Consider the following 57671-nt stretch of genomic DNA (forward strand, 5'->3'; position numbering starts at 1 on the left):
CTCTTCCAAAAATTCGCGCTTGAGCGCATCCAGAATCGACTCGCCGCCCTCAACCTTGCCGCCTGGAAATTCCCAATAGCCTGCATACGGCTTGCCTTCCGGACGCTGACCCAGCAAGACATCGCCGTTCGGCTTCATCAGGATGCCGACGGCGACGTCGATGGGAGCTGCGACCGGCTCCGCCGTTGTTTCGGATGCAACAGTCATCAGGCTTTCAGCTTTCCGGCGTAGTCTTTGGAAAACTGCCAGGCCACGCGGCCCGAGCGCGAGCTACGCTGCAGCGCCCAACGCAGAGCGTCGCCACGGGCTTCCTCGATCTGCGCAGCATCGCAGCCGAAGTGACGCAGCCAGTGCGCCACGATGTCCAGGTAGTCATCCTGCTTGAACGGGTAAAACGTCACCCACAAGCCGAAACGCTCGGACAGGGAGATCTTCTCTTCCACGGTCTCCCCGGGATGCAGATCGCCGTCGTCAGTGTGCGTGTATGTAGAGTTGTCCGACATGCGCTCCGGCATCAGATGGCGGCGGTTGGACGTCGCATAGATCAGCACGTTATCGGACTGCGCCGCAATACTGCCGTCCAGCGCAACTTTCAGCGCCTTGTAACCACTCTCGCCTTCCTCAAACGACAAGTCATCGCAGAAGATGATGAAACGCTCAGGACGCGCCGATACCAGATCGACGATATCCGGCAAATCATGCAGATCGTCCTTGTCCACCTCGATCAGACGCAAGCCGCGGTCGGCATACTGGTTCAAGCAAGCTTTGATCAGCGACGACTTGCCGGTCCCGCGCGCGCCGGTCAACAGCACGTTGTTGGCAGGACGGCCATCGACGAACTGTTTGGTGTTCTGATCGATCTGCTCCTTCTGTGGCCCGATGTTATGCAGATCGGCCAGTGAAATGGCCGAGATATGCCCCACCGACTGCAGATAACCGGCACCGTTGCCGTTCCTGCGGCGCCAGCGAAACGCCACGCCCTTGTCCCACTCCACGGAGGCTGCCGATTGCGGCAGGATGGATTCGATGCGCTCCAGCAAAGCCTCGGCGCGCTGCAAAAACTGATCTAATTGAGTCATGACAAATTGGCAAAGTGGATAACTGCGTCACATTGTGACGGAAACCCAGCCGCCATCGCGTGAATAAAATTCGTGAGAAAACAAAGCCGTTCAAGTAAAAACATCACTGGCTCTGAATTCGCTCAGGGCCGTAGCGAGCGGGTCAAGGTCGGGATAAGAAGCGCAGCCGTACTTGAGTACGGCGAGCATCGCAGTCCCGAGATTGGCCCGCGCAGTAGGCCATGAGCGAATTCAGGAGCGGTAGTCGGCATTGATGGTTACGTATTCGTGGGAGAGATCGCAGGTCCAGACCGATGCCTTGGCCGTGCCGCGCGCCAGCTTCACGCGCACCACGATCTCGCTCTTCTTCATGACACGCTGACCGTCTTCTTCCTTGTAATCCGGATTGCGACCGCCGTTCTTGGCGACCCAGACGTCGTCCAGATACAGATTCAGCTTCGACACGTCCAGATCATCCACGCCGGCGTAACCGATCGCGGCCAGGATGCGGCCCAGATTCGGGTCGGAGGCGAAGAACGCGGTCTTGACCAGCGGCGAGTGGCCGATGGAGTAGGCAATCTTGCGGCACTCTTCCACGTTCTTACCGTCTTCCACGGTGATTTCGATGAACTTGGTGGCGCCTTCGCCGTCACGGATGATCTGGTGCGCGAGGTTTTGCGACAGCGCGTTGACGGCCGTGGCCAACTCCTTGTATTCGGCGCTGTCGGCGCTGGTGATTTCCAGCTCACCGGCGCCGGTGGCGATCAGCATGAAAGAGTCGTTGGTCGAGGTGTCGCCGTCGATGGTGATGCAGTTGAAGGACTGGTCGGCGGCGTCCTTGACCATCTGGTTGAGCAGCGCTTGCGGCACTTTCGCGTCGAACGCCAGGTAACCCAGCATGGTCGCCATGTTCGGCTTGATCATGCCGGCGCCCTTGCTGATGCCGGTCATGACGACTTGCTTGCCGCCGATTGTCAATGTGCGCGACGCCGCTTTGGGCTGGGTGTCGGTGGTCATGATGGATTCGGCCGCGTTGAACCAGTTGTCGGCTTTCAGATTGCCGATAGCGGCTGGCAGACCGGCCTTGATGCGGTCGACCGGCAGCGGCTCCAGAATCACGCCGGTGGAAAACGGCAGGATCTGCTCAGGCTTGACGCCGAGCAAGCTGGCCAGCTCGCTGCAAGTCGCATTGGCGCGCGCCAGGCCTTCGTCACCGGTGCCGGCGTTGGCGTTGCCGGTATTGATCACCAAAGCACGGATCGGTGCAGCATCGCTGACCTGCGCCAGATGCGTCTTGCAAATTTGTACAGGCGCGGCGCAAAAACGGTTGAGTGTAAACACGCCGGCCACAGTGGCCGTCGGCGCCAGTTTCATGACCAGCAAGTCCTTGCGGTTGGCTTTGCGCACGCCGGCTTCGGCGTAGCCCAGCTCGATGCCGGCAACAGGTTTCAGATCAGCGGAAACGGGAAGAGGAGAATTGACGGCCATGGTTGTCTAGTCTGCGTTGAAGGTAAGAGGAAATCGTGACGACGCGGAGCAATTGGAACAAGTGCAATGCGCAAAGCCGACGATGACTGAGAGCGATATTGTAAACGGAGTGCGTGACAGGAATGTTTTTTACGGCATCAGATTTTTGGCAACGACAAACCATGGCCGCCGTGCCAGCGGCATCAGCCGGGCATTGGCGTCGATAGGGATCAACGACTCCGATACCGAATTGAAAACATTGCCGCCGATCACGCCGGCCCAGCCCTGTTCCGGGTGGATTTCATAGACCAGATCGCAATGTCCCGGCAAACCCGGACGGATGTCGTCCAGCGTCGCCGCCTGATTGCTGTCGCGCGGCGCGCAGATCAGATCGCCCGGCGCAATCGGCTCGCTGGCTGCGGGATGCAAAACGAACAAGGGTGCAGGCAGGCTCTGGCGCGCCTTAAGGAAACTCAGGTAGTTGAAATGCACGTCGCTGAACAGAAAATCATCCGGCGGCACGCCCGCCGTCCGCATCAGATAGGAAATGAACGCCGCCGACCAGGCCTGCTGCGTATCGGCGCCGGTGTAGTTTTTACCGACCGCCTGCCAGTACAAGCCGATGCGCTGCACGGCTTCGCCCTCGTCTTCCAGCAAACCCAGGCGCGGCGCATTCAGCACGTCGCTGCGCATGTCGATCTGTTGGCGGTCGAAGAAATCCCATTCGGTTTTGGCGGCGGCGAGTAAGGCGGCGCGGTGCGGCAACTCTTGCTGCGCGACCGATGCCGTCGCAGAGCTCGTTGTGGAATTTATTGTGGAATTTGTTGCGGAAGGCGCCATCGGCGCGCTGCCGCAAGCAGTCAGCGCCAGCAAGGCGGTCGCAGCGAATATTCGGCTTAGCGCGCGTCGGGTGAATGGGAGTGAAAACATCATGGCGCTCTTCCTGTTTTTTGTTGCTGACGGTGACGGGGAGAAAATAAAGCAGAAAGTAAAAAGCCGCTCCCATCTGATTGAGAGCGGCTTTCGTCAAGCGGTGTGCTTAAGCGGATAAACGATGCTTAAACCAGCTTGCCGTGGCACTGCTTGTATTTCTTGCCGCTGCCGCATGGGCATGGATCGTTGCGGCCGACCTTCGGCAGACCGTTGACCAGCGGCTGCTCGCTGCTGCCATCGTTGCTGTCGGGATTGGCGGTCGGCGCCAGCAATTCTTCCGGCGCAGCATCGGCGTCGAAATCGGCGTGCTGGTAGTGCACGTTTTCGACATGCGACTGTGCGAGGTTTTCTTCCGCTGCTTCGATTTCTTCGCGGCTTTGGATACGCACGGTCATGACGATCTTGATCACTTCGTTCTTGATCAGATCGAGCATCTGGGCAAACAGCTCGAAGGCTTCGCGCTTGTATTCCTGCTTCGGATTCTTCTGTGCATAGCCGCGCAGGTGGATACCCTGGCGCAGATGATCCAGAGCAGCCAGATGTTCACGCCAGTGACTGTCGATGCTTTGCAGCATGACGCTGCGCTCGAAACCGCTGAACGCTTCCGTGCCGACCACGTCCACCTTGGCGGCGTAACTCGTTGCAGCGGCAGACAATACGCGCTCCAGCAGCTCTTCCTCGGTCAGGTTCGGCTCTGCTTCGAGGATGGCTGTCAGCGGTACGTCCAGTTGCCATTCGCTGCTCAGTGCGGCTTGCAGCGCCGGGATATCCCATTGCTCTTCGACCGATTCTTCCGGCACGTGAGTGCGGAAGGCTTCGGTGAAAACACCTTCGCGCAGCGAAGTAATCATTTCCGCCATTTCCGCGGATTCCAGCAACTCATTACGTTGCTGGTAAATGACCTTGCGCTGATCGTTGGCGACGTCGTCGTATTCCAGCAGTTGCTTACGGATGTCGAAGTTGCGCGCTTCCACCTTGCGTTGCGCAGATTCGATCGAGCGGGTAACGATACCGGCTTCGATCGGTTCGCCTTCCGGCATCTTCAGACGGTCCATGATCGCGCGTACGCGATCGCCGGCGAAGATACGCAGCAGCGCGTCGTCCAGCGACAAATAGAAACGCGACGAACCCGGATCGCCCTGGCGAGCCGAACGGCCGCGCAACTGATTATCGACGCGGCGCGATTCGTGACGCTCGGTACCGATGATGTGCAGACCGCCGGCGCCGACCACGTGGTCGTGCAGCGATTGCCATTCGTCGCGCAGCTTTTGCGCTTGCGCTTCTTTGTCGGCATCCGATAAAGAAGCATCGGCTTCGATGATCTGAATTTGCTTTTCGACATTGCCGCCCAGCACGATGTCTGTACCACGACCGGCCATGTTGGTGGCGATAGTGATCATCTTCGGCCGGCCGGCCTGCGCAATGATTTCCGCTTCGCGCGCGTGTTGCTTCGCGTTGAGGACGTTGTGCGGCAGCTTGGCCTGATTCAGGATGCTCGACAGCAGTTCGGAGTTTTCGATCGAAGTGGTGCCGACCAGCACCGGCTGACCGCGGTCGTAGCAATCCTGGATATCCTTGACCATCGCCATGTACTTCTCTTGCGATGTCTTGTAGACCTGATCCTGGCGATCTTTACGCGCATTGGGACGATTCGGCGGAATCACCACGGTTTCCAGGCTGTAGATTTCCTGGAATTCGTAAGCCTCGGTGTCAGCCGTACCGGTCATGCCGGACAGTTTGCCGTACATACGGAAATAGTTCTGGAACGTGATCGAGGCCAGCGTCTGGTTCTCGTTCTGGATCTTGACCTTTTCCTTGGCTTCAACGGCCTGGTGCAAACCGTCAGACCAGCGGCGGCCCGTCATCAGACGGCCGGTGAATTCATCGACGATCACGACTTCGCCGTTTTGCACCACGTATTGCTGATCCTTGTGATACAGCGTGTGAGCGCGCAAAGCGGCATACAGGTGATGCACCAGCGAGATGTTGGAAGCGTCGTACAGCGACGCACCTTCGGGCAGCAAGCCCATGCTGGTCAGGATTTGTTCGGCGTGCTCATGGCCGGCCTCGGTCAGCAGAACCTGATGGCCCTTTTCATCCTTGGTGTAATCGCCGGGGACTTCGACCTTGCCTTTGCCGTCCGGCGTTTCTTCGCCGATTTGCAGCGTCAGCAGCGGCGGCACTTCATTGATCTTGTGATACAGATCGGTGTGGTTTTCAGCCTGGCCGGAAATGATCAGCGGAGTACGCGCTTCATCGATCAGGATCGAGTCGACTTCATCGACGATCGCAAAATTGAGGCCGCGCTGCACGCGATCGACGGCGTCGAACACCATGTTATCGCGCAGATAGTCGAAACCGAATTCGTTGTTGGTGCCGTAGGTGATGTCGGAAGCGTAGGCGCCTTGCTTGAGGTCGTGCTCCATCTGCGACAGGTTGATGCCGGTCGTCAGACCCAGCCAGCCGTACAGCTTGCCCATCCATTCGGCATCGCGCTGCGCCAGGTAATCATTGACCGTCACCACATGCACGCCCTTGCCCGACAAAGCGTTCAGGTAGGCCGGCAGGGTTGCCATCAGGGTCTTGCCTTCACCGGTGCGCATTTCGGCGATCTTGCCGAAGTGCAGCACCATGCCGCCGATCAGCTGGACATCGAAATGGCGCATCTTGAGCACGCGCTTGCTGGCCTCGCGGCAGACCGCGAAAGCTTCCGGCAGGATGTCGTCAAGCTTGGCGCCATCGGCCACGCGTTGCTTGAATTCCGGCGTCTTGGCTTGCAGCTCTGCATCCGACAGTTTCTCGATGTCCGCCTCGAGCGCATTGATTTGACGGACAATTTTTTGATATTGTTTGAGCAACCGCTGATTGCGGCTACCGAAAATCTGGGTCAGTAATGACATGCTTGGATTCTAAAAAAGCGCCGAAAAATGACTCTGCGCGGCAGTTTTGCCCGCACGGAACCGGAATGAGGCCAATAAACCTTGGATTTTAGCATGCAAGCGCCCTGCTTCAGTGTTCCTGCGGGGGCGCCGGCAGGAGGACGCGTGCTCGCCGTCATCATCGACCGACAAAAACTTCCTCAAGGCAATAATCGAAACATCGATGCCGGATTAAGTTCGGCATCTCAGTTCAAATACTGTCAATAGATTGGGCTGAGCCTTAAAGATTCAATATCGCCGACGGATTCCCGCCGGCAAGAAAGACACTGCGCCTGCTATCAGTGTCCGGCGACGAAGACCGGTGCCGCTTTGGGGCCGCCGCCCGGACTGCCCAGCGCGAGGAATTTGCGCGGATCCTGCGCCACGCCGCGGATGCGCACCTCGAAATGCAGGTGCGGACCGGTCGAGCGCCCAGTGGTGCCGATGTCGGCCACGTGCTGGCCGCGCTTGACGATGTCGCCGACTTTCACATACAGCTGTGACGCATGCGCATAGCGCGTGATGAGGTCATTGCCGTGATCGATTTCCAGCATGTTGCCGAACTGATAATGATATTCGGCGGCGATCACCACGCCGGCTGCGGCTGCCACGATGGGCGTGCCGGTCGAGGCCGGAAAATCCAAGCCTTCATGAAAGGCATTGTGTCCCGTGAAAGGGTCGAGACGCCAGCCGAAGCTCGAGGAGTTGTAGGCGACATTGACGGGCGGATTGGTCGGCAGCAGGCGCGACTTGATCTTGTCGGCCATGAGCGTCGATTCCACCGCGTTCATGTAGTCGGAGCGATGTCCGACATCGACCGCCAGCGCATCGAGCATCTTTTGCAGCTCGCTCATGCCCAGCTCTTGCCCCGCGCCGCCAATGGACGAGACTTCCATGCCGCCGCGACCCGGTTTTTCCTTGAAGTTGAATTCTTCCGGACGCACGCCGGCAAGACCTTGCACACGCTCGCCGAGGGCGTCAAGACGCATAAGCTGCGCCTGCATTTCGCCCAGCTTCACCGCCATGACGGCGAGATTTTCCTTGAGGTATTTGTCCTTGCGGTCATCTTCCTGCTGCGTCATCGACACCAGCAGTTTGTGCAGCATTGGCGAGCTTTCGCCATCGGCCGCGTTGCGCAGAACGAGATAGGACAACCCCGCCGCTGCGATCGCGATACTGACCACCAGAAAAAGCAGTACCGCCACAACATGTTTGGAAGTCAGCGTGACTGACCGTGCGCGCGTAAAGCGCGGGTGCAGCAGGATAATTTGCATCTTTACTCCTTTGACTCTCCTCGGCTAAGGAGGAGATGTGATAAGGTTTAAAGATGAAGTATCCCTCCACATTTATCCCCTATCGCCGTGGTCCTTCGGCCGCGCAGCTAAAGCGCAAGCCCCGGGACGCGACAGATTTTCTGCAGTCGGATAATGCAATGGCAAGTTTGCTGCCTGCTATTACCCGTATGTCGGCGCTGCAAAAAAGCTGCGCCGCGATTCTGCCGGCTATTTTCAAATCGTGCGACGTCATGAACTTCGAAGGCGGTCAGCTGGTGCTGAGCATGCCCAATGCGGCGCTTGCCGCGAAACTCAAGCAACAATTGCCGAAGTTGCAAGAACGTCTGCTAAAAGATGGATGGCAGGTTAATGCAATCCGGATCAAAGTACAAGTTGGCAAAAGCTATGTCGTTCCGCCGGTCGAACGCCGGGTACTCACTTTGCCCAACCTTGCAGTGGCGTCGTTTGCAGAACTGAACGACGCGCTGGAAGATTCAAAACAGAATCAGGCGCTCAAGACTGCACTGGCGAACATGGTACGCCGCAATACCGGCGTCAAATAGAAAGAGTACAAAAAGAAACCCGGCCTTGTTCTTGCTCTGGCGAAAGAGGAATTCGCCGGAGTCGCCTGTCGCAGCGAATGCTGCTGATGCGAATGTATCGGGTAAATATCAGGTGAATCGGAGACTTGAAACTCCGCTTTCAAGACCCGCTTGCTGCAATGCTTGAATACAGCGCTTAATTCAGCGCCCACTCCTGCTTGGCCTGCATCACGTAGGTCTGCGGCGCCGACTCCAGCGTGTCAAAAGTAACAATATCGTAAGCGTCCGGCTGATCCAGCAAGGCGCGCAGCAGCTGATTGTTCATGCCGTGGCCCGACTTATGGGCGTTGTAGCTGGCCAGCAAGGGATGGCCGATCAGGTAGAGGTCACCGATCGCATCGAGAATCTTGTGCCGCACGAACTCGTTGTCGTAGCGCAGACCGTCTGCATTGAGGATGCGGTATTCGTCCATCACGATCGCATTCTCGAACGAGCCGCCGCGCGCCAGGCCCATACCGCGCAAGGTTTCCACATCCTGCATGAAGCCGAATGTGCGCGCACGCGCGATTTCCTTGACGTAGGACTCGATGGCGAAATCGACTTCGGCCGTCTGGCCGGTGCCATCGACGGCCGGATGATTGAATTCGATGAAGAACTTCAGCTTGAAACCGTTGTAAGGCTCCAGGCGCGCCCATTTTTCCTTGTCGCCCTGACCTTCACGCACTTCCACCGGCTTTTTGACGCGGATGAATTTCTTCGGCGAGTTCTGCTCTTGCAAACCCGCTTGCTGCAACAGGAACACGAACGACGAGGCCGAACCGTCCATGATGGGAATTTCTTCGGCGGTCAGGTCGATGTACAGATTGTCGATACCGAGACCGGCGCAAGCCGACAGCAGATGTTCAACGGTAGAAACGCGCACACCGTCCTTCGACAGCACCGACGCCATGCGTGTGTCGCCTACGCCAGTGGCCGACGCAGGAAATTCCACGACAGGATCGAGATCGACGCGACGGAAGATGATGCCCGTATCGACGGCGGCCGGACGCAGGGTCAGCTCCACCTTGGTGCCGGAATGCAAACCGACGCCGACGGTCTGGACGAGATTTTTAATGGTGCGCTGTTTTAACATCCCGCCATTATAGCCAAGATGCCATCAGGCCTGCTGCCGGCGTGCAGACTGTTGCAAAAAGTTCCTGCACTGCAAAAGAAGGTAAAAGGCGCGGAAACAGCCCTTTCGGACCGCCTTCCGCGCCCCTTTCAGCACTTTCCAGGATGGCTCAGTCGAAGACCAGGCCGTCCGGACAGCTACAGATCAAGCCAGCTTAGCCGAGTTGGCCCAGCAGGGTTTCAGCGTTGGATACTTCGAACTTGCCCGGTGCTTCCAGGTTCAGTTGCTTGACCACGCCGTCTTCAAGCAGCATCGAATAGCGCTGCGAACGCACGCCCATGCCCTTTTCGGTCAGGTCGAATTCCAGGCCCACGGCCTTGGTGAAGGTCGCGCTGCCGTCAGCCAGCATGCGCACCACGCCGGTTGCCTTTTGATCGCGGCCCCATGCGCCCATCACGAACGCGTCGTTGACCGAGATGCACCAGATTTCATCAACGCCCTTGGCCTTGAATTCAGCTGCGTGCTGGATGTAGCCCGGCACGTGCTTGGCGGAACAGGTCGGGGTGAATGCGCCTGGCAGTGCAAACAAGGCAATCTTCTTGCCTTTGACCAGATCGGATACCTTGAATGTGTTCGGGCCGAGCGAGCAACCTTCGGTTTCGGTCTCGATGAATTCAGCCAGTGCGCCTTCCGGCAGGCGATCGCCAACTTTAATGGTCATGATGATTTCCTTCTTGTGAGTAATTCAATAATTCGGGAATGCGTTGTCTGGCCTGGCTGCTGGGTCCATGCAGGCAGACAAAAAAACGCCGCGCACAAAGGCGCGGCGCGCAGGCGATAGTATGCCTGTTTTTTCGTTTGCTCATGACTGAGGTCGCTGCCTGCCGAAACGGACGGCAACCTCGGCCTGATTTTACTTAATTACTTAGTCAGCTTGCTTGCGCAGGAAAGCCGGAATGTCATACGTTTCCATGCCATTCTTTTCCAGCGCGCGCACGGTGTCGGAAGCCGACTCGCGACGCCATACCGCCGGCGCCTTCATGCCACCGAAAGCTGCACCGGTTTGCGCGCCGCCGTTGGTGCCGTTGTTCATCGTGCCGGTGCCGGCCATCATCGGTTCATTGTGCGTACCGGTGCGCAGCATCGGTGTTTGCACAAGCTGCACCGACTTGCGGCTACGGCCCAGACCGGTTGCCACGACAGTCACGCGGATGTCGTCGCCCATGCCGTCGTCGTACGCGATACCTTGCGCGATCGATGCATCGGGAGCGGCAAAAGCACGTACAGTCGCCATGACTTCCTTGATTTCCTTACCCTTCAGGTTACGGCTGGCGGTCACATTGACCAGCACGCCGCGCGCGCCGGACAAGTCGATACCGTCGAGCAGCGGCGATGCCACTGCCTGCTCTGCCGCCACGCGGGCGCGGTCCACGCCGGAAGCGGTTGCCGTACCCATCATGGCCTTGCCTTGCTCGCCCATGATGGTCTTGACGTCGTTGAAGTCGACGTTGATATGGCCCGGCACGTTGATGATTTCAGCGATACCGGCGACGGCGTTGTTCAGCACGTCGTCAGCATGGCCCAGCCATTCAATCATGCTGTCGTCTTCGTAGATCTCTTCCAGTTTTTCGTTCAGGATGATGATCAGGGAGTCGACGTGCTGCGCCAGTTCTTCCAGACCCTGGTCGGCGATGTCCATGCACTTCTGGCCTTCGTACGAGAACGGCTTGGAGACCACGGCAACAGTCAGTGCGCCCAGCGACTTGGCAACTTCAGCCACCACCGGTGCAGCACCGGTGCCGGTGCCGCCGCCCATGCCTGCAGCGATGAACACCATGTGCGCGCCGCGCAGTGCATCTTCGATACGCGAACGGGTTTCTTCGGCCAGACGGCGGCCGACTTGCGGCTGCATGCCGGCGCCCAGACCGGTTTCACCGATCTGGATGACGTTGTCGGCCTTCGACATCTTCAATGCTTGCGCATCTGTGTTTGCCGCAATGAACTCAACGCCGGACACGCCCTTGTTGATCATGTGCTGCACCGCGTTGCCGCCTGCACCGCCCACGCCCACGACCTTGATGATCGTGCCGAGAGTGGCGTTGTCGAGCATATCTATTTCCATGATGACTCCTTAAATATATGTATGTGCAGCTTGCAGTTGATAGGCATCACGCGGTGTGACGACTAGCAACTGAGAACTGCGTGTTGCTGATCCGAAGAACTGAATAACTAAAATAAATAACGCGACTGCTTAAAAATTGCCTAAAAACCATTCCTTCATGCGCTGCCAGATTGCCTTTACCGAACCCTCCTGCCGGGTGACGATGTACCCGCGCAGATATTGCTTTTTCGCTTCCAACAACAACCCCAAAACCGTCGAATAGCGTGGACTGCGCACCACATCAGCCAATTGGCCGCTATATTCCGGCGTCCCCAGTCGGGCAGGCTTGAGGAAGATGTCCTCTGCCAGCTCAATCATCCCTGGCATCATTGCGGAGCCGCCGGTGAGGACGATGCCCGACGACAGCACCTCTTCGTAACCCGACTCGCGGACCACCTGATGCACTAATGCAAACAACTCTTCCACGCGCGGCTCGATCACAGCCGCCAGCGCCTGGCGCGACAGGGTGCGCGGATTGCGGTCACCCAGTCCCGGCACTTCCAGCGTCTCGGTCGGATCCGCCAGGATTTGCTTCGCCACGCCGTAACGCAGCTTGATTTCTTCCGCTTCCAGAGTCGGCGTACGCAAGGCCATCGCGATATCGTTGGTGATCTGGTCGCCGGCGATCGGGATCACTGCGGTATGCCGAATCGCGCCTTCGGTAAATACCGCCACGTCGGTCGTGCCGCCGCCGATATCGACCAGCACCACGCCCAGTTCACGCTCGTCCGGGGTCAGCACGGAATCGGCCGAAGCCATCGGCTGCAGAATCAGATCCGACACTTCCAGGCCGCAGCGGCGCACGCACTTCACGATGTTCTGCACCGCCGATACGGCACCGGTCACGATGTGTACTTTTACCTCGAGTCGGATGCCGCTCATGCCGATTGGTTCACGCACATCTTCCTGGTTATCGACGATAAATTCCTGCGGTACGGTATGCAGCAACTGCTGGTCGGTCGGGATGTTGACGGCCTTGGCGGTTTCGATAACGCGCGACACGTCCGCAGCGCTGACTTCCTTGTCCTTGATCGCCACCATGCCGCTCGAATTGAAGCTGCGGATATGGCTGCCCGCGATGCCTGTGTAGACATTGCGAATCTTGCAATCGGCCATCAGTTCGGCCTCTTCCAGTGCCCGCTGGATCGATTCGACCGTGGCTTCGATGTTGACCACCACGCCCTTCTTCAATCCCTTGGATTCGGACTGGCCCAGGCCGATCACTTCGTGGCGTCCGTCCTGCAATACTTCCGCCACCACGGCCACCACCTTGGAGGTGCCGATGTCGAGACCGACGATCAGGTTTTTTGCGTCTTTTGTCATATCGTTCCGCTTATTTTTTCTTTCCGTTCAATGCAGCCAATACCAATCCATCCGCCTTCAACGCCAGGCCGTTCGGATAGCGCATGTCGACATTTTCAATTTTCTTCCCCTGCAGGCGGTCCATCAGCTGCGGATAGACGGATACCAGCCTGGCAATTCTTTCCTTCAGCGTGGCGTCGCCTTCGGCACGTCCCAGCTCGACCGTAATGCCATTGTCCAGCTTGACGGTCCAGGCATACCGGTTCGATAAGGCCACGGCTTCCGGCGCCACCTTGATCGGCGCCAGCCAGTCGCGGAACTGATCGAAACGCGCCACCACTTCCTTCTCGCTACCGTCCGGTCCGTCGAACTCCAGCAAGTCGCCATCGTCTTCCGCTTCCGCCAGATTGGCGGTAAACACATCGCCCTTGACCGACAGCAGACGCCCGTCATCACCCCAGGTGCCGAGCGCGCGATGTTCTTCGATCGTCACGATCAGCTTGTTCGGCCATTCGCGACGCACCATGGCTTTACGCACCCATGGCACCGATTCGAACGCACCGCGCACCGCGTCCAGATCGGCCGTAAAAAAATTGCCCTTGATGCGCGGCACGGCGCTGGCGCGTATCGTCAGCGGATTCACCCGGCGTAACTGTTCCTGCGCGACGCCTTCCACACGAATCGTCTTGAGCGTGAACATCGGCCGCTGCGCCAGCCACCACAGGCCGGACGCCAGCAATGCCAGCAGCACCAGCGCCAGCAGGGCGTTGGTGATTGCGTTGAGCATTTTGACGTCTTGCCACATGGTCGCGTCTTATCCCTTGTCCGAAACGTTGGCATCCGTTGATGCGTGCGGCTTCCACGCTTCGGACGGCTTCAGATCCAGCGCTGCGGATTGCAAAATCTCGCAGCACAAATCTTCGTAACTCATGCCAGCCTGCTTGGCCGACATCGGCACCAGCGAGTGGCCGGTCATGCCCGGCGAGGTATTGATCTCCAGCAGGAACGGCTCGTTGTCCGACGCCCGCAACATGAAATCCACGCGCGACCAGCCGCGGCAACCGAGTGCGTTGTACGCCTTCACGGCGAGATCCTGTACGCGCTGCGTCAGCGCTTCGTCGATCGGCGCCGGACACAGGTACTTGGTGTCGTCGGTGAAATACTTGTGCTGATAGTCGTAGTTGCCCTCCGGCGCCCGGATCTCGATCACCGGATAAGCCTTTGCGTCGCGTCCCTTGCCCAGCACCGGCACAGTCAGTTCGCGGCCGGTGACGAATTCCTCCGCCAGTACGGCGGTGTCATATTTGGCGCACAGGTTGAACGCTTCCTGCATGTCGGAATAACCCGCCACCTTGGCGATGCCGATGGTCGAGCCTTCATGCGGCGCTTTCAGCATCAGCGGCAGACCCAGAACATCCGGCACCTGGCGCAGTTCTTCCCGCGGCGTTGCCGCGCTGTCGAGCACGATGAAGCGCGGCGTCGGCAAGTTGTGGCCGATCCAGATGCGCTTGGTCATGACCTTGTCCATCGCAATCGAGGACGCCATCACGCCGGGACCGGTGTAAGGGATGCCGAGTTGCTCCAGCGCGCCTTGCAGCGTGCCGTCTTCGCCGTAACGGCCGTGCAGCGCGATGAAGACGCGATCGAATTTTTCTGCCGCCAGTTCGGCCAGGCTGCGTTGCGCCGGATCGAAAGGATGTGCGTCGACACCTTTGCTGCGCAGCGCCTTGAGCACGCCCTCACCCGACATCAGCGATACTTCGCGCTCAGCGGAACGGCCGCCGAACAGCACGCCGACCTTGCCGAATTGTCTGGACATGGTGGAATCGGTCATCACGCCCCCTGTCCTTGCGTATCGACAGATTGCGCCGTGAGTTTTGCCGGCACGCCGCTGATCGAGCCGGCGCCCATGGTCATGACGACGTCGCCGTCGCGCACTACGTTCAGAATCGTGGTCGGCATGTCGGCGATGTCTTCGACGAACACCGGTTCGACCTTGCCCGCTACACGCAGCGCATGCGCCAGCGCGCGGCCATCGGCGGCCACAATCGGTTGCTCGCCGGCGGAATACACCTCGGCCAGCACCAGCACGTCAGGCGTCGACAGCACCTTGACGAAGTCTTCGAACAGATCGCGCGTACGGGTATAACGATGCGGCTGGAACGCCAACACCAGACGGCGTCCCGGATAGGCGCCGCGTGCAGCGGAAATCGTGGCGGCGGTCTCGACCGGATGGTGGCCATAGTCATCCACCAGCGTGAACGAGCCGGCCGGCTTGCCTGCCGCGTCGAACAGCGGCACTTCGCCGTAACGCGTGAAGCGGCGGCCGACGCCATTGAATTCGGTCAGCGCTTTTTGCGTATCCGCATCGGCCACGTCCAGCTCGCGCGCAATCGCCACGGCGGCGCAAGCGTTCTGTACGTTGTGCATGCCTGGCTGATTCAGACTGACCTGCATCGGCGCATAGCCGTCCTGAATCACGGTGAATTCCATCTTGCCGTCGACTGCCTTGGCTTCGATGGCGCGAATGTCTGCGTCTTCATGGAAGCCGTAAGTCAGGATAGGTTTGGAAATCATCGGCATGATTTCGCGCACGTGCGGATCGTCCAGGCACAGCACCGCGACGCCGTAGAACGGCAGACGCTGGGTGAACTCCACGAAGGCCTGCTTGAGCTTGGCGAAATCGTGGTTGTAGGTTTCCATGTGGTCGGCATCGATGTTCGTGATGACTTCGATCACCGGCGTCAGGTTCAGGAAAGACGCATCCGACTCGTCGGCCTCGGCCACGATGAAGTCACCCGAACCGAGTTTGGCATTAGCGCCCGCGCTGGTCAGGCGACCGCCGATCACGAAGGTCGGATCCAGTCCGCCTTGCGCCAGCACGCTCGCAACCAGGCTGGTGGTGGTGGTCTTGCCGTGTGTGCCGGCAATCGCGATGCCCTGCTTCAGGCGCATCAGTTCGCCCAGCATCACTGCGCGCGGCACGATAGGAATGTGTTTCTTGCGCGCCGCCAGCACTTCCGGATTGTCGCCCTTGACCGCGGTCGAGGTGACGATGGCGTCGGCGTTGTCGATGTTCTCGGCAGCGTGACCGTAGAGGATGCGCGCACCCAGCTGTGCCAGGCGCTGTGTCGCGGCGTTGCTGCCCAGATCCGAGCCGGACACGCCGTAACCCAGATTGAGCATGACCTCGGCAATGCCGCTCATTCCAGAGCCGCCGATGCCGACGAAGTGAATATTTTTAACCCGATGTTTCATTGCTTTACCAATCTTTCCAGCACCTGCGCAATCGCCTCATTGGCGTTGCGCCTGCCTTGTTCATACGCCGCCTGCGCCATCTTCAGGCAGGCAGGCCGATCCAACGTTTGCAGCAATGCCGCCAGGCTGTCCGGTGTCAGCTCGGTCTGCGGCAAATGTACTGCGGCCTTGCTTTGCGCCATCCATTTGGCGTTATCGCGCTGATGCGATGTCGTCGACGCCACCAGCGGCACCAGCACGCTGGCGACACCGGCCGCGGTCAGCTCAGACACGGTGATCGCACCGGCGCGGCAAATCACCAGATCCGCGTCCGCATAACGGCGCGGCATGTCGTCGATGAAATCCACCACTTCCGCCCCAACGCCCGACTGCGCATACGCTGCACGCAAGGCGTCGATATGCTGCTTGCCCGACTGATGCGTCACCAGCGGACGCTGGTCCGGCGGCAATTTCGCCAGCGCTGCCGGCACGCATTCGTTCAATACTTTGGCGCCCAGACTGCCGCCAACCACCAGAACCCGCAACGGACCGCTATGACCGGCATAACGCGGCGCCGGTTCGCCCAGGGCGATGATTTCCTTGCGCACCGGATTGCCGGTGACTTCCGCCTTGCCGGCCGCCTTGCCGAAATCTGCAGGGAAACCGAACAGCACCTTATCGGCCAACGGCGCCAACGTCTTGTTCGACAACAGCAGCGCCGCATCCGCATTCACCAGCGCCAGCGGCACGCCGCGCAAACGCGCCATCGCACCGCCCGGCACCGTCACATAGCCGCCCATGCCCAGTACCACATCTGGCTTACGCTTGCCGATGATGCGGAAGCATGAACCGAAGCTGGCGATCATGCGCCACACGCCTTTGACGGTATGCGCCAAGCCTTTGCCGCGCAGACCGGCGAAGACGATGGAATCCATCTCGACGCCATGCTTTGGCACTAAGTCGCGCTCCATGCCGTGCGTTGTCCCGAGCCATGAAACCTGCCAGCCGCGCGCACGCATGGTGTCGGCAATCGCCAGCCCCGGGAAAATATGCCCGCCGGTGCCTGCCGCCATGATCAGAAGGCGCTTGCTCATAGGCGGCCTCCACGCATCAGCACGCGATTCTCGTAATCGATACGCAGCAAAATCGCCAGTCCGACGCAGTTGATCAGCAGACCGGAACCGCCATAGCTCATCAGCGGCAAGGTCAAGCCCTTGGTCGGCAACAGGCCGAGATTCACGCCCATGTTGATGAAGGTCTGCACTCCGATCCAGATGCCGATCCCTTTGGCAGTCAGACCGGCGAAGGTCAGATCCAGCGCGATTGCCTGACGGCCGATTTCAAACGCATGTTTGATCAGCCAATAGAACAACAGCACCACGACCAGCACGCCGACAAAACCCAGCTCTTCGCCAATCACCGCCAGTAAAAAGTCGGTATGCGCTTCCGGCAGGTAGTGCAGCTTTTCAACGCTGCCGCCCAGTCCGACGCCAAACAATTCGCCGCGACCGAATGCAATCAGCGAGTGCGACAACTGATAAGCCTTGCCCAGTGCGTTCTCTTCCACCCATGGATTCATGTAAGCAAAAATCCGCTCGCGCCGCCATGGCGACAAGATAATCACCAGCGAAAAGATTCCGACCAGCGTCGCACCGATGCCGCCGAACCAGACGCCGTTGATGCCGCCCAAAAACAGAATGCCCATCGCGATGCAGACGATTACGCCGAAGGCACCGAGGTCAGGCTCCAGCAGCAACAGCAAACCGACCACGCCCACCGCCAGCGTCATCGGCAGGAATCCCTTGGTCAGCTTGTGCATCACCGCCTGCTTGCGCACCGTGTAATCGGCGGCGTACAAGACGATGAAGAGCTTCATGAGCTCCGACGGCTGCAAATTGAACACCTTGAACGACAGCCAGCGCTTGGCGCCGTTGACGCCCTTTCCGATACCGGGAATCAACACCAGCGCCAGCAAGATCAGGGTGCCGACAAACAGGTAAGGCGCAATCTTCTGCCAGGTTTCGATCTTGATGCGAAACACCATCAGGCCAGCCAACAACGACACGCCGATGAACATCGCCTGACGCACCAGGAAATACGAAGTCTTGTAATTCGCATATTTCGGCGAATCGGGCAGCGCAATCGACGCCGAATACACCATGACCATGCCGAACAGCATGAGCAGCATGACCACCCACACCAGCGGCTGGTCGTACTCCATCATGCGCGAACGCTGCTCGATACCGCTGATGCCCTTCAGGCTGCCGCTGTTGCTGCTCGCGCGCGCACTGCCGCGCACGCCAGGCTCATCTTTGGCGCCGAACCAGCCGGTGATCGAAGGCAGGGTCAGTTTCATCACATCACCTCACCACGCGACAGGGCGACTTCACGCACTGCGTCGACAAATACTTCCGCGCGGTGTTCGTAGTTGCGGAACATGTCGAAGCTGGCGCAGGCCGGCGACAGCAACACGGCATCGCCGCCTTGCGCCATCCCGGCAGCTTTTTCCACCGCCTCTTCCAAGGTCGTGCAATCAATCAGTTCAACGCCGCTATCGGCAACCGCGCTGCGGATGGCGCCGGCGTCGCGGCCAATCAGGAACACGGCGCGGCCATACTTCGACAAGGGTTCCGCCAGCGGCGCGAAATCCTGGCCTTTGCCTTCGCCACCGGCGATCAGCAACAAGCGGTTCGGTTTGCCGCCATGGCCCAGGCCGTTCAACGCAGCAACCGTCGCACCAACATTGGTGCCCTTGCTGTCGTCGTAATATTCCACCTCGCGGATCGTCATCACCAGCTCAACGCGATGCGGCTCGCCCGTGTAGTCGCGCAAGCCGTGCAACAAGTTCGCCAGCGGCAGATCGGCCGCACGGCACAATGCCAGCGCCGCCAGACCGTTGGAGGCGTTGTGCAAACCGCGGATCTTCAGCGCATCGACCGGCATCAGACGCTTGAGCAGGAAAGGCTGTTCGACGACTTCTTTCGGATCTTTCTTGCGGCGGCGGCCTTCGGGTTTTTCTTCATCTTCGATTGCAACGGCCGCGGCCAGCCACAGCATGCCGTTTTCATCGACCAGACCGAAACTGCCGGCCTTCTTCGGCTCATCCAGACCAAAACTCGATACGCTCGCGCCGGGTGTAGCCATTGCCATCACGGCGGCATCGTCGCGATTGAGCACGCGCACGGTCTTCTCGCCGAAAATCCGCGCCTTGTCGGCGGCATAGGCATCCATATTGCCGTGCCAGTCCAGATGGTCTTGCGTAATGTTCAGCACAGTCGCGGCATCGGCCTGCAAACTGTAAGTCGTGTGCAACTGGAAGCTCGACAACTCAAGCACCCATGCTTGCGGCAGGATGCCTTCGTACACCCGCTCCGGTTCCGGCGGCGGCAGTTCCAGCTGCAGCGGCGCGCTGTCGTCTTCGTCGAGGAGCGAAGTCTGCTCTGCAACGGCAAGGCCTTCCGTTTCAGCGGTTTCAGCGGTTTCAGCGGTTTCAGCGGTTTCAGCGGTTTCAGCGGTTTCAGCGGTATGCGAAGCGACGTCGCCGGTATTTGTTTCTTCGGCCATCGTATCGGCTGCATGTTCTTGCGAAACCGATGCGCCGGCGGACTCTTCCGGCGCGGCAACAGCGACCGTCAGACTGTCGTTCAGGCCGATGTGTGCAGCTTGCGCGGGCTGCTCGTGCTCCGAGTCATTCGATGCTTCGGCGAATGATTCTGGCGATACTTCTTCAGCCGCCGCAGACTCGGCCTGCTCAGTCAGCTCCAGCTGGCGCGACGCTTCTTCTGCTGCAGCCTGTGCAGCGGCAGCCTCCTTCGCAGCTGCGGCATCGATTTCAGCCTGCGCTTCGGCTTGCGCTTGCGCCTGTTGTTCTGCGATGACCGCAGCAGCTTCCGCCTCGGCCTGCGCAGCGGCTGCTTCTTCGGCTCTTTGCGCGGCGACCACGACCGCGTGGGCGGCATCTTCGATCAATGCTTCGCGCAAAACATCCAATGCGGCCGGACTGATGTTGCCCGCGATCTTGGTCGTCAAGCCGGCGCGGCGGCACAGCATGCCGGTCAGGCTGGTGACGGTGGTCTTGCCGTTGGTGCCGGTGATGGCCAATACCTTGGGCGCGTAGGCGCGCTCTTCACGCAGCGCCGCCAGGGCCTGCGCGAACAATTCCATCTCACCCCACAGCGGGATATTCTTCTCTGCCGCCGCAGCGGACAACACTGCCAGATCGCGCTCGGGAGCAAGACCCGGGCTGACGGCGACGAAGTCGATGCCATCCAGCAGCTCAGCGGAAAAAGCCTTGCCGCCGACGAATTCGCTCTCTGCCGATGCGGCCTTCAATACGGCCAGGCGCTCGGCCACGGCCTGCTCTTCGCGGGTATCGGCCACACGCACGCGCGCGCCGCAGTAGACCAGCCACTGCGCCATCGCCAGACCGGATTCACCCAGTCCAAGTACCAGAGCGTGTTTATCGACGTAATTCATTCTTTATTACCTGAGTCTTTCCAATGAGATCTGATCAACGCAATTTCAGCGTCGACAAACCGAACAGCACCAGCATCATCGTGATGATCCAGAAGCGCACCACGACCTGTGTTTCTTTCCAGCCTTTTTGTTCATAGTGATGATGCAGCGGCGCCATCAACAGCACTCGCTTGCCGACGCCGTAGCGCTTCTTGGTGAACTTGAAGTAAGCCACCTGAATCATCACCGACAGGGTTTCCACCACGAAGATGCCGCCCATGATGAACAATACGATTTCCTGACGCACGATCACCGCGATGGTGCCGAGCGCGCCGCCCAGCGCCAGTGCGCCGACATCACCCATGAACACCTGCGCCGGATAAGCGTTGTACCAGAGGAAAGCCAGACCTGCGCCGGCCATCGCGCCGCAGAAAATCAGCAGTTCGCCCGCGCCCGGAATATGTGGAATGAACAGATATTTGGCATAGCTGGCGCTACCGGTCAGGTAAGCAAAAATGCCCAGCGCGCCGCCGACCAGCACGGTCGGCATGATCGCCAGACCGTCCAGGCCGTCAGTCAGATTGACCGCGTTGCTGGTGCCGACAATCACAAAATAAGTCAGCGCAATGAAACCCCACACGCCCAGCGGATAGCTGACGGTCTTGAAGAACGGTACGATCAGGTCGGCTTTCGGCGGCAGGTCGAGGTTGAAACCCGACTGCACCCAGGCAAAGAACAGATCCAGCACCTTCATATTGCTCACTTCGGACACCGAGAACGCCAGATAGAACGCCGCCACCAGACCGATCAGCGATTGCCAGAAATATTTTTCGCGCGAACGCATGCCGTTCGGATCCTTGTAGACCACCTTGCGGTAGTCGTCGACCCAGCCAATGGTGCCGAAGCCCAGCGTGACGATCAGTACGATCCAGACGAAACGATTGCTCAGGTCCGCCCACAGCAAGGTCGAAATGCCGATGCCGATCAGGATCAGCACGCCGCCCATGGTGGGGGTGCCGGATTTGACCAGATGCGTTTGCGGACCGTCGGTGCGCACGGCCTGGCCGACCTTGAGACGGGTCAGCATGCGAATCACCGCCGGACCGGCGACAAGGCCGATCAACAGCGCCGTCAGCGTCGCAAACACAGCGCGGAAGGTGATGAAGTTGAACACGCGCAGGAAACTGAAATCCTGCTGAAAATTCTGAGCCAGCCAAAGCAGCATGTTAATGAGTCTCCTGGTGAAGTGGCGCGCCGGACTGCAACTGCGCCCCGACCAAATGCTGCACAACGCGCTCCATCTTCATGAAGCGCGAACCTTTTACCAATACCGTCGCCGTCGCGGATGCGGCCTCGTGGGCTGCGGCGCTCACGGCGTCTATGGTGTCGAAATGCCGCGCCGGGAAAGATGCTCCCGGCACGGCGTTGTATTCATCGATGGCGTCGCGCATGGCGTCGCCGAAACCGAGAAAATGCTCGATGCCGCGTTCGCGTGCATAGGCGCCGATTTCCCGGTGAAATTTAGGACCTTCGTTACCGACCTCGCCCATGTCACCCAAGGCCAGCACGCGCGGCGCGGCCGTTTGCGCCAGCACGTCGATGGCGGCGCGCACCGAATCGGGATTGGCGTTGTAGGTATCGTCAATGACGAGCGCACCGCTGACGGCGGTCTTGCGCTGCAAGCGGCCGTTGACCGGTTGAAAAGCTTCCAGCCCGCGCACCACGGCAGCGGCGGAAATACCCGCGCCCAGCGCGCAGGCAATGGCGGCCAGCGCGTTGCGTACATTGTGCTCGCCGACGGCGGCGAGCTTGATGCCGAATTGCTGCACGCGATCGCCGATGTGTGCGGTGACAGCGATTGCGCTGCCGAACTCGCGCGCCTGATAGCTGCCGCTGACATCGGCATCCTGACTGAGACCGAAACTGATCACCGGACGGGTACCGGCGATTTCGCGCCAGACCCAGGCGTATTCGTCTTCCGCAGGGAACACGGCAATGCCGTCTGCCGGCAAGGCGCCAAAGACAGCGCCGTTTTCGCGCGCGACGGCTTCGACGGTTGCCATGAATTCCTGATGTTCGCGCTGCGCATTGTTGACCAGCGCCAGCGTCGGACGGGCAATTTCCGCCAGCACGGCGATTTCGCCGGGATGATTCATGCCCAGTTCAACCACCGCCGCCTGATGTTGCGGTTGCAGGCGGAACAGGGTCAGCGGTACGCCGATTTCGTTGTTGAAATTGCCGCGCGTAGCCAGGCTGTGGTCTTCGCCGAATGCCGCCGTCAAGATCGAAGCGATCATTTCCTTGACGGTGGTCTTGCCATTGCTGCCGGTAACGGCAATGACCGGCACATTGAATTGCTGACGCCAGTGACGCGCGATCTGGCCCAGCGCCACGCGCGTGTCCGGCACGACGATGGCCGGAATGCTCAGACCAGCCGGGACGCGCTCGACCACAACGGCGGCAGCGCCCAGGCCGGCAACGGCGTCGAGGAAGTCGTGCGCGTCAAAGCGCTCGCCGCGCAAGGCGACAAACAGATTACCGGGTGCGACGGCGCGGCTGTCGGTGGTGACGCCGCGCACGGTGAAGCCGTCGCCGGCTTTATGCACGCTATGCACGGCTGCGCCGTCCAGCCACTGCTGCAATTGTCCAAGCGTCGCCTGCACTATGCACCTCCCATCATCGTGGAGCGTGCGGCCAGAGCCAGTGCGACGTGGTCGGCATCGAGGAAGGGATATTTCTTGCCGGCGATTTCCTGATAGGTTTCGTGGCCCTTGCCAGCCAGCAGAACGACATCCTGCTTGACCGCGTGACGTACTGCCCACAGGATGGCGCCGGCACGATCGGTCAATACATGCGGCACGATGCGCCCCATGCCGCTCTTGATATGCGAAATGATGACGTTGGGATCTTCGCTGCGCGGATTGTCGCTGGTCAGGATCACGTGATCGGCCAGTTCGGAAACCGAACCCATTTCCGGCCGCTTGCCCGGATCGCGATCGCCGCCGCAGCCGAACACGCACCACAGCTCGCCGCCACGTTGGCTGGCAACCTGGCGCAAAGCGGTCAAGGTTTTTTCCAATGCATCCGGCGTGTGCGCATAGTCGATCACGATCAGCGGCACTTCCTGTCCGCCGAACTGTTGCATGCGGCCCGGCACGGCGGTCAGCGTGGCGATCACCGCCAGCGCGGCTTCCCAGCCGGTGCCCTTGGCCAGCATGACGCCGAGGATGCCCAATACGTTGCTGACGTTGAACTGCCCGACCAATTGCGTCTTGATCTGACCCGAACCGAATGGCGACTCGATATGGAAGCTGGTGCCGGCATTGGTGCTGCGGATCGCCGAGGCGCGCAGCACCGGCACATCATCTGCTGTGATATCGCCGAGCGAATAGCCGATCACCGGAATGTTCTTGGCTTGCAGATAAGGAATCAGGCGCTGCCCCATCTGGTCGTCCAGATTGATGACTGCGTGCTGCAGTCCCGGCGAATCGAACAGCTGAATCTTGGCAGCTTCATAAGCAATCATGTCGCCGTGATAGTCGAGATGATCGCGCGTGAAATTGGTAAACAGGGCGACGTCGACGTGCAGTCCGTTCATGCGGCCCTGATCGAGTCCGATGGACGAGGCTTCGATCGCCAGCACCGAGGCTCGCGCGGTGCGCAGGTCCGACAGCTTGCGTTGCAGCAGCACCGCATCCGGCGTGGTGTAGCCGGTGACGTCGAAGGCATGCGGTTTGCCGTCCTGAAACATGCCCACACCCAGCGTACCGACCACGGCAGCCGGCGCCGACGAACCTTGCAGGCGCGATAGCGCCATGCCCAGCCAGTAAGAGCAGGAAGTTTTGCCGTTGGTGCCGGTCACCGCGACGCTGAACATGCCCTTGTCGGGCTGCTTGTAAAACATATTGGCGGCGAATCCGGCGAGATGCTTCAGCCCCTTGACGCCCAAATGCGGCAGGTCTTCCTTGTCGTCCCAAGTGAAGCCCGCTTCTTCGTAGACGACTGCAACCGCACCGCGCTCGATCGCATCGGCGATGTAGCGGCGACCATCAGCGCTGTCACCGGGATAGGCAAAGAACACGTCGCCGGCCTGCACACGGCGCGAATCCGCAGTCAAATTCGACGTCAGGTTGGCGTTGCCAGGGGCAATGCCGTGCAGCCAGTCAACAATTTTTTGCGCGGAAAGCATGGTCGCAGGCATTACATGCTCTCCTCTAAGGCGTCTTTTGGAATGATGATATTGGTCACGCTGGAATCCGGCGCGACATTGAGCGCGCGCAAGGCGTTGGCCGTTACTTTGGCAAAAACCGGTCCGGCGACGGTGCCGCCGAAGTGGCTGCCGGCGCTGGGTTCATCCAGCATCACGGCGATGATCAGGCGCGGATCGGACATCGGCGCAATGCCGACAAACGAGGACACATATTTCTTCACGTACTTGCCGCCTTCAATCTTGTATGCCGTGCCGGTCTTGCCGCCAACCCGATAACCCGGAACCTGCGCCTGCGGGGCGGTGCCGCCCGGCGCCACCACGGTTTCCAGCATGCGACGCATCTGCAATGCGGTATTCTCGGCAATCACGCGATGGCCGATCGGCATGTCGCTGACCTTCTGAAACGAGAGCGGAATCAGGTCGCCGTTGCGAGCAAAAATCGTGTATGCATGCGCCAGCTGAATCAGCGAAACCGAGATGCCGTGGCCGTAGCTCATCGTCGCCTGTTCGATCGGACGCCACGATTTGTAAGGACGCACTCGGCCGGCCACCGCGCCCGGGAAACCGAACTTCGGCTGCTGCCCGAGACCGACACTGGTAAACATCTCCCACATTTCCTGCGGCGGCATTTCCAGCGCAATCTTGGCGGTGCCGATATTGGATGATTTCTCGATGATCTGCGCTACCGTCAGCGGACCATGCGCGTGCGAGTCGCCGATAGTCGCTGTGCCGATGGTCATCTTGCCGGGCGAAGTCTGGAATACGGTGCTCGGCGTCACGCGATGCGTGTCGAGCGCCAGCGCCACGGTGAACGGCTTCAGTGTCGAACCTGGCTCGAAGGTATCGGTCAGCACGCGATTACGCAGTTGCGCGCCGGTCAGCACCGAGCGGTCGTTCGGGTTGTAGGTCGGCAGATTCGCCAGCGCCAGCACTTCGCCAGTTCGCACGTCGACGACGATGATGCCGCCGGCCTTGGCCTTGTTCTTTTCGACCGCTTCTTTCAGCTGGGTGAAGGCGATGTACTGGATCTTGCTGTCGATCGACAAGGTCAGGTCCTTGCCGTCGTGCGGCTCGCGCACGGCTTCGATATCTTCGACGATGCGGCCGAGACGGTCCTTGATGACGCGGCGGCTGCCGGTCATGCCGGCCAGCGTTTTCTGCGAGCCGAGTTCCATGCCGTCCTGTCCGGCGTCTTCCACATTGGTAAAGCCCACAACGTGGGCCATGACTTCACCTTCGGGATAGAAGCGCTTGTATTCCTTGCGCGTCTCGATGCCGGCGATGCCGAGTTTGACGATCTTGTCGGCCGTGTCTTGCTCGACCTGGCGCTTCAGATAAACGAAATTACGGTCGGAATCGAGCTTCTTGCGCAACTCGGCGTCACTCATGTCGAGCAGCTTGGCCAGGTCGCGCAGCTTGTCCTTGGGCGCTTCCTGTACGTCGTCGGGAATCGCCCAGATCGCCTTGACCGGCACCGACGACGCCAGCACCTGGCCGTTGCGGTCGGTGATCTTGCCGCGTGTGGCCGGCAATTCAAGCGTACGCGCGTAGCGCGACGCGCCTTGTTTCTGCAGGAAGTCGGTAGACATGCCTTGCAGCCACAGCGCGCGCGCGGCCAGTGCAAAGAACGCCATGAACAGCACGAACAACACCACGCGCGAGCGCCAGGCCGGCATCGCAACCTGCAACACCGGGCTGGCCGAGAACGCGACGCCGCGTGAGGCTGCGACTCGGCCTCCCGTGACGTTGGTGCGTGGCGGCATGCGCGTCATTTGTTTGTCACCGTCAGATATTGGGTTCGTTCCGGCGTCAGCGAAACCATGTTCAGGTCGCGCCGCGCCAGTGCCTCAATGCGGGAGTTCTTGCCCAGCGTGGATTGATCCAGTTGCAGCTGCGCCCAGTCGATATCGAGCTGACGTGCGGCGGATTGTGCGCGCTCCAGTTCGATGAACAGACGGCGCGCCTGGTATTGGGCGTTGACCAGCGATAGTGCGCACAGGACCAGCACGGTCGTCACCAGGAAGCTCAGACGGCCGGTCATGGCGCATCCTCAACGACCGTACGCTCAAGCGAACGCATCACGGCGGAACGGGCGCGCGGGTTGGCGGCGACTTCGGCGTCGCTCGGTTTGACGCGGGAATGCAATTTTCCGAGGGGTTGCGGCAGGTCGACTGCACGAATCGGCAGGCGGCGGTCCGGCTGCGGCACATGGGCTTTGGATGCCATGAACTGCTTGACGATGCGATCTTCCAACGAGTGAAAGCTGATCACAACCAATCTCCCATACTGCGCCATCTGCCGAAATGCTTTTTCCAGTCCTATTTCGAGTTCTTCAAGCTCTTGATTGATGAAAATCCGTATAGCCTGAAAGGTACGAGTGGCCGGGTCTTTGCCTTTCTCGCGGGTTTTGACGGCTTGTGCCACGAGCGTGGCAAGCTGTCGTGTGGTTGAAATTGGCTCGACTGCCCGGCGAGCAACAATCGTCTTTGCAATCTGAAGAGCAAACCGTTCTTCCCCATAATCTCGTATCACCTTTGCTATCGTCTGTTCGTCCGCCGTTGCCAGCCACTCCGCTGCCGACACGCCGCGCGTGGTATCCATGCGCATGTCCAGCGGGCCATCGAACCGAAAACTGAAACCCCGCGCCGCGTCGTCCACCTGCGGCGAAGAAATACCCAAATCCATCAACACGCCATCCACGCGCGTGACGCCATGCGCCGCCAATGCCTGATCCAGCGTCGCGAAGCTGTCATGCACAATGGCGAAACGCGGATCCGCAATGGTCTGCGCCGTGGCAATCGCCAGCGGATCCTTGTCAAACGCAATCAAACGTCCACGCGCACTGAGGCGCTCCAAAATCTTGCGGCTATGCCCGCCGCGGCCGAAGGTGCCGTCCAGATAGACACCGTCAGCCCGGTCGCCTTCTATTACCAGGGCATCCACCGCTTCATCCAACAACACCGTACGGTGCTGCAAATCGGGCACCGATTGCAAAGTCATCGCGTCGTGCCGTCAGAAGGAAAAATTGCTCAACACATCAGGCATGCCCGCAGCAACAGCTTCCGATTCGTTCTCGGCCAGCTTGGCGGCATCCCAGATTTCAAAATGGCTGCCCATGCCCAGCAACATGACGTCGCGCTCCAGGCCGACCGCTGCCCGCAACTCCGGCGCGATCAGGATGCGGCCGGCGGAGTCCAGTTCCACGTCGCACGCATTGCCGAGGAAAACGCGCTGCCAGGCGCGCGCCGACATCGGCCACGCGGCGATCTGCTCGCGATGGCTTTCCCAGGTCGGGCGCGGGAAAAACAGCAGGCAACCGTGCGGATGGCGCGTCAACGTGACCCGTCCTTCGCACTGAACCGCCAGGGCGTCGCGATGCCTGGCCGGAATAGACATCCGTCCTTTGGCATCGAGATTGATTGATGACGCGCCCTGAAACACTGTGTTTGACCTTTTTTCCTGTCGCTGTTGGCTTGCTTGAATTCGGTGTTTTGATGCCGGGAATCCAAAAATACCCCACAAAAAAACACTTTTTCACACTATCGCCCACTTTAGAGGATGCACTAATACAGGTCAAGCGATATTCATGGGCCGAAACAGGGATTTTTTTAATAAAGTCAAAGACTTAGCGCGCATAGTTAAAAAGCATCTAAAAGCGTTTTTTCCTCGCAAATGAATGACTTAGGAAATCTATTGAATGTTCCACTTGAGATATACACATGTGTTTATCTCGAATTCCGCGTGGTTTCTGGGGGAGAGGCGGGTCAACGAATCAAAAAACAGCCGACCGGCTTGAGAAGAGATTTTGCAGACAATCAAAAACACCAACCTGGACCAACAAATAACGCAACATCAAACGGCATGCCAAAACACATCCGGCAACGCCGCTGAAAATTCACCGGCAGCCGAAGTATGCCTGAAAAAACGCTGCGTAAAAAATCAGGGTCGCGTCGAAAATCCAATCAGCGAACACAGAAAACGATGCGCGAAACTCTCCACGGGCATCCGGATTTTTTCAATTCGATGAAATTCCGGTGAAATAGATCATGACAATTCAATTAAACATCAGATGGGGCTTGCGGAGTAGGCGCATTCCAATGCTAAAATCTCGGCACCTTAACAGTGAAAGGAATTTTAAAGTGAACAAATCCGAATTGGTCGACGCAATCGCTGCTGATACAGAAATCTCGAAGGCTGCTGCACAACGTGCTTTGGACTCCGTCGTTGAAAACATCATCAAGGCAGTTACCAAGGGCGACACAGTGCAACTGGTTGGCTTCGGTTCTTTCTCCACAGGCAAGCGCGCTGCTCGTACCGGCCGTAACCCACAAACTGGCGAAGAAATCAAAATCGCTGCTGCAACTACAGTGAAGTTCTCCGCTGGTAAGTCGTTCAAAGAAGCAGTGAACAAAAAGAAGAAATAATGGTTCCATTTGAATGCTGTGAACCAGGAGTTCACGGCATTCAAATACCGCTGCTGCCGCATTCATGTGGCAGCACACTTCCCTCCCGTCTTATCTGCCTTATTCTGCCTATCCAGCCTTATCCTGCTTTATCTCCCATCACCCGGCTTCTCCCGTCTTCCCGCTGCATTCGCACCATTTCCGTATTGCCTTACGCCGTTCCTTCTCCATGCTCCGGACGCACTCGTGCCGCAGCAAACAAGGCATGTCTGCCGCGACTTCATCCGTTCCCGGATTTGTTGATCAGGCCTGCGCGAACGAAATATCGACCTTGCCGATGTTCTGCAACAAGGCGTTGACGCTGCTGCCTTTGTCGGCAAACAGCAAACCCGTGCACGATCCCGTCGTCACGAACTGGCCTGCTTTCAGACCGCCGCAACGCTCGCCGACGTGATTGGCCAGCCAGGTCACCAGCGGCCAGATATCGACCACCGGGTTGCCGCCGACAGTCTTGGCGACCTCCAGACCGTTAAAATACAGCTCGGCGTGCTGGATGCTCTGATCGATCTGACCGAGGTCGCTGCGGCCCGGACCGTAAATGAACGCGCAATTGCTCAGCGCGTCAGCCAGCCCGGCCAGCGGATTGGCGGCCGGATATTCGGTATAGCGCGAGGATACGAGCTCGATCGCCGGATGCACCGTGCCGACTGCCGCCAGCACCTCCTCTTCGGTGTAAGGCGTAGCGCGAGCCGGCAGATCGCTCTTCATGCGCAGCGCGATCTCGACTTCGATGCCGCGCGAACCGGCGGTCAGCAAATCGAAGAAATGATAAGGCGCCGCGAAGATGAACTGCGCCGGCATCGGCGCGCAGCTTGGCGGCGCACCCGGAGCCTTGGCCCCGACCTTCCAGCCGCCGACTTCGCCCAGCGACTGGGAAACGGTATCCTGCACTGCATAGGCTTCCGCAGCATCGGCCGGGATGTATTCTTCCGGCAGGCGCGCCAGGGTGATTTCATGCTTGCGCGCCGCCAGCAGCAAGTCGGCGGCGGCCTTGATTTTTTGTTTGTCCATTGTCGTACTTTACTTCTTGAAGAGGCGCCGCTGCATGGAAAGCAGCCGGCGCCGGTTAAAAAACTTCTACAGCTTCCGGATAATTCAAGAAAATCCGAAGCGCCGCGGCAACCATAAACTCAGATCCGGCCAGACGATGATCACGACCAGCGTGACCAGCAGCATCGCCAGATATTTCAGATACGGCTTCACCACATCCTGCAGTCGCACCTGGGCAATCGCGCAAGTCGCATACATCCCAAGTCCGAACGGCGGCGAAAACAGGCCTATGCCCATCGAAATAACCAGGATGATGGCGAAGTGCAGTGGATTGTAGCCAAGCTGGACCGCAATCGGTGTCAGCAAAGGTCCGAAAATAATCAACGCCGGCGCGCCTTCCAGCACCGCGCCGAACAAGATCAGCGCCAGCACCGAAATCAGGATGAACATCCAGCGGCCGTAATCGTGCGCCAGGCTCACCATCAGTTCAGCCAGCGCGTGCGGGATCTGCTCCACGGTCAAGGCATACGCCACGCTGCTGGCGGCCGCCACGATAAACAGCACCATGCCCGACATCGACGCCGCATCGACGAACAGCTTCACCAGCACCTTGCGATTGAGCTCCCGGAAGGCCAGCCAGCCGACCACGATCGCATACACCACAGCGAACGAAGAAATCTCGGTCGACGTCGCCACGCCGGAAGCCACGCCTTTGCCGATCATCACAATCATGATCAGACCCACCAGCGCGCCGCCGATCAGCTTGCCCATCGGACGCGGCTTGATGAAGACGACGCTGACGTCGACTTTGCGGCCGGTGTAATACGCAAGGATGCTCAAGGCGATCGCCATCGCCAGCGCCGGCAAAATCCCGGCCAAGAACAGGCCGCCGATAGACAGATTGGCGACGAAGCCGAGAATGATCATGTTGATGCAAGGAGGGATGGTCTCCGCCATGATGGCCGAGGCTGCCAGCAAACCTGCCGCCTCGTTCGGATTTTGCCTGGTCTGGCGTACCGCCGGCATCAGGATGCCGCCCACGGCGGCGACGTCGGCCAGCTTGGAACCCGACACGCCCGAGAAGAACGCCATCGCCGTCACCATGATCAGGTTCAGGCCGCCGCGCAGCCGGCCGAACATGCGCAGTAGCAGCTCGATCAGGCGCGACGACATGCCGTTGCATTCCATCACCATGCCCGCCAGGATAAAGAACGGCACCGCCAGCATGACGAAGTGATCGGTGCCGGCCGCGACCTGCTGGGCGAACACCATTACCGACAGGGAAGGCTCCAGCAGGAAGAACATCAGCGCGCCGAAGGTCAGCGAAAACGCGATCGGCACGCCCGCGACCAGACAGAACAGGAAGCCGAACAGCAAGACATGCATCGGCCGCAGCGCATGATCGGGCCAGAACGTCTGCAAGGCCAGCACGCCACCGACCACCACCGCGCCGAGCAAACCCGACACCAACGCATGGCGGCCGAATTTCTTCAGCGCATGCGTCACGGCGAAGACCGACAACAGCAGACTGCCGACCAGCACCGGCAAAACAAAAATTGTCTGCGGCAAACCCGAAGGCGTGGTCTGATCGTTGGAGATTTCCAGCAGCAGCCAGGTGGTATATGCCAGCGACATGGCGACGAAGGCGATCACCCAGTCGCACAGCCGGAGGATATAAGGCAGCCATGATTTCGGAAAGACGCCGCGCAAGCTGTCGATGCCGACATGGCGGCTGCGGCCCAGCACGCTGGCTGCGCCGAAGAACACCAGCGTGATCATCAGCGCGCGCGCCACCTCTTCCGACCATTCCAGCGGGTCGTGCAAGGCGTAGCGCCAGATCACGGAGAAGAACACCACCAGCACGTCCACCGCCAGCACCGCCGCCGAGGTCAGCTCCAACACGCGTTGCAGGCGCGGATAATCCACTACATCGTTGGGCGAAGCGTGCAGCGACTGAATCGCACTTTCGGCTCCTGCGACTCCTGCGGCTTCTTCGCCCGGCGCCAGCGGCGCAGTCATTGTCTTCATCATGGCTTCCTTTGACTCCAGATTCGGCAGGACATCAGCCGCGCGCAGCAACGATTTCGTCGACTACCGGCTTGACGGCCGGATATTGCGCGGTGAACTCGCCCCACAGCGGCGCGACGTCTTTGCGCAGCGCTTCACGGTCGACAGTGGAGACGGTCAGACCGAGTCCCTTGAGTTTTTCAAAGGCGTCGCGTTCCATGTCGGCGGCGCGCTGGCGCTGATACAGCGTCGCCTCGGTGGCAGCGTCGAGGAAAGCTTTCTGCAGATCGGCCGGAATCTTGGCGAAGGAGCGCTTGCCGATCACCGGTGTTTGCGGGTTGTAGATATGCTGGGTCAGCGCGCAGTATTTAGCGACTTCGAAGAACTTGCCCGCCAGCGCCGTCGGCGCATCGTGCTCGAAGCCGTCGACCACGCCGGTCTGCAGCGAAGTGTAGATTTCGCCGAAAGGAATCGGTGTCGGCACCGCGCCCATGTAGCGCAAGGTGCTGACGAAATTCTTCACCGGCAGCACACGGATCTTGGTGCCCTTGAGCTCGGCCACGCTGCGCACCGGATTCTTGGTAAACACATTGCGCGCGCCCAGCGAATACGCCCAGCCCAGCACCTGCACGCCGATGCGGTCATACATCAGCTTGCTCAGAATGGCGCCTGCTTTGCCGTCCAGGGCACGGCCGGAATGGTCGAGGTTGGCGAACAGATAGCCCATGTCGAGCACGCCGATTTCCGGCACGGTAGTGGACCAGATCGAGGAGCCGGAAATCATCATGTCGACGCTGCCGATGCGCACCTGATTGACGACATCGGATTCCTTGCCGAGCTGATCGCTGGGGAAATAGTTGACGACAATCTTGTTGCCGACGGCGGTCTTGAGATTCTGCGCGAAACGGCTGTACCAGACGTAGTGCGCCGAGTTGGCGTCGAGCGGCAACGTCGACGACATGCGCAGCGTGACCAGCGGTTTCTCTTGCGCGAAGGCGAGATTGCCGGATAGACCCAGGCCGGTCGCGGCTGCGCCGCCGATGGCCAGGCCGGTTTTGAGAAATTGTCGTTTGGATGCGTTGGTGGTGTTCATCATGTCTCCTGTAGTTTTATATGGTTCTACTTTTGATTGCTTCTGATGCCTGTCCTTTGCTACCCACTGCCTTATCTGGTGGCGCTATCCTTTCGCAAACGGTCTGTCCTGCATGCCGGCGACGCCCGGATCCAGCGTCCAGACCATGCCCGCACCGGCGTCGCCGTCCGGCGCGCCGAGGCTGATGCTGGTGACGATCATGGTCTTCATATCTGCGCCGCCAAAGGCACACATGGATGGTTTCTTCGCCGGCAATTCAATCGTGCGATCCAGCTTGCCCTCCGGCGTGAAGCGCAACAAGCAACCCGCATCGTTGGCGCAGATCCAATAGCAGCCGTCGACATCCATCGCCGCGCCGTCGGGGCGGCCGCGATGCTGATTGAGATCGGCGAACACCCGGCGACGCGACGGCGCACCACTGTCGATGTCATAGTCGAACGCCCAGATCAGACGGCTCGACGGATGCGAATCGGATAAATACATGGTCTTGCCGTCGGGCGACCACGCCAGACCGTTTTGCACGATCAGCCCGTCCACCACCGGCGCCGACAAACCTGACGCGTCATAGCGATACAGCTTGCCGTCCGCGCGCGCCAGCGACATATCGAGGCACATGACACCGCTCCAGAAACGCCCCTGGCGATCGCAGCGACCATCGTTGAAACGCTGGTCTGCTTGCAGGCCGCTGGGCTGCGCGAGCTTGTCCAGCAGCACGTTTCCATCGTCTTGCAGCGTGACGCTGAAGATACCGGTATGCATGCCGGCGATCAGTCCCCCCGCATCATCGGGCGCAATGCACGCCACCATTTCCGGCAGTTGCCATTGTTTGTAATCGCCGCCGGCGGTCTGGCGGCAGATCAGCTTGCGCGGAATGTCGACCCAGTACCAGGCCGATTGCGCGGCATGCCAGAACGGGCTCTCGCCGACGTCGTAGCGGTGATCGTTGAGGGGAAGAACTTGCATGGTAAATATCCGAAGGGTCTTCTATTCGTATTGCGGGCCGGCCAGAATGAACGGCCCGCCCTGAAAGTTGCCGGCGTCATCGGCTGCCGGCCAGGCGCCGCCGAAAGGAAAGCGTTCGGCAAACGGATCGGCGGAATCGTGCGCCACGAAACCAAGGTGCCCGGCTTTGCTGTTGTCCCACCAATTGATGCGGTTGTCGGAAACACCATAGACGATGCTATGGCCGACGCGCGGCGTGAACAATGCACAGCGCACCAGTTCGACGAAATCGTCGTAGCTCAGATAGGTCGCCAGCATGCGCGCGTTGCGCGGCTCCGGAAAACACGAACCGATGCGCAGGCAGACCGTCTCCACGCCGAAACGATCGAAGTAATAGCGCGACAGCGATTCGCCGAAGCATTTGGTCAGTCCGTACAAGCCGTCCGGACGCAGCGGACTGTCGGCATCGATGCGCTCGGTGGTCGGGTAGTAGCCGACTGCGTGACTGGAACTGGCGTAGACCACGCGACGAATGCCGCGCTTGTGCACGCCCTCATATAAGTTATAGGTACCCTGAATATTGGCGTGCATCAATTGCTCGAACGGTGCCTCCAGCGAACGGCCGCCGAAATGCAGCACAGCGTCGACGCCTTCCAGCATGTCGTATACCGCCACCTTGTCGGCCAGATCGCAGGTGACGATTTCCTCGCCCGCAGCGGCCGTCCCCAGATCGCCGATATCCGACAGGCGAACGACCTCGGCCCATGGCTTCAGGCGTTCGCGCAAGACCTGACCGAGATTGCCAGCAGCACCCGTCAGCAGCAATCGTTGAAAAGGCTTTGCAGGTCTGGAAGAACCTGCCTGATGATCTTGCGAATTGCTCATGTCTATGAATCGTCGTTGGTTGAACTACCGGCACCGAGCAGACGGCATGGACTTCCACGCGGACCGATGCCGCCAGAATCCATACCGGATCACACCGGCAAACGCCGGCTACTCAGCAAAGAAGGAACAACAACCTGCCTGCGCGCCCGCGACTGCGGCACGCACTACAGCCAGCTAAAAGAAATTGCAGGACAACGTAAAAGCATTCATGGGATGTCTCCGGGGTTATCGTTATTTTTAATTGACAGTCATCGTACAACATGAAAATTTTGAATGCAAGGACATTTAAAGCGCTATTTTTTTCACGCTGGAAACCACTTTTCCGAGAGCGCGTATTACCCTGAAAGCCGCATCCTTGCTGGCATTCGCAAAAAAGAATGACTTGCCTTTATGTCATCTGATGACTGATAACAAGTTTTTACTTCAACACGCCTCGCTACTTGTCCGAAGTACACAGTTTGCCGACGCTGCGCGAAGCACAGTTGCGCACGGCGAGCAAATTCGACGATTCGACTTGCGCCAGGTTTTGTAGCGCACTAGACTTTGTTTACCGATCGGTACAGAACACTTTCACCGTAGTTCAACCCTTTATAGATGACAGGTGCCCCATGACGACATCCCGCCCTCCGCTTCCGCCATTCACGCGTGAAACCGCGATCCAGAAAGTCCGCGCCGCCGAAGACGGCTGGAATACCCGCAATGCCGAAAAAGTCTCGCTGGCCTATACCGAAGACAGCCGCTGGCGCAATCGCGCCGACTTCTTGCAAGGCCGCGAAGCCATCGTCGCTTTCCTCTCCAAAAAATGGGTGCGCGAACAGCAGTACCGCCTGATCAAGGAATTGTGGGCGTTCGAAGGCAACCGCATCGCGGTGCGCTTCGCCTATGAATGGCATGACGACTCGGGCAACTGGTTCCGTTCCTACGGCAATGAAAACTGGGAGTTCGACGAGAACGGCCTGATGCGCGTGCGCCATGCTTCGATCAATGACCTGCCGATCAAGGAAAGCGACCGTAAATTCCACTGGGATCAATCAGCCCCGCGTCCAGCCGATCATCCGAGCCTGAGCGATCTGGGGTTGTGATGAAAGCGGTTCGCACACAATGAAGGATGCAACGACGGCAACAACAGCAGTAACGGCAGCGAAGCCGCTCTCGCAACGTGAGGAATTGATCCCGGCGCTGGCTGAAATCTTCCGCGTCCATGGCTATGAAGGCGCCAGCCTGGCGCGCATCACCGAAGGCACCGGGTTGGGCAAAGGCAGTCTGTATTACCTCTTCCCGGGCGGCAAGGACGAAATGGCGAACGCGGTGCTGAGCCATATCGACGGCTGGTTCCAGCGCGAGGTATTTATTCCCTTGCGCGAAAGCGGCGAGGGCGCAGACGCCATGGCCGGGATCGATCACATGTTCCGCGAAGTGAAGCGTTACTTTTTATCGGGACGCAAGGTGTGCCTGATCGGCGTGTTTGCGCTGGTCAATGTACGCGATCGTTTTGCCGACAAGGTGAAGGATTATTTTGTGGACTGGGCGGCGGCGCTCAATGACGCCTTGCGGCGCAGCGGCCGCGATGCCGACGACGCCGCCGGCTGGGCCGAAGAAATACTGGCGGCCATCCAGGGCGCGCTGGTATTGGCGCGCGCCATCGACGATCCGGCAGTGTTTGTGCGTACGCTGGATCGCGTGCAGCAACGCTTGCAAGCAACCAGCGGTTAATTGGAAACCGTCTGAATTATTTACCGAGATCAGCCAGCGGATGTTCCGCCGCCGGCCACGGATCGGCGAAGAAGCCTTCCACCCACGCCGGCGTCGCATCCACCAGCCGCGCCGGATTCCACTGCGGCTTCTGATCTTTTTCCACGATCAGTGCGCGGATGCCTTCGACGAAATCAGGGCGCGCCGCGCAATGCAGCGACACCACGAATTCCAGGCGGAAGACTTCCGCCAGCGACATGTAGCGCACACGCTCCTGCAAGGCCAGCGACAACGCCGCCGAACCTGGCGCACCGGCGCTGAGCGTGGCGGCTGCCTTTTGCAGCCAGGGATTGTCGCTCTTGAGGGCGAGAATGGCGTCGACGATGTCGGGCACAGTCTGCCCGCTGCACAGCGCATTGATCAGGTCAAAGTTATCGCGCAAAGCCGACGGCGCAAACACAACATCGGCAGCAACGTCACGCTCGGCCTGTTGCAGCACACGCCCCAGCAGCGCCTTGTCGTCACCCTCGCCCCAGTTTTGCAGCAGCAAGACATCAATGACTTTTTGCTTGTCGGCCTGCGCAATGCGGTAGTCGGCCAGTTTGGTGAATTTGGCATCCTCGGCATTCATCAAAGCGCCGGTCAACGCCAGGAAAGCGCCCAGCTTTCCCGGCACGCGGCTCAGGAACCAGCTGCCGCCGACGTCTGGATACAGGCCGATGGTGATCTCCGGCATGGCCAGGCGCGAGCGCTCGGTGACCACGCGGTGACTGCAACCCGCCATCAGGCCGATGCCGCCGCCCATGACGATGCCATGGCCCCAGCACAGGATAGGTTTCGGATAAGTGTGAATTTCGTAGTCGAGCCGGTATTCGTGCTCGAAGAATTCCGCCGCATAGCGATTGCCGCGAATGTCGTCGCGCGCCGGCGAAGCGTGATGCTCGCGCATGGTGCGGTAGAGTTGTTGCAGATCGCCGCCAGCGCAGAAGGCCTTTTCGCCTTGCGCTTGCAGCAGCACCATGGCGATGTCCGGATCTTTTGCCCACTGCCGCAGCTGCGGCGTCAGCAGATGCACCATGTCGAGCGACAGCGCATTCAAGGTTTTTTCGGAAGCCAGCGTGGCAACGCCGATACGGCGGCCATTCTGCGTGGCCAGTTCTTCAAACAAAACCGGTTGGCTCATGGGGATCCTGATTGTCTCTGTTTAGCATCTCGCCGGCCTCGTGAGCCGGGAGATCCATTTTATCGTTTTATGAGAATGCGTTTCGGGAACGCATTTCTGAATGCAATGAAGCAAGCCGATAGGCCGGATTCTGTTACGACGGTTGCCCGTTATGACAGCCATTCCTCTAGGCGCCGGATTGCTCCGGTGCTCAAGCTCTCTACCCGCACGCTCCGCGAGCAACATCAACGCGTGCCTATTTGAGATTGCTCCGAGTGGAGGTTACCGCGTTTCACCGTAACTTAATACGCTCGTCTCTGTGGCCCTGTTCCTCGCCTTGTACCGGCTTGCGCCGGCTTTCGGCGGACGGCCGTTAACCGTCACCCTGCTCTATGGAGTCCGGACCTTCCTCCCGCCATCGCATGACACGATGGCCAGCGGCTGTCTGGCTTGCTTCGGGCGCTATTGTAACGTACGGCCTGACACCTCGTGTTGCATGCATGTTTTTGCGGCTATTGCCACGTTAGCTACATTTTTTGGCCGCCCCCTTCAAATCCCTCTCTCCGACGCCGATAACGTCATTTGGGACTCTGCATTTTTCCATATCGCAACCCAGCAACACATGTTCCGTTTTGGAGAAAGGACTCGCCATGAAGTCGATGCGCACCGCATTTGCCCATTTTCCCCCGTCCTGCTCAGTCCTTTTTGCCGCAGCGTTGCTGCTCGCGGGGATCCTGTCGCCTGCTCATGCTGCAAACGAGAACGCCAAAATTGTCACCATCGGTTTCGCCGGCCCGTTATCCGGCCCTTCGGCCGCCATGGGAAAAAGCCAGCAGCAGGCCGTAGAGCTTGCTCTTCGCGAGGCTAATGCCCGCGACATTCGCGTCGACGGCAAACCGGTCACGTTCAAACTGCTGGCGCAGGATGACCGCGGTGACGCGCGCACAGCAGCACTCATCGCCGACTATCTGGTTAAATCGGGAGTCGTCGCCGTCATCGGCCACTGGAACACCGCCGCCAGCATGAGTGCAGGGAAGATCTACAGCGACGCCGGCATCGCTCAGATTGCACCGGGCTCCACCAGCCGGCAATATACGCAAGCGAAGTTCCGCCATGCGTTCCGTATCGTCGGTCACGACGACGACGGCGGCACTTACGCCAGTCAATATGCCGTGCTGAATCTGCATGCGAAACACATCGCCGTGATAGACGACGACACCGCATTCGGCCGGGCGCTGGCAGATCAGTTCGTCAAAGGTTTGCGTCAAAGAGGCATGGCCATCGTGATGCGCCAGTCGGTGAGCAGCAAAACATCCGACTTCAATAGTGTACTGACCGAAGCGAAGAGCAAAACCTCCGACCTGATCTTCTTTGGCGGGCTTGGCCCGCAAGCGGCGACGCTCATGCGCAACATCCGGCGCATGAATCTCGATGCGCGCCTGCTCGCAGCCGACGGCACGGTTGGACTGGCCTTCCTGCAACTGGCAGGCGGCGACGCCGAAGGTGCGCTAGGTCTTGCCCCCGGCCAGGCGCAGGAAAAAATGAGCGGCTGGAAAAAATTCAACGCAGCCTATGTTGGCCAAATCGAGTTCTTCGCGCCATTTGCTTATGACGCCGCACAAATGATCACAGCAGCTGTGAAACAATCCGGCTTTGCAGATCCGGCACACATTGCCGCCGCTTTGCACGACATGAAATATGCCGGCCTGACCGGCAACATTTCTTTCGATGCAGAAGGCAACCTTAACAATCCGGCTTACACCATATACCAGGTACAAACCGGCAAGTGGGTGCCGGTGCAGGCTTTCGGCGGAAAATGAACCTTCTGCCCCGTGCTTCGCCTGTTTTGGCGCCGATGCCGATTCGGCATACGACAGTAAAATGCAGGCTGCGTATACTTGAATGCTTGACGTTCGTTCCTGAACCTTGTTCTTGAATTTTATTCCTGGTGCTGACTGCCGGCCGCCTGATCGGCGGGTCCACTCAGACACCTCCTCCCGCCACAGGAAACAACCATGCACATCTGCGTACTCGGCGCCGGCATCATCGGCGTGACTTCCGCCTACCGCTTGCTGGAAGACGGCCATCAGGTAACCCTGATCGACGCCCATCCCGTGGCGGGTGCGGGCACCAGTATGGGAAACGGTGCGCAGCTGAGCTATTCCTATGTTGCACCATTGGCCGATCCGTCGGTGTGGACGCACTGGCCGCATTACCTGTTCAGCGCCGATTCGCCGCTGACGCTGAAACCGAAACTGGATCCCGCGCAATGGAGCTGGCTGATCAAATTCCTCGGTGCCTGCAATGCCGAACGCGTCAAAACCACCACGATCGAGCTGCTGCAACTGGCGTTTTACAGCCGCGATGAATTGACCCAGCTGCATCAGGCAGCACCGTTCGACTTCAGCCATCGGACTGCCGGCAAACTGGTGATGTACACCGATCCGGCCGGCCTGGTGTCGGCGCGCAAACAAGTCGCCTTCCAGTCGCAATACGGTTGCCAGCAAGAAGTCATCGACGCCGAGCGCTGCCTGGAAATCGAACCGGCGCTGGGCAACGCCAGCCGCAACTGGGCCGGCGGCGTCTATACGCCAAGCGAAGAAGCCGGCGACTGTGCGCAGTTTTGCCGGGGACTGGTGGCGGCGATGAACGGTAAAGCCGGTTTCCGCTTCATGCCGTCGACCACCGTTGCCCATGTGAACATGAACGACGGCGTCATCGCTTCGGTGCAGGTCACCTCGCAAACCGGCGTGCAATCGATCGACGCCGACGCCTTCGTACTGGCGCTGGGAGCCGACAGCGCCGCCTTCGCGCGTCAAGCCGGCTTCAGCCTGCCGCTGTATCCGCTCAAGGGCTACAGCATCACCGTTCCGCTCAACGACAGCTTCACGCAGTCGGCCGCACCGCAAGTCTCCATCACCGACATCTCGAAAAAGATCGTCTATGCACGTCTCGGCAATCGCCTGCGTGTCGCCGGCCGTGTCGAACTGGTCGGCATGGACAAGCACATTCCCGATCGCGCCATCAACGAACTGGTGGACGGCGCCAACGAACTCTTCCCCGGCAGCATTCGCGATCAGCGTGCATCGCAGTTGTCGCCCTGGGCAGGCTTCCGGCCGGCCACGCCCAGCGGGGTACCGGTCATCGGCGCCTCGCCGGTAAAAAATCTCTACCTGAACATCGGCCAGGGTGCGCTCGGCTGGACGCTCGCCTGCGGCAGCGCCGCCTTGCTGGCAGCGCAGATCGGCGGACGCAAGACCGCGATTGACGACGCGCCGTTCCGTTACGGCCGCTGATTTCTCCGCGTCATTTCCGGCGATCAGCATGATCGCCGGATTCCGAATACCATATCCCGACGATAAGCGAACTCAAGGAGACTGGAATGCGGGAAAACAATCTGCGCACGCTGTTCGCGCAAAAGAAGCTGGCCCTGAACGGCTGGGCGTCCATCGGCAATTCTTTTCTGGCGGAGCTGGTCGCTGATTGCGGCTACGACGCCGTAACGGTGGACTTGCAGCACGGCCTGTTCTCGGTCGAAGCAGCGGTACCGATGCTGCAAGCGATTTCCGCCACCAAAGCCGTACCGCTGGTACGCTGTTCCGAAAACAGTCTCGGCGAAATCAACAAGCTGCTCGACGCCGGCGCCTACGGCATCATCTGCCCGCTCATCAATACCAGAGAAGATGCCGAAAAATTCGTGCGCGCCTGCCACTACTCGCCACGCGGCGGTCGCAGCTACGGACCTGCACGCGGCGTGCTGTACGGCGGCAAGGATTATTTCGAACACGCCAACCGCACCGTCCTCACGCTGGCCATGATCGAGACGCGCCAGGGGCTGGCGGCGGCCGAAGAGATCCTGTCGGTGCCGGACCTCGACGGCATCTTCATCGGCCCCAGCGACCTCGCCATCGACATGGGCCTGGCGCCCGATGCGTGGAATGACGACAAGGTCGACCAGGCCTTCCAGCATCTGATCAAGTTATGCCATGCACGCGGCAAATACGTCGGCATCTTTTGCGGCTCGGTCGAAATGGCCGAACGCATGAAAGCCTACGGCGTCGATATGCTGGTCCCCGGCACCGACGCACAACTGCTGCGCGCCGAAACTACCCGCCGCCTCAATATCCTGCGCGGCTAGCGGCAATACTTCTCCGCCGACGCGCGCAGGCATCACGCTGCGCGCGTTTTATTTTTCCCCGGCCTGCAACACGATGCACGATGACCGTTGTCGTTAATGCTCCCGCTCGCTGACAAAAATCCGTATATCGTCATTGTTCGACGAAAAATTCACATTCTAAAAAGTGACCACTGACAGTTATTTGATTTACTGAACGAATAATCAATTTTTAAGAATTATCCTATTTAAGCATCAGTACGGAACTCGCATAATCTCCTCCGAAATCATCGACAGCAGGCTAGCTCATCGTGAGCGCGGGCCTCGTTGATCAAGGGAACAACAGGGGGAATATCGTGACAGTTTCGACCAATCATTTTTCGCTGACCAGCATTGCACTGATCACTGCAACATTACTGCTGAATGGCTGCCTCGACGACTCGGTACAGCACAGCAGCACATTGGCCGCAGCGCCGAAAGAAGCCAGCAGCTGGGATACGCTGTCGCAAAGCGACGCCTTGCGCGCAGCGGAACAAACCTATCATGCCTGCGCAATGGAAGCGGCGCAGCTGCATATCGCAGTCAAGGAATTTCCGGAAGTCCGCGACCGCGTCACCTACCTGACACAAGACGGTCAACGCGTGCGCAAGACGGAGCAGATGAGCGTCAACGTCGACGATATGCACGTCGACAGCGGTTGTACGGCACGCATCGTCAACAGCGTGAGTATCGACGTCATTCCAGGGATAGCCGGGTCGACGCTCGCTGAGCGGACATCGCCCGGCGGCTCCGTGCGCATGCAACGCACCATCGCCAGAAACGCGCAACCGGCGCCGGCATGCACACTCACGCGCGACCCCGGCCCGCAAAGCCATTTCATGATGCTCAACCTGTGCCGGAGTGAAGAGCGCCGCGCCGAACAAGAACAACAGGCGCAGCAGGAAGAGACCATCGTCCGCCCGAAGAAACACGCCTCCCCGGCAACATCAAGCTAACCCGCCGCAACGCCTCCTGCACGCCCCTGCTGCACCCAGCCCGGTACGAGACTTATTTAAAAGGAACGCGACCGAAGAACGGGTAGCTCGGATCGTTGTAGCCCGGTGTCGACGAATGTCCCGGCGTCACAAGCGCGTCAATCATTGCCTCTTCTTCCGCTGAAATCTTCAGCTCGACTGCATCGTAATAATCTTCCATCTGCGCCAGCGTGCGCGGTCCGGCGATCACGCTGCTGATCACGGAATTGGCCAGCACCCATGCCGTCGCAAATTGGCCCAGCTTGACGCCGCGCGCAGTGCAATGTTCCTGCAGACGCTCGGCGATGATCAGCGACTCTTCGCGGAATTCCGTTTCCATGATGCGCTTGTCGCCGCGGCCGGCGCGCGTGTTCTGGTCGGGCTTCTGACCCGGCTTGTATTTGCCGGTCAGCACGCCGCGCGCAATCGGGCTGTACGGCACCACGCCGAGACCGTAGTTGTCGCAGGCCGGCAGGATCTCTACTTCCGGCATGCGGTTGAGCAAGTTGTAATATGGCTGGCACACCAGCGGCAGCGGCACGTTGTTCTTCTCGCACAGACGCGCGATCTCGGCGATGCGCCAGCCGCGGAAGTTGGATACGCCGAAGCCGCGAATCTTCCCCGCACGGATCAGATCGGCGAGCGCCTGGACCGCCTCTTCCAGATTTTCTTCATGGTAGTCGCGGTGCATGTACAGCACGTCGAGGTAGTCGGTGTCGAGGCGGCGCAGGATGTTGTCGGTCTCGGTGGTGATCCAGTGGCGCGAATAGTGCGACTGGTTCGGCGCGCCGCTCATGGCATTGCCCAGCTTGCTGGCCAGCACCCAGTCGCCGCGCTGCCCTTGCAGCAGCTTGCCGACCATCTCTTCCGACTTGCCCTTGCTGTAGACATCGGCGGTGTCGATGAAGTTGACGCCATGCTCGCGCGCCGAGGCGACGATATTGCGCGCTTCGTCGATCGCAGTCTGGTCGCCGAACATCATGGAGCCCAGGCACAGGGCTGAAACTTTGAGGTTGCTTTTGCCGAGGCGTCGATATTGCATGGTGTGTCTCCGGTAAGAATAAGAGGGGCCAGACGGAATAAATCAGGGAAGATGATTCTAGCGCCTTGCCGGAAATCGCGCCGGAAGCGTGCCGGCTTTCTTCTTTCCCTTTCTTCTATAAGGCCGGCGCCTCTTCTTCCTGCCAGCGCCGCTTGTCGCGCAGCGGCGGCGCACCGAACATGCGGCTGTACTCACGGCTGAACTGCGACGGGCTTTCGTAACCCACCGTCTGCGATGCCAGCGCCACGCTCACGTCATCGGCCAGAATCAGGCGGCGCGCCTCTTGCAGGCGCAGGTTCTTCTGGTATTGCAGCGGGCTCATCGCCGTCACTACTTTGAAATGATGATGCAGCGACGACACGCTCATGTGCACGTCGCGCGCGATGTCGTCCACCCGCAGCGGCTGGACGAAGTTTTCCTTCATCATGCGGATGGCCTTGGCGATGCGGTTCATCTGGCTGTCCTGCAGCACGGTCTGCCGCAGCAAGGCGCCCTGGCCGTTCATCAGCAGGCGATACAGGATTTCGCGCTTGATCATCGGCGCCATGATGGGAATATCGCGCGGCGTTTCCAGCAGACGCAGCAAGCGCAGCACCGCGTCCAGCAGCGTGGCGTTGAGGCGGTTGACGAACAAGCCGCGCGAAGCGTCGGAGGCGATCCCCTGCGGCAGGCTCTCGTCGCCGATCAGCGCGCCGATTTCCTTGGTGTCGAGGTCCATGCGCAAACCCAGATAGGGCTGCGCCGCGCTGCTGGTCATGACCTTGCCGACCATCGGCAGATCCACCGACGACACCAGATAGTGCATCGGGTCGTAATCGTAGACGTCCTCGCCAACATACAGGCGCTTGGATCCTTGCGCGATCACGGCGAAGGCGGGCTTCTGCACGGCATGCTTGGGACCGCCCGGATTGACGATGCGATGAATCGCCACGCCCTCGATGGCAGTCTCGATGGAACCGTCGATATCACCGGTCAGCCGCGTCATCAACGTCACCAGTTCGCGCTGCGCGAGCTCCAGCCGCGCATCGGTGTCGACCCTGGAGCTCAGTTCGGCTGCGGAGCGTTCTGCGGGTACAGATGACTCGAACGCAACGGGGGGAGCGGCATCGCCGGGTATATCGTTCAGATCCATGGCAGTTCCGGGAAGGGGGAAGATGAAGCGCCCAGCTTACTCCAGTTTCGCTGCTTGCCTGAATCTCCGGCACAATTGATTGGAGAAATAGGCAAATAATTGAGAGGATTAGGTATCCGTGCCACTGGTAACGAGCACTTTTTTTGCCCGCAGCAATACTTCGGCGCACCGTGCTCAGTCCGTCATTGCATTCTCCGGCTACAACAAACACCACCCGGAAAGCCCTTCCCAGACTGTATTTCGCTGCCATAAAATGGTAACGCTCGCATTCATGCGATGACACCGGCAATACCGGCTTTCATCGAATCGATTGCCGGCTTTGCGCTCCGCATGCGAACTCAAAAATGGCAAAAACTGCCTAATTCACCAATACATTGGAGAATCAGGCAAATATTCGACAGCTTTTAGCAAACGTAAATTGCTGCGCTGCGCGCATAATCTCTTCACGCCAAAACACATGATTCAAACTGTCTGTCGTGCCGTTTCAGGTCCGACCCATGCAAGACAGTGCATCACCGGACCGCCGACGAGCGACGCGAGCATTCGCGCTCCGACTTCGGCTCTTCACTAACTTTTCCAGACATCGACCAACTGCTTTTCGCCCTTTCCGGCGGAAGGACGCGCTGCTTTCTTAACCATTGCAGCGCGCGGATTGATCGATTTTCTGGCCCGGCCAGCAATGAGGACCGCACATGCAAGCAATCGCCCATGTAAAAACAGCGACGCTCCTGATCTCGACATCAGGCGGGCCGCTGCATGGAAAAACGAAAGACCGAGAAGGCGCGTTAGAACACGCTCTCGGCGATGTTGTGCTGTTCGATGACGGCGCGGATGGTATTGCTTTCCGGCTTGGTGGTGAAATGGCTTTCCTTGGCATCGGCCGCAATGCCCATCTGGCAGCCCTTTTGCAGCGGGCAGGTAGCGAACAGTTCGGCGACCCAGTCGACGAAGGCGCGCACCTTGGGCGACAAGTGGCGGTTGTGCAGGTAGACCACGGAAATCGGCATGGGAACCGGCTTCCACTGCGACAGGATTTCGACCAGACGGCCGTCTTCGAGGTAAGGCTGGATCATGTACAGCGGCGCCTGCACCAGGCCGAAACCTTGCAGCGCGCAAGCGACGTAGGCATCGCCGTCATTGACAGACAGCTTGCCGGCCATCTTCACTTCCTGCGTGGCGCCGTCGACCATGAAGTCCCAGTCGATGGTGCGTCCGGTGCGGCTGGAGAAGTAATGCACCGACTTGTGGTTTTGCAGATCGTCGATGGTGTGCGGCATGCCGTGACGCTCGAAGTAAGTCGGCGAACCGCAGGTCACCGCCTGGAAGGTGCCGATACGGCGCGCCACCATGCTGGAGTCCTGCAAGTCGCCGACGCGGATCACGCAATCGACCGCCTCCTGCACCATGTCGACCGGGCGGTCGCTCATGCCCATGACCAGTTCGATGTCCGGGTATTTGGTATAGAAGTCGCACAGATTGGGCAGCAACAACAGGCGGCCGATGGATGCCGGCACATCGATGCGCAGGCGTCCTTGCGGACCGCGCGTGACGTTGCGGAACGACGCTTCGGTCTCGTCAACCTCGGCCAGGATACGCACACAGCGCTCATAGTAAGCCGCGCCATCGGGTGTGAGGCTGATGCGGCGCGTGGTGCGATTGAGCAGACGCACCTGCAGCAAACTCTCCAGTCCCTGCACGATCGTCGTCACCGTGGTGCGCGGCAAATTAAGGTTGTCGGCCGCGCGCGTAAAGCTGTTGGCGTCGACCACGGCCGTAAAGACCTGCATTGCTTGAAATCTGTCCATTTAATTCTCCCAGGCAACAGTACGTGTCGGAACAATGTCGCCAAATTTGCACAAATCCGTGTCGGCGATTGTTTTGCAACAGCGCCAAAAGTGCATTTTTCACTGCCAATTTGCCATCTTTTGCTGCCATTGGCAGGCTTTTTTCAGCCTTCGCCGGCTAATTCAAAAACAGCCGAGAACCGCGGCAGCATTGGCTTGCCCACGATTTTCACCAAACTAATTCGATCATTTTACGCCTATTGTTCGAACGTGGCGAACAGTGTTGTTGATTTTGCCTGCTTTATCGGCCCCCATGCTGTGGCGCACAATCCGCTTCAATCTAGCGAACCTGGCTTTTACGGCCACCTCATCATGGAAGTCTTACAAGAATCCGTCGTCAGTAACTTCACCGTCCCCGGCCCGATCGGACGCATTCCTGTGCGCCTGTATCACCCGCTGGCGACCGGCGAGCTGAAGCTGAAAAGCAAGTCCGGCCCGTGGCTGCCATTGGTGCTGTATTTTCACGGCGGCGGTTTTGTCTCCGGCGGACTGGACGATGCGGACCTGCAAGCACAATACATTTCACAGCACAGCCATGCGGTAGTGCTGTCGGTTGATTACGCACTGGCCCCGGCCAAGCCTTTCCCGGCCGCACCGGAAGACGCTTACGCCGCCTGCTGCTGGGCCGTGAAGAACGCCGCCGACCTGCACATCGACATCAGCCGTATCGCCGTCGCGGGCGACGACGCCGGCGGCAACCTGGCCGCCAGCCTGACCATGATCACGCGCGACCGCTGCGCCGCGCCGTTTGCCGCACAGGTGCTGATCAGCCCGATGCTCGATCCCAGCATGACCTTGCTGGGCGACGCCAAGCAATTGAATTCCGATATCACTGCAGAGAAATGCGCCGCCGGCTACCGCCAGTACCTGCCGCAGACCATGCAACGCCTGCATCCTTACGCCGCACCGCTGGAAGCCAGCCGCCTGGCGGGATTGCCGCCGGCCTACATCGCCACGGCCGGTTGCGACGTACTGCATACCGAAGCGGAAAAATACGCCTCGTCGCTGATCCGCGCCGGCGTGCACACCCAGGTCGCGCGCTTTGCCGGCGTCACGCACGGCGCGCTGCGCACCCACATTCCCTTGCTTAAAGAAATCGTCGAATTCCTGCGCCGCCGCTTCAGCGTGTCCGGTACAGGCCCCACAAACCTTGCTTTCCAACCTTCTTAATGAGGTCCACCATGTCTAACGATATCCAAACCCCTGCTCCAACATTCCGCAATCGCTATCTGGCCACAGCGGCCGTACTGACCGTTATCGCCATCGCCGTCGCCGGCACCCTGTCGGCCATTGGCGTTGACTCCACCGCCGTTGCACAGCAAGCGCCGCAAGCCGCAAGCGTCGACGTCGCCGAAGTCGTCAGCAAACAGATCACCGACTGGCAGCAATACTCCGGCCGTCTCGAAGCAGTCGACCGCGTCGAGATCCGTCCGCTGGTGTCCGGCACACTGACCGCCGTGCACTTCAAGGATGGCGCGATGGTCAAAAAGGGCGATGTGCTGTTTACCATCGACCCGCGTCCATACGCTGCTGAAGTCGCTCGCGCGCAAGCGCAGCTGGCCGGCGCCGAAGCCCGTGCCGCCTACACCGCATCGGATGTAGCGCGCGGTCAACGCCTGCTGGGCGACAACGCCATCGCCAAGCGCGACTATGAAGAAAAGCAAAACGCTTCGCGTGAAGCCGCCGCCAACGTGCAAGCTGCGCAAGCAGCCCTGCGTTCGGCCAAGCTGAATCTGGAATACACGCAAATCACCGCACCGGTCTCCGGCCGCATGTCGCGCGCCGAAATCACCGTCGGCAACATCGTCTCGGTCGGCTCCGCCACACCGGCGCTGTCGACACTGGTGTCGATGTCGAAGATCTACGCATCGTTCGATGTCGATGAGCAAAGCTTCCTGAAGTACGTCAATCCGGCACGCGCCAAAGGCACATCGGTCGCGGTGTTCCTGGGCCTGGCCAATGAAGATGCTTACTCGCGCGAAGGCAAGGTCGGCTCGATCGACAACCGTATCGACACCTCGTCCGGCACGATCCGCGTGCGCGCTGTCTTCGACAATGCCGACGGCCAGTTGCTACCAGGCCTGTATGCCCGCATCCGCCTCGGCGGCGGCGCACCGCGCGATGCTTTGCTGATCGATGAAAAAGCGCTCGGCACCGATCAGGACAAGCGTTTCGTGCTGGTGCTCGACAAGGACAACCACGCTACTTACCGTGAAGTCCGCGTCGGCGCCAACCAGGACGGCCTGCGTGTTATCGAAAGCGGCCTGAAATCGGGTGAACGCATCGTCGTCAACGGCCTGCAACGCGTCCGTCCGGGCGACACCGTCGCTCCGAACGTGGTGCCGATGGTCAAGGTTGCCGGCGCTGCCGGTAATGCACCTGCAGCAGCGGTCAAAGCCGACAAGAAGGCTTAAGGCGAGCTGATAGCCAAGCTAAAAAGATTGCATCAAAAGATCCGCTTCAAAGATCATTAACGGGGAATTCCCATGAACATTTCAAAATTCTTTATCGACCGCCCGATTTTCGCGGGCGTGCTCTCGATACTGCTGTTACTGGCCGGGGTGCTGGCCATGTTCCAGTTGCCCATTTCCGAATATCCGGAAGTGGTGCCGCCATCGGTCGTGGTGCGCGCGTCGTATCCGGGCGCCAATCCGAAGGTCATCGCTGAAACCGTGGCATCGCCACTGGAAGAGCAGATCAACGGCGTGGAAAACATGCTGTACATGCAGTCGCAAGCCAACAGCGACGGCAATCTGACCATCACGGTCAACTTCCGTCTCGGCGTCGATCCCGACAAGGCGCAGCAACTGGTGCAGAACCGGGTTGCACAAGCCTTGCCGCGTCTGCCGGAAGACGTGCAGCGTCTGGGCGTGACGACCATCAAGAGCTCGCCGACGCTGACCATGGTGGTCCACCTGATCTCGCCGGACAACCGCTACGACACCACTTACCTGCGCAACTACGCGGTGCTGAACGTGAAAGACCGTCTGGCGCGTATCCAGGGCGTCGGTGAAGTCGGCCTGTTCGGTTCCGGTAACTACTCCATGCGTATCTGGCTCGACCCGAACAAGGTCTCGCAACGCGGCCTGACCGCCAGCGACGTGATCAAGTCGATCCGCGAACAAAACGTGCAGGTCGCCGCCGGTGTGATCGGCGCATCGCCAAGCTCGCCTGACGTGCCGGTGCAATTGTCCGTCAACGCGCAAGGCCGTCTGAAGAGCGAAGAAGAATTCCGCGAAATCATTCTGAAGAGCGCACCTGACGGCGCCATCACCAAGCTGGGCGACGTTGCCCGCGTCGAGCTGGCCGCCTCCGAATACGGCCTGCGCTCGCTGCTGGACAACAAGCCTGCGGTAGCGATTCCTATCTTCCAGGCGCCTGGCGCCAATGCATTGGACGTGTCGACACAAGTGCGCGCCGCGATGAAGGATCTGTCGAAAGACTTCCCGGCATCGGTCGAGTACAAGATCGTGTATGACCCGACGCAGTTCGTGCGCGCCAGTATCGAAGCGGTGGTACATACCCTGCTCGAAGCGATTGCGCTGGTCGTGATCGTGGTGATCATCTTCCTGCAAACCTGGCGTGCATCGATCATTCCGCTGCTGGCCGTGCCGGTGTCGATTGTCGGTACTTTCTCGCTGATGCTGGGCTTCGGTTATTCCATCAACGCACTGTCGCTGTTCGGCATGGTGCTCGCCATCGGGATTGTGGTCGACGATGCCATTGTGGTGGTGGAGAACGTCGAGCGGAATATCGGCGCAGGCCTGTCTCCGCGTGAAGCGACCTATCGCGCCATGCAGGAAGTGTCGGGCCCGATCATTGCGATTGCGCTGACACTGGTGGCGGTGTTCGTTCCGCTGGCCTTCATGACAGGTTTGACCGGTCAGTTCTATAAGCAGTTTGCGATGACGATTGCGATTTCGACCGTGATCTCGGCGTTCAACTCGCTGACGCTGTCGCCTGCGCTGGCTGCGATGCTGCTCAAGGGCCATGGCGCCAAGCCTGACTGGCTGACACGCCAGATGGACCGCTACCTCGGCGGCTTCTTCGTGCGCTTCAACCGTTTCTTCAACCGCGCTTCCGAGGGTTACAGCAAAGGCGTGACCGGCGTGATCTCGCGCAAGGCTTCGGCGATGGGCGTGTATGCCCTGCTGCTGGCAGCCACCGTGGGTATCGCATACATCGTTCCGGGCGGCTTCGTGCCGGGCCAGGACAAGCAGTATCTGGTCGCCTTTGCACAATTGCCTAACGGCGCGTCGATCGACCGCAGCGAAGACGTGATGCGCAAGATGAGCGACATCATGCTGAAGGAACCTGGCGTGGACAGCGCGATTGCCTTCCCCGGCTTGTCGATCAACGGCTTCACCAACAGCTCGTCTGCCGGTATCGTCTTCGTCGGCCTGAAACCTTTCGAAGAACGCAAGAGCAAGGAACTGTCGGGCACCGCGATCGCCATGTCGCTGAACAAGAAATTCGGCGGCATCAAGGAAGCCTTCACGGCCGTGTTCCCACCGCCACCGGTGATGGGTCTGGGCACGCTGGGCGGCTTCAAGATGCAGATCGAAGATCACGGCGCCGTCGGTTACGCTGAACTGGACGCTGCGGCACAAGCCTTCATGAAGGCCGCCGCCAAGGAACCGGCACTGGGTCCGATGTTCTCCAGCTATCAGATCAACGTGCCGCAACTGGACGTCGACCTCGACCGCGTGAAAGCCAAGCAGCTCGGCATTCCCGTGACCGATGTGTTCAACACCATGCAGATCTATCTGGGCTCGCTGTACGTCAACGACTTCAACCGTTTCGGCCGCGTCTATCAAGTGCGTGCCCAGGCTGATGCGCCATTCCGCGCCAAGGCCGACGACATCGGCCAGCTCAAGACCCGCAATGCCGCCGGCGACATGGTGCCGTTGTCTTCAGTGGTCAAGGTGAAACAGACCTTCGGTCCTGAAATGGTCGTGCGCTACAACGGCTTTACTGCTGCCGACATCAACGGCGGCCCGGCCCCCGGCTATTCGTCGGATCAAGCTGAAAAAGCGGCAGAACGCGTTGCTGCAGCAACCCTGCCACGCGGCGTGCGTTTCGAATGGACTGACCTGACCTATCAGAAGATCCTCGCAGGCAATGCCGGCGTGTGGGTGTTCCCGATCAGCGTGCTGCTGGTGTTCCTGGTGCTGGCTGCGTTGTATGAAAGCCTGACCCTGCCGCTGGCCGTGATCCTGATCGTGCCGATGAGTATTCTGGCGGCGCTGACCGGTGTCTGGCTGACCAAGGGCGACAACAACATCTTTACGCAAATCGGTCTGATGGTGCTGGTGGGTCTGTCGGCGAAGAACGCGATTCTGATCGTGGAATTTGCCCGCGAACTGGAACTGCAAGGCAGCACCGTGATCCGTGCCGCGATCGACGCCAGCCGTCTGCGTCTGCGTCCGATCCTGATGACCTCGATCGCTTTCATCATGGGCGTGGTGCCGCTGGTGACTTCGTCGGGCGCCGGTTCGGAAATGCGTCATGCGATGGGTATCGCGGTGTTCTTCGGCATGCTGGGTGTGACGCTGTTCGGTCTGTTCCTGACACCGGTGTTCTACGTGCTGCTGCGTAGCATCGGCGGCGGCAAGAAACTGCAATCCGCTCACAAGCACGAAGCGCCGCTGACGGCAGGTACGCATGTCGCCGCTGCTGATCCGCACGACGCCCGTTAATCCGGACATCGTGACCGATAAAGGAAAATAAAATGAACGCACTTACTATCAACAACTTCGGAGGCCTGGGCAGCAAGCTGCTCAAGCCCGTCCGGATCAGTTCTGTCCTGCTGGCCGCCATGCTGGTGCTGGCAGGCTGCTCGGTGGCGCCGACCTACGAGCGCCCCGCCGTGAACACCTCGGTCGCCTACAAGGAAGCTGCCGATGCAAAAGCAGCTTCCGACTGGAAGACCGCACAACCTGCGGAAGACATGGCCCGCGGCGAATGGTGGAAGATCTTCAACGATGAAGGCCTCAATGCCCTGGAAGTCCAGGCGCTGGAAGCCAATCAGAACCTGAAGGCCGCCGCCGCCCGTCTGACGCAGTCGCGTGCTCTGCGTCAGGACGCACGCTCCGGTCTGTTCCCGCAAATCGACGCCGGCTTCGGCGCGACCCGTCAACGTCAGTCTCCGGCCTCGCAAGGTCTGGCGCCGGATGCCAACACCACGCCGAACACCCTCTGGCGTGCACAGTTGGGCGTGTCGTATGAAGCCGACCTGTTCGGCCGCGTCGCCTCCACCGTGGATGCGGCGACCGCCGATGCGCAACGCAGCGAAGCGCTGTTCCATTCGGTGCGTCTGGCGCTGCAAGCCGACGTCGCTCAGCAATATTTCCTGCTGCGCGAACTGGATGCCGAGCAAGAGCTGTACAGCGGCACCGTCGATCTGCGCACGCAATCGCTGAAGCTGGTCCAGCGCCGCTTCGATGAAGGCGACATCAGCGAAGTCGACGTCGCCCGCGCCAGGTCCGAACTGGCTTCCGCGCAATCGGAATCCTTCGGCATCGCCCGTCAGCGCGCCAATGCAGAACACGCACTGGCAATCCTGCTGGGCAAGACGCCGGCCGAGTTCAACTTCACGCCGCAACCGCTGCAACGCCTGTCGATCACGATTCCCGCCGGTCTGCCGTCCGACCTGCTGGAACGCCGTCCCGACATCGCTGCTGCGGAACGTGCGATGGCTGCAGCCAATGCCCGCGTCGGCGTGGCCCGTTCGGCATGGTTCCCGCGTCTGGATCTGACCGGTGGTCTGGGTTACGAATCGGCCAAGCTGGGCGACTTGTTCAACTGGTCGAGCCGCACCTTCCTGCTGGGTCCGTTGGTCGGTACTGCGCTGACGCTGCCGATCTTTGACGGCGGCCGCCGTGAAGCCGGCGTCAATCGTGCCCGCGCTGCGTATGAAGAAGATGTCGCCAACTATCGCCAGACCGTCCTGACGGCCTTCCGCGAGGTGGAAGACAACCTCGCCAGCCTGCGCATTCTGGGCGACCAGACCCGCGCACAGGATGACGCGGTGTCGGCATCGAACCGCGCCGCCAAGCTATCGCACGTGCAGTACCGCGAAGGTTCGGTCAGCTACTTCAACGTGATCGACGCCGACCGCACCGTGCTGCAACAGCAGCGCGCAGCCGTGCAGCTCGACGGCGAGCGTGCCCGTTCGACCGTCAACCTGATCCGCGCACTCGGCGGCGGCTGGCATGGTCCGCTGGCGCCGACCGAGACGCAAGCGAAGAACGACGCCGCCGGCAGCAAGATGTAAGCGATGTAAAGGATGTAAGAGCGCATCCGCCGTGACGACACTGCGGATCGCTATGAGGTGTTTCGTCCCCTTGCCGGCCGGTTCGGTAGCCCATGCTGAACTGGTCGGTTTTTTTATTCCCTGCGGTTGCTTCGCATTGTCTTTATCATGGAGAAAAAAAGCAGCCGTTGTTGTTCCTCGTTATGCAAAACAGGCAAGGCGCCTCCGCAGCCTTGCCCTACTTATTCCAGGAGTCACTATGTCGCTCACCATGTACCAGGCTTCCATCCCCGTCTTCATCCGCGCACTGAATGTGCTGTCGACCTTGGTTGACAAGGCGGTCGCGCATGCCGAAGAAAACAAACTCGATCCTGAAACCCTCCTGAACGCACGTCTGTACGACGACATGTATTCACTGATCGGACAAATCCAGCGCGCCAGCGATGCCGCCAAACTCGGCACCTCGCGCCTGACAGCGATCCAGCCGCCGAGCTTCGCCGATGAAGAAACCACCTTCCCGCAATTGCAGGAACGCATCGCCAAGACGATTGCCTTCCTCGATACCGTGAAGCCGGAACAATTCGACGGCAGCGAAGAGCGCGAAATCGTCATCAAGCTGCGCGGCCAGGAAACGAAATTTACCGGCCAGACTTATCTGCTCACTTTTGTGCTGCCGAACTTCCTGTTCCACGTCACGACCGCCTACGGCATCCTGCGTCACAAGGGCGTGGTCATCGGCAAGATGGATTATCTCGGCTTCTAGTCGCATCATGGACTTCAGCCTGATCGAAAAGCCGGCGCATGCCGGCTTTTTTGCGCTTGGCCTGATACGATGAAAAGCCTATGAAGTGTAGGGATATCGATTTCTCATTTTCATCTAAAATCGAAGTCCGTCGTCCTTTGCCCTGCGCCTCGCATTGTTCATCATGCAGCCGCAACACTGCACGAGCGCCAGCTCAGTTTCAGCCAGCACAGCCCATACCGCCACCTATACGGCAGCCTCCCTTCCTTCAACAACCGGAGAGAACCATGCCATATAGCCTGCCCGCACTGCCTTACGCCTACGATGCGCTGGAACCGCACATCGATGCGCAGACGATGGAGATCCATCACACCAAGCATCACCAGACCTACATCAACAATCTCAATGCCGCCATCGCCGGCACCGAGTGGGAAAAACTGAGCGTTGAAGAACTGGTGTCGCGCGTCAAGGAAGTACCTGACAACATCAAGGCCGCTGTCATCAATCAGGGCGGCGGCCACGCCAATCACTCGCTGTTCTGGCTGGTCATGTCGCCTGGCGGCGGTGGCAACCCCGAGGGCAAACTGGCCGCCGCCATCGATGCCGAACTCGGCAGTTTCGACGCTTTCAAGGAAGCTTTCACCAAGGCCGCAATCTCGCGCTTCGGCAGCGGCTGGGCCTGGCTCAGCGTGACGCCACAAAAGAAACTGATCGTGGAAAGCAGCGGCAATCAGGACAGCCCGCTGATGCACGGCAACACCCCCATCCTCGGTCTCGACGTGTGGGAACACGCCTACTATCTGCGCTACCAGAACCGCCGCCCGGAATACATCGGCGCCTTCTACAACGTGGTGAACTGGCCGGAAGTGGCGCGGCGCTATCAGGCTTGCCTGAAGTGACACATGCGCGTCAGCCAAGGCGAGCAACAAGGAGGACAGCATGAACATGCCGATTCAGGACGTGGCGCTGCTGCAGCACGAACAGCGCACGCTGGTATCGCATCTGGCGCGCGTGCAAACGCGCTGCAGCGCCTTGATCCAGGAACAGGCCGCAGAAATTGCGGAACTCAAATCCCAGGCCATGCGCATGCGCGCCGCGATTATCGCGCGCGATACCGCACTGGCCTGGGCTTATGAAGACCGTGCTGCGCTGGAGGCGGCCATTCCCGACCTGCCTTCACGCGCCACGCTGGCGCGGCGCGTGAAGGAACTGAGCAAGCGTTTGCAAGACTTGATGCGAGAAAAATTGCGGCCGGTCATCTCTCTCCCGGCCGGTACAGACATGCCGTCAGAGAACGCCGGTATGGAAGAAAAAATGCCGGCTGAACCGGAAGAAATCTCCGGACTGGAAGCCAGCATCGTTGCCGCCGATCTGGTGATCTGCCAGACCGGTTGCCTGAGCCACGGCGCGTACTGGCGCGTGCAGGATCATTGCAAGCGCACCGGCAAGACCTGCATGTTGGTGGCGCAACCGGCCAGCGTGCGGATCGTCCGCATTCATCAGAACAAAGACGGTGCACGCAGCACCAGTCTTGAAGAGCAGATGCCTGAGTAATCTCGGGCAAGCTCAGCGCGCTGCGCCGGCGCCGGCAATATCCAGCTGGCTGACATGCATGCCCGCCCGGTGCAGCAATTGCTGATTGCGTTTGGACAAATGCATCATGTGCAATTGCTTGCCGGCTTTGCCGTAACGCTCAGACAGCGCCTCCAGCGCGGCAATCGCCGAGTGATCGGCCAGATGCAGGTGACGGCAGTCAAGCACCACGCGATGCGGATCCTGCTGCGGATCGAACATCTCCAAAAAATGCGTGGTCGACGCAAAGAACAAGGTGCCGTGCAGCTGATATGTTTTTTCATCGGCATCGGCCTGTACGATGTCGGCGCGGATTTCACGCGCATGCTGCCAGGCGAAATTGAGCGCGGCAATCACGATGCCGCATAACACCGCCACCGCCAGATCGGTAAACACGGTGATGACGGTGACGGCCACAATCACCAGCGCATCATGGCGCGGCACCTTGCCCAGCACCCGCAGCGAACCCCAGGCGAAGGTCTGCTGCGCCACCACGAACATCACGCCCACCAGCGCCGCCAGCGGAATACGTTCGATCCACGGCGACAGGAACAGGATGAACAGCAGGATCATCACGCCGCTTACCATACCCGACAGGCGCGAGCGTCCGCCCGAGCCGAGGTTGATCATGGTCTGGCCGATCATGGCGCAACCGCCCATGCCGCCGAACACGCCGGACAGGATATTGGCCGCGCCCAGCGCCAGACATTCACGGTTGGCCTGACCGCGCGTCTCGGTGATGTCGTCGGTGAGATTAAAGGTCAGCAAGGTTTCCAGCAAGCCGACTATCGCCATCAGCACGGCGTACGGCGCGATGATGCGCAGCGTCTCCACCGTGAGCGGCACTTCAGGAAAATGGAAGATCGGCAGATCGCCCGCGATGTGCGCCATGTCGCCCAGGGTGCGCGTAGGCAGATGCAGCACCTGGCTCAGCACGCCGATGCCGACGATGGCCGCCAGCGCCGGCGGAATTGCCTTCGTCACGCGCGGCAACAGGTAGACGATCAGCATGGTGACGATCACCAGCCCCGCCATGACCAGCAGCGGCGCGCCTT

At 59.7% G+C, this 57671-nt stretch carries 49 protein-coding genes and 1 other RNA gene (2 of these 50 only partly in view); 16 read left to right on the forward strand and 34 right to left on the reverse strand.

The window, feature by feature from the left end; translation table 11 throughout:
• From AC1RN6_RS15840 to AC1RN6_RS15855, 4 genes are all read right to left on the reverse strand, one after another.
• Positions 1-207 carry the beginning of an NUDIX domain-containing protein gene (locus AC1RN6_RS15840; RefSeq protein WP_493006391.1) on the reverse strand. It extends 225 nt beyond the left edge of the window, so 207 of the gene's 432 nt are visible here — the first part of the coding sequence; the start codon lies at positions 205-207; its stop codon lies beyond the left edge, outside the window.
• Positions 207-1079 (reverse strand): ATP-binding protein, encoded by an 873-nt coding sequence (locus AC1RN6_RS15845; RefSeq protein ID WP_493006392.1) that lies wholly within the window; start codon positions 1077-1079, stop codon positions 207-209. The genes AC1RN6_RS15840 and AC1RN6_RS15845 overlap by 1 nt, the downstream gene beginning before the upstream one ends.
• Positions 1080-1310: 231 nt before the next feature.
• Positions 1311-2546 carry a bifunctional glutamate N-acetyltransferase/amino-acid acetyltransferase ArgJ gene (gene argJ, locus AC1RN6_RS15850; protein WP_493006393.1) on the reverse strand — a complete coding sequence of 412 codons (1236 nt, stop codon included), beginning with the start codon at positions 2544-2546 and terminating at the stop codon, positions 1311-1313.
• Positions 2547-2675: 129 nt separating this feature from the next.
• A complete protein-coding gene (locus AC1RN6_RS15855; RefSeq protein WP_493006394.1) occupies positions 2676-3290 on the reverse strand; it encodes a DUF2272 domain-containing protein in 615 nt (204 codons plus the stop codon).
• A gap of 37 nt (positions 3291-3327) precedes the next feature.
• On the opposite strand from AC1RN6_RS15855, the gene AC1RN6_RS15860 reads away from it, so the two are divergent.
• On the forward strand, positions 3328-3576 hold the full coding sequence (locus AC1RN6_RS15860) for a hypothetical protein (RefSeq protein ID WP_493006395.1): 249 nt from the start codon (positions 3328-3330) through the stop codon (positions 3574-3576).
• Between the two features lie 7 nt (positions 3577-3583).
• Here AC1RN6_RS15860 and secA read toward each other — a convergent pair whose 3' ends face one another.
• Entirely contained in the window at positions 3584-6358 is a 2775-nt protein-coding gene (gene secA / locus AC1RN6_RS15865) for a preprotein translocase subunit SecA (RefSeq protein ID WP_493006396.1), read from the reverse strand.
• Between the two features lie 317 nt (positions 6359-6675).
• Positions 6676-7650, reverse strand: coding sequence for a M23 family metallopeptidase (locus tag AC1RN6_RS15870; RefSeq protein ID WP_493006397.1), 975 nt, complete (start codon positions 7648-7650; stop codon positions 6676-6678).
• Positions 7651-7703: 53 nt separating this feature from the next.
• On the opposite strand from AC1RN6_RS15870, the gene AC1RN6_RS15875 reads away from it, so the two are divergent.
• Entirely contained in the window at positions 7704-8213 is a 510-nt protein-coding gene (locus AC1RN6_RS15875; RefSeq protein ID WP_493006398.1) for a DciA family protein, read from the forward strand.
• A gap of 175 nt (positions 8214-8388) precedes the next feature.
• On the opposite strand, the gene lpxC is transcribed toward AC1RN6_RS15875, so the two are convergent.
• The 17 genes from lpxC to mraZ form a co-directional block, all read right to left on the reverse strand.
• A complete protein-coding gene (gene lpxC, locus AC1RN6_RS15880) occupies positions 8389-9324 on the reverse strand; it encodes a UDP-3-O-acyl-N-acetylglucosamine deacetylase (RefSeq protein WP_493006399.1) in 936 nt (311 codons plus the stop codon).
• Positions 9325-9517: 193 nt separating this feature from the next.
• Entirely contained in the window at positions 9518-10024 is a 507-nt protein-coding gene (locus AC1RN6_RS15885; protein WP_408168260.1) for a peroxiredoxin, read from the reverse strand.
• Between the two features lie 204 nt (positions 10025-10228).
• On the reverse strand, positions 10229-11425 hold the full coding sequence (gene ftsZ / locus AC1RN6_RS15890; protein ID WP_050479043.1) for a cell division protein FtsZ: 1197 nt from the start codon (positions 11423-11425) through the stop codon (positions 10229-10231).
• A 129-nt stretch (positions 11426-11554) separates the two neighbouring features.
• Positions 11555-12787 carry a cell division protein FtsA gene (ftsA, locus tag AC1RN6_RS15895; protein ID WP_007878109.1) on the reverse strand — a complete coding sequence of 411 codons (1233 nt, stop codon included), beginning with the start codon at positions 12785-12787 and terminating at the stop codon, positions 11555-11557.
• Positions 12788-12797: 10 nt separating this feature from the next.
• Positions 12798-13571: a cell division protein FtsQ/DivIB gene (locus AC1RN6_RS15900; protein ID WP_493006400.1), complete on the reverse strand. Its 774-nt coding sequence runs from the start codon at positions 13569-13571 to the stop codon at positions 12798-12800.
• Between the two features lie 9 nt (positions 13572-13580).
• Entirely contained in the window at positions 13581-14600 is a 1020-nt protein-coding gene (locus tag AC1RN6_RS15905) for a D-alanine--D-alanine ligase (RefSeq protein WP_493006401.1), read from the reverse strand.
• A complete protein-coding gene (gene murC / locus AC1RN6_RS15910) occupies positions 14600-16024 on the reverse strand; it encodes a UDP-N-acetylmuramate--L-alanine ligase (RefSeq protein WP_493006402.1) in 1425 nt (474 codons plus the stop codon). The genes AC1RN6_RS15905 and murC overlap by 1 nt, the downstream gene beginning before the upstream one ends.
• Positions 16021-17097, reverse strand: coding sequence for an undecaprenyldiphospho-muramoylpentapeptide beta-N-acetylglucosaminyltransferase (gene murG / locus AC1RN6_RS15915; RefSeq protein ID WP_493006403.1), 1077 nt, complete (start codon positions 17095-17097; stop codon positions 16021-16023). The genes murC and murG overlap by 4 nt, the downstream gene beginning before the upstream one ends.
• Positions 17094-18359: a putative lipid II flippase FtsW gene (gene ftsW / locus AC1RN6_RS15920; protein ID WP_493006404.1), complete on the reverse strand. Its 1266-nt coding sequence runs from the start codon at positions 18357-18359 to the stop codon at positions 17094-17096. Before ftsW ends, murG begins: the two co-directional genes overlap by 4 nt.
• Positions 18359-20479 carry a UDP-N-acetylmuramoyl-L-alanine--D-glutamate ligase gene (murD, locus tag AC1RN6_RS15925; protein WP_493006405.1) on the reverse strand — a complete coding sequence of 707 codons (2121 nt, stop codon included), beginning with the start codon at positions 20477-20479 and terminating at the stop codon, positions 18359-18361. The genes ftsW and murD overlap by 1 nt, the downstream gene beginning before the upstream one ends.
• Positions 20480-20513: 34 nt before the next feature.
• The gene (gene mraY, locus AC1RN6_RS15930) at positions 20514-21683 is read right to left on the reverse strand and encodes a phospho-N-acetylmuramoyl-pentapeptide-transferase (RefSeq protein WP_493006406.1); all 1170 of its coding nucleotides are present in this window, start codon (positions 21681-21683) and stop codon (positions 20514-20516) included.
• 1 nt (position 21684) lies between these two features.
• Positions 21685-23121 (reverse strand): UDP-N-acetylmuramoyl-tripeptide--D-alanyl-D-alanine ligase, encoded by a 1437-nt coding sequence (locus tag AC1RN6_RS15935; RefSeq protein ID WP_493006407.1) that lies wholly within the window; start codon positions 23119-23121, stop codon positions 21685-21687.
• Positions 23121-24659, reverse strand: a complete 1539-nt coding sequence (locus tag AC1RN6_RS15940) for a UDP-N-acetylmuramoyl-L-alanyl-D-glutamate--2,6-diaminopimelate ligase (RefSeq protein ID WP_493006408.1) — start codon at positions 24657-24659, stop codon at positions 23121-23123. The genes AC1RN6_RS15935 and AC1RN6_RS15940 overlap by 1 nt, the downstream gene beginning before the upstream one ends.
• Positions 24659-26440, reverse strand: a complete 1782-nt coding sequence (locus tag AC1RN6_RS15945; protein ID WP_493006409.1) for a peptidoglycan D,D-transpeptidase FtsI family protein — start codon at positions 26438-26440, stop codon at positions 24659-24661. The genes AC1RN6_RS15940 and AC1RN6_RS15945 overlap by 1 nt, the downstream gene beginning before the upstream one ends.
• On the reverse strand, positions 26437-26709 hold the full coding sequence (ftsL, locus tag AC1RN6_RS15950) for a cell division protein FtsL (protein ID WP_493006410.1): 273 nt from the start codon (positions 26707-26709) through the stop codon (positions 26437-26439). The genes AC1RN6_RS15945 and ftsL overlap by 4 nt, the downstream gene beginning before the upstream one ends.
• Entirely contained in the window at positions 26706-27668 is a 963-nt protein-coding gene (gene rsmH, locus AC1RN6_RS15955) for a 16S rRNA (cytosine(1402)-N(4))-methyltransferase RsmH (protein WP_493006411.1), read from the reverse strand. Before rsmH ends, ftsL begins: the two co-directional genes overlap by 4 nt.
• A gap of 12 nt (positions 27669-27680) precedes the next feature.
• Complete coding sequence (gene mraZ / locus AC1RN6_RS15960) at positions 27681-28109, reverse strand: division/cell wall cluster transcriptional repressor MraZ (RefSeq protein ID WP_493006412.1); 429 nt, start codon at positions 28107-28109, stop codon at positions 27681-27683.
• Between the two features lie 698 nt (positions 28110-28807).
• Here mraZ and AC1RN6_RS15965 point away from each other — a divergent pair.
• Entirely contained in the window at positions 28808-29092 is a 285-nt protein-coding gene (locus AC1RN6_RS15965; protein WP_007880659.1) for an HU family DNA-binding protein, read from the forward strand.
• Between the two features lie 282 nt (positions 29093-29374).
• Here the strand turns inward: AC1RN6_RS15965 and AC1RN6_RS15970 are convergent, their stop codons facing one another.
• The 5 genes from AC1RN6_RS15970 to AC1RN6_RS15990 form a co-directional block, all read right to left on the reverse strand.
• A complete protein-coding gene (locus tag AC1RN6_RS15970; RefSeq protein ID WP_493006413.1) occupies positions 29375-30142 on the reverse strand; it encodes a 2-keto-4-pentenoate hydratase in 768 nt (255 codons plus the stop codon).
• Between the two features lie 84 nt (positions 30143-30226).
• Entirely contained in the window at positions 30227-32149 is a 1923-nt protein-coding gene (locus tag AC1RN6_RS15975; protein WP_493006458.1) for a TRAP transporter large permease, read from the reverse strand.
• A 34-nt stretch (positions 32150-32183) separates the two neighbouring features.
• Positions 32184-33221, reverse strand: coding sequence for a TRAP transporter substrate-binding protein (locus tag AC1RN6_RS15980; protein ID WP_493006414.1), 1038 nt, complete (start codon positions 33219-33221; stop codon positions 32184-32186).
• 84 nt (positions 33222-33305) lie between these two features.
• Positions 33306-34184, reverse strand: coding sequence for an SMP-30/gluconolactonase/LRE family protein (locus tag AC1RN6_RS15985; RefSeq protein ID WP_493006415.1), 879 nt, complete (start codon positions 34182-34184; stop codon positions 33306-33308).
• A gap of 21 nt (positions 34185-34205) precedes the next feature.
• Complete coding sequence (locus tag AC1RN6_RS15990; RefSeq protein WP_493006416.1) at positions 34206-35048, reverse strand: NAD-dependent epimerase/dehydratase family protein; 843 nt, start codon at positions 35046-35048, stop codon at positions 34206-34208.
• 608 nt (positions 35049-35656) lie between these two features.
• Between AC1RN6_RS15990 and AC1RN6_RS15995 the strand changes: the two genes are divergently transcribed.
• The gene (locus AC1RN6_RS15995; protein ID WP_493006417.1) at positions 35657-36130 is read left to right on the forward strand and encodes a nuclear transport factor 2 family protein; all 474 of its coding nucleotides are present in this window, start codon (positions 35657-35659) and stop codon (positions 36128-36130) included.
• Between the two features lie 19 nt (positions 36131-36149).
• Positions 36150-36761, forward strand: a complete 612-nt coding sequence (locus AC1RN6_RS16000) for a TetR/AcrR family transcriptional regulator (RefSeq protein WP_493006418.1) — start codon at positions 36150-36152, stop codon at positions 36759-36761.
• A gap of 16 nt (positions 36762-36777) precedes the next feature.
• Here AC1RN6_RS16000 and AC1RN6_RS16005 read toward each other — a convergent pair whose 3' ends face one another.
• The gene (locus AC1RN6_RS16005) at positions 36778-37923 is read right to left on the reverse strand and encodes an enoyl-CoA hydratase/isomerase family protein (RefSeq protein ID WP_493006419.1); all 1146 of its coding nucleotides are present in this window, start codon (positions 37921-37923) and stop codon (positions 36778-36780) included.
• A 103-nt stretch (positions 37924-38026) separates the two neighbouring features.
• An RNA gene (rnpB, locus tag AC1RN6_RS16010) (RNase P RNA component class A) lies at positions 38027-38359 on the reverse strand.
• Positions 38360-38552: 193 nt separating this feature from the next.
• On the opposite strand from rnpB, the gene AC1RN6_RS16015 reads away from it, so the two are divergent.
• From AC1RN6_RS16015 to AC1RN6_RS16030, 4 genes are all read left to right on the forward strand, one after another.
• Positions 38553-39722: a branched-chain amino acid ABC transporter substrate-binding protein gene (locus tag AC1RN6_RS16015; RefSeq protein WP_493006420.1), complete on the forward strand. Its 1170-nt coding sequence runs from the start codon at positions 38553-38555 to the stop codon at positions 39720-39722.
• Between the two features lie 195 nt (positions 39723-39917).
• Positions 39918-41198, forward strand: coding sequence for a D-amino acid dehydrogenase (locus AC1RN6_RS16020; protein WP_493006421.1), 1281 nt, complete (start codon positions 39918-39920; stop codon positions 41196-41198).
• Positions 41199-41284: 86 nt separating this feature from the next.
• The gene (locus AC1RN6_RS16025; protein WP_493006422.1) at positions 41285-42040 is read left to right on the forward strand and encodes an HpcH/HpaI aldolase family protein; all 756 of its coding nucleotides are present in this window, start codon (positions 41285-41287) and stop codon (positions 42038-42040) included.
• A 332-nt stretch (positions 42041-42372) separates the two neighbouring features.
• Positions 42373-43011: a hypothetical protein gene (locus AC1RN6_RS16030; protein WP_493006423.1), complete on the forward strand. Its 639-nt coding sequence runs from the start codon at positions 42373-42375 to the stop codon at positions 43009-43011.
• Between the two features lie 52 nt (positions 43012-43063).
• Here the strand turns inward: AC1RN6_RS16030 and AC1RN6_RS16035 are convergent, their stop codons facing one another.
• The 3 genes from AC1RN6_RS16035 to AC1RN6_RS16045 all read right to left on the reverse strand — a co-directional run bounded on the left by AC1RN6_RS16035 (position 43064) and on the right by AC1RN6_RS16045 (position 47008).
• Positions 43064-44071: an aldo/keto reductase gene (locus AC1RN6_RS16035; protein WP_493006424.1), complete on the reverse strand. Its 1008-nt coding sequence runs from the start codon at positions 44069-44071 to the stop codon at positions 43064-43066.
• 115 nt (positions 44072-44186) lie between these two features.
• The gene (locus tag AC1RN6_RS16040) at positions 44187-45203 is read right to left on the reverse strand and encodes an AraC family transcriptional regulator (protein WP_493006425.1); all 1017 of its coding nucleotides are present in this window, start codon (positions 45201-45203) and stop codon (positions 44187-44189) included.
• A gap of 785 nt (positions 45204-45988) precedes the next feature.
• Positions 45989-47008, reverse strand: a complete 1020-nt coding sequence (locus AC1RN6_RS16045; RefSeq protein ID WP_493006426.1) for a LysR family transcriptional regulator — start codon at positions 47006-47008, stop codon at positions 45989-45991.
• A gap of 351 nt (positions 47009-47359) precedes the next feature.
• Between AC1RN6_RS16045 and AC1RN6_RS16050 the strand changes: the two genes are divergently transcribed.
• From AC1RN6_RS16050 to AC1RN6_RS16080, 7 genes are all read left to right on the forward strand, one after another.
• Positions 47360-48217, forward strand: a complete 858-nt coding sequence (locus AC1RN6_RS16050; RefSeq protein WP_493006427.1) for an alpha/beta hydrolase — start codon at positions 47360-47362, stop codon at positions 48215-48217.
• An 11-nt stretch (positions 48218-48228) separates the two neighbouring features.
• Positions 48229-49461: an efflux RND transporter periplasmic adaptor subunit gene (locus tag AC1RN6_RS16055; protein WP_493006428.1), complete on the forward strand. Its 1233-nt coding sequence runs from the start codon at positions 48229-48231 to the stop codon at positions 49459-49461.
• A 72-nt stretch (positions 49462-49533) separates the two neighbouring features.
• Positions 49534-52746 (forward strand): efflux RND transporter permease subunit, encoded by a 3213-nt coding sequence (locus AC1RN6_RS16060; RefSeq protein WP_493006429.1) that lies wholly within the window; start codon positions 49534-49536, stop codon positions 52744-52746.
• 32 nt (positions 52747-52778) lie between these two features.
• Positions 52779-54323 carry an efflux transporter outer membrane subunit gene (locus tag AC1RN6_RS16065; protein WP_493006430.1) on the forward strand — a complete coding sequence of 515 codons (1545 nt, stop codon included), beginning with the start codon at positions 52779-52781 and terminating at the stop codon, positions 54321-54323.
• Between the two features lie 238 nt (positions 54324-54561).
• Positions 54562-55065 carry a DUF1993 domain-containing protein gene (locus AC1RN6_RS16070; RefSeq protein ID WP_493006431.1) on the forward strand — a complete coding sequence of 168 codons (504 nt, stop codon included), beginning with the start codon at positions 54562-54564 and terminating at the stop codon, positions 55063-55065.
• A 266-nt stretch (positions 55066-55331) separates the two neighbouring features.
• Entirely contained in the window at positions 55332-55943 is a 612-nt protein-coding gene (locus AC1RN6_RS16075) for a superoxide dismutase (protein WP_493006432.1), read from the forward strand.
• Positions 55944-55983: 40 nt separating this feature from the next.
• Positions 55984-56598 carry a DUF2325 domain-containing protein gene (locus AC1RN6_RS16080; RefSeq protein ID WP_493006433.1) on the forward strand — a complete coding sequence of 205 codons (615 nt, stop codon included), beginning with the start codon at positions 55984-55986 and terminating at the stop codon, positions 56596-56598.
• 12 nt (positions 56599-56610) lie between these two features.
• On the opposite strand, the gene AC1RN6_RS16085 is transcribed toward AC1RN6_RS16080, so the two are convergent.
• Positions 56611-57671, reverse strand: partial view of a SulP family inorganic anion transporter gene (locus AC1RN6_RS16085; RefSeq protein WP_493006434.1) — the 3' portion only. 454 nt of this gene lie beyond the right edge of the window; 1061 of the gene's 1515 nt are visible here — the last part of the coding sequence; its start codon lies off the right edge, out of view — the gene reads right to left on this strand; its stop codon occupies positions 56611-56613.

Source organism: Herbaspirillum sp. GW822-FHT03A08, from assembly GCF_058801885.1.

What these genes read in the sequence shown, in the direction of transcription:
- AC1RN6_RS15845 (WP_493006392.1), bottom strand. Translation starts at nt 1,079, where the DNA reads ATGACTCAATTAGATCAGTTTTTGCAGCGCGCCGAGGCTTTGCTGGAG.
- argJ (WP_493006393.1), bottom strand. Translation starts at nt 2,546, where the DNA reads ATGGCCGTCAATTCTCCTCTTCCCGTTTCCGCTGATCTGAAACCTGTT.
- secA (WP_493006396.1), bottom strand. Translation starts at nt 6,358, where the DNA reads ATGTCATTACTGACCCAGATTTTCGGTAGCCGCAATCAGCGGTTGCTC.
- AC1RN6_RS15870 (WP_493006397.1), bottom strand. Translation starts at nt 7,650, where the DNA reads ATGCAAATTATCCTGCTGCACCCGCGCTTTACGCGCGCACGGTCAGTC.
- AC1RN6_RS15875 (WP_493006398.1), top strand. Translation starts at nt 7,704, where the DNA reads ATGAAGTATCCCTCCACATTTATCCCCTATCGCCGTGGTCCTTCGGCC.
- lpxC (WP_493006399.1), bottom strand. Translation starts at nt 9,324, where the DNA reads ATGTTAAAACAGCGCACCATTAAAAATCTCGTCCAGACCGTCGGCGTC.
- AC1RN6_RS15885 (WP_408168260.1), bottom strand. Translation starts at nt 10,024, where the DNA reads ATGACCATTAAAGTTGGCGATCGCCTGCCGGAAGGCGCACTGGCTGAA.
- ftsZ (WP_050479043.1), bottom strand. Translation starts at nt 11,425, where the DNA reads ATGGAAATAGATATGCTCGACAACGCCACTCTCGGCACGATCATCAAG.
- ftsA (WP_007878109.1), bottom strand. Translation starts at nt 12,787, where the DNA reads ATGACAAAAGACGCAAAAAACCTGATCGTCGGTCTCGACATCGGCACC.
- AC1RN6_RS15900 (WP_493006400.1), bottom strand. Translation starts at nt 13,571, where the DNA reads ATGTGGCAAGACGTCAAAATGCTCAACGCAATCACCAACGCCCTGCTG.
- AC1RN6_RS15905 (WP_493006401.1), bottom strand. Translation starts at nt 14,600, where the DNA reads ATGACCGATTCCACCATGTCCAGACAATTCGGCAAGGTCGGCGTGCTG.
- murC (WP_493006402.1), bottom strand. Translation starts at nt 16,024, where the DNA reads ATGAAACATCGGGTTAAAAATATTCACTTCGTCGGCATCGGCGGCTCT.
- murG (WP_493006403.1), bottom strand. Translation starts at nt 17,097, where the DNA reads ATGAGCAAGCGCCTTCTGATCATGGCGGCAGGCACCGGCGGGCATATT.
- ftsW (WP_493006404.1), bottom strand. Translation starts at nt 18,359, where the DNA reads ATGAAACTGACCCTGCCTTCGATCACCGGCTGGTTCGGCGCCAAAGAT.
- murD (WP_493006405.1), bottom strand. Translation starts at nt 20,479, where the DNA reads ATGAATTACGTCGATAAACACGCTCTGGTACTTGGACTGGGTGAATCC.
- mraY (WP_493006406.1), bottom strand. Translation starts at nt 21,683, where the DNA reads ATGCTGCTTTGGCTGGCTCAGAATTTTCAGCAGGATTTCAGTTTCCTG.
- AC1RN6_RS15940 (WP_493006408.1), bottom strand. Translation starts at nt 24,659, where the DNA reads ATGCCTGCGACCATGCTTTCCGCGCAAAAAATTGTTGACTGGCTGCAC.
- AC1RN6_RS15945 (WP_493006409.1), bottom strand. Translation starts at nt 26,440, where the DNA reads ATGACGCGCATGCCGCCACGCACCAACGTCACGGGAGGCCGAGTCGCA.
- ftsL (WP_493006410.1), bottom strand. Translation starts at nt 26,709, where the DNA reads ATGACCGGCCGTCTGAGCTTCCTGGTGACGACCGTGCTGGTCCTGTGC.
- rsmH (WP_493006411.1), bottom strand. Translation starts at nt 27,668, where the DNA reads ATGACTTTGCAATCGGTGCCCGATTTGCAGCACCGTACGGTGTTGTTG.
- AC1RN6_RS15970 (WP_493006413.1), bottom strand. Translation starts at nt 30,142, where the DNA reads ATGGACAAACAAAAAATCAAGGCCGCCGCCGACTTGCTGCTGGCGGCG.
- AC1RN6_RS15975 (WP_493006458.1), bottom strand. Translation starts at nt 32,149, where the DNA reads ATGAAGACAATGACTGCGCCGCTGGCGCCGGGCGAAGAAGCCGCAGGA.
- AC1RN6_RS15980 (WP_493006414.1), bottom strand. Translation starts at nt 33,221, where the DNA reads ATGAACACCACCAACGCATCCAAACGACAATTTCTCAAAACCGGCCTG.
- AC1RN6_RS15985 (WP_493006415.1), bottom strand. Translation starts at nt 34,184, where the DNA reads ATGCAAGTTCTTCCCCTCAACGATCACCGCTACGACGTCGGCGAGAGC.
- AC1RN6_RS15990 (WP_493006416.1), bottom strand. Translation starts at nt 35,048, where the DNA reads ATGAGCAATTCGCAAGATCATCAGGCAGGTTCTTCCAGACCTGCAAAG.
- AC1RN6_RS15995 (WP_493006417.1), top strand. Translation starts at nt 35,657, where the DNA reads ATGACGACATCCCGCCCTCCGCTTCCGCCATTCACGCGTGAAACCGCG.
- AC1RN6_RS16000 (WP_493006418.1), top strand. Translation starts at nt 36,150, where the DNA reads ATGAAGGATGCAACGACGGCAACAACAGCAGTAACGGCAGCGAAGCCG.
- AC1RN6_RS16005 (WP_493006419.1), bottom strand. Translation starts at nt 37,923, where the DNA reads ATGAGCCAACCGGTTTTGTTTGAAGAACTGGCCACGCAGAATGGCCGC.
- AC1RN6_RS16015 (WP_493006420.1), top strand. Translation starts at nt 38,553, where the DNA reads ATGAAGTCGATGCGCACCGCATTTGCCCATTTTCCCCCGTCCTGCTCA.
- AC1RN6_RS16020 (WP_493006421.1), top strand. Translation starts at nt 39,918, where the DNA reads ATGCACATCTGCGTACTCGGCGCCGGCATCATCGGCGTGACTTCCGCC.
- AC1RN6_RS16025 (WP_493006422.1), top strand. Translation starts at nt 41,285, where the DNA reads ATGCGGGAAAACAATCTGCGCACGCTGTTCGCGCAAAAGAAGCTGGCC.
- AC1RN6_RS16035 (WP_493006424.1), bottom strand. Translation starts at nt 44,071, where the DNA reads ATGCAATATCGACGCCTCGGCAAAAGCAACCTCAAAGTTTCAGCCCTG.
- AC1RN6_RS16040 (WP_493006425.1), bottom strand. Translation starts at nt 45,203, where the DNA reads ATGGATCTGAACGATATACCCGGCGATGCCGCTCCCCCCGTTGCGTTC.
- AC1RN6_RS16045 (WP_493006426.1), bottom strand. Translation starts at nt 47,008, where the DNA reads ATGGACAGATTTCAAGCAATGCAGGTCTTTACGGCCGTGGTCGACGCC.
- AC1RN6_RS16050 (WP_493006427.1), top strand. Translation starts at nt 47,360, where the DNA reads ATGGAAGTCTTACAAGAATCCGTCGTCAGTAACTTCACCGTCCCCGGC.
- AC1RN6_RS16055 (WP_493006428.1), top strand. Translation starts at nt 48,229, where the DNA reads ATGTCTAACGATATCCAAACCCCTGCTCCAACATTCCGCAATCGCTAT.
- AC1RN6_RS16060 (WP_493006429.1), top strand. Translation starts at nt 49,534, where the DNA reads ATGAACATTTCAAAATTCTTTATCGACCGCCCGATTTTCGCGGGCGTG.
- AC1RN6_RS16065 (WP_493006430.1), top strand. Translation starts at nt 52,779, where the DNA reads ATGAACGCACTTACTATCAACAACTTCGGAGGCCTGGGCAGCAAGCTG.
- AC1RN6_RS16070 (WP_493006431.1), top strand. Translation starts at nt 54,562, where the DNA reads ATGTCGCTCACCATGTACCAGGCTTCCATCCCCGTCTTCATCCGCGCA.
- AC1RN6_RS16075 (WP_493006432.1), top strand. Translation starts at nt 55,332, where the DNA reads ATGCCATATAGCCTGCCCGCACTGCCTTACGCCTACGATGCGCTGGAA.
- AC1RN6_RS16080 (WP_493006433.1), top strand. Translation starts at nt 55,984, where the DNA reads ATGAACATGCCGATTCAGGACGTGGCGCTGCTGCAGCACGAACAGCGC.